This window comes from Klebsiella sp. CN_Kp097, assembly GCF_040064495.1.
Classification (GTDB): Bacteria; Pseudomonadota; Gammaproteobacteria; order Enterobacterales; family Enterobacteriaceae; genus Klebsiella; species Klebsiella aerogenes.
The window spans coordinates 57,672-106,536 of record NZ_JBEAIL010000024.1 but is presented as its reverse complement, the minus strand read 5'-3'; the positions used below and the strand labels follow the sequence as shown (position 1 = coordinate 106,536).

The following is a 48,865-nucleotide window of genomic DNA, read 5'->3' as shown; positions in this document are numbered from 1 at the left end:
TCAGGTGTTAGTGTCCTTACGGACGTGGGGGTTCAAGTCCCCCCCCTCGCACCAATATTCTTACCCTTCTCTGTTTTATCCCATCAGCTTCAAATTCAACATGATCAGCATTATTCCACTGACCAGCGCTACGCTTGACGGCAACAGTACGAAATGACGTAACTGACGGTGCCAGATCATTGCCGCCGATAGTAGTAACCCCAGCACAATCATCACGCGCCAGGCTTCCACCGGCAGGCCAATCATGCCTAACGCCATCACCAGTACGCCCGGCAGCAGAATTCCCCAACCACTCCCTAAAGCTCGCTGCAACATGGTTTCGCCTCTCACAACGATAATGATAACCAATATCATATGATAACTTTTATCATTTGTCATGCCAGAGAGTTTAACTTTTATTACTCTTGCATTCAGGAGTAATGACATACATTCATTGGGATGATAAATTAAGCAAATTAAATCTATATATTACATTGTCTGATCATTTGCGCAGATAGCCTTATATTACGTGTTGTTTTATATTTTTCCCCTTTGGCAGCCATCATCTTGAAACTTAACTACTAATAATGATAGTACCAATATGACTGCACAAACCTGGCGGGCTCATTACGAGCAAAAATATCAGTATTCCTTACGACTTTTTTTATTACTTAATTGTGTTTCTGCCGCTCTGTCGCTGCTCAGTCCGCTGTTTACCATTGTCACCGTCACGCTGCCGAGTTCGCTGATCTGTGCCGCCAGCCTGGGGTTCTTGTTATGGAATTGGAAATTTCCAAAACAGAAAATAAATATTCCTGTTATTTCTCTGTTATTTGGCATGCTATGGGCCTGGCACATCGTAATAAAAGCCTCATTGTTACCACCTCCACATTTTAACTTTCTGGTTATTGCCTTATTAAGCATCCTGTTTATTGGAACTATCGCTTTTTCTAACAATATCATTGCCTTTACTCTACATTCGCTACCGACTTTTATGGTGTGTCTGGTACTGGCCGGCGGCGAACAGTGGATGCGGATGTTTTACTGCTTTGTCCTGCCAGTTGCTGGAATTACGTTGCAAAACATTATGCAAAAGCGCAGCGATAATTTTACCCAAGGGCTAATGGATAAACTGTTGCAAGAGCGTAACACCCTGAACGATCTCAGTATGCTTGATCCATTAACCGGCCTGTATAACCGCCGTGGCCTGCAAAACCGGATGGATAACATCCTGGCAGTGGATACCTGCGAACATTTCATCCTGCTTTTGGATATTGACCATTTCAAAGCCTACAACGATAACTATGGCCATATGATGGGCGACCAGGCGCTAATCCAGGTATCCGCGGCGATTCGTAATTCCGTGCGTTCACGCGATATCGTCGCTCGCTTTGGCGGTGAAGAGTTTATGGTGGTGCTGACCAGCAGCTCGGCGGAATCCGCCTTCCAGACAGCAGAGCGTATTCGCCAACGGGTTTACGATTTAAAAATCGCGCATCGTTTTAACGAAAGCGTCGCCACTCATGTCACTATCAGTATCGGGATGACCCCTCTGGTGAGTGGCGACATCGACAGTGCGATAAAACGCGCCGATAGCGCGCTATATGAAGCCAAAAACCAGGGACGTAATATCATTCTCGTCAACTAACGCTTCCAGCCCGCCGCGAAGGATATGCGGCGCTGACAAATCGCTTGCGCTCCCTGCAACGAACAACTAGTATCAGCAATCATTATCATTTAGATTTGTATCTGGAAATCTGATGGCTTACCGTACCTTCTCCTTCAGCGATGACATCATCTGGCGTGCGCCGCTTGCGCCCGTCGAGCATGCATTAGCGAATGCGGTACGGGAAAAGATCGCTGCGGTACGCCCGCATCTACTGGATTTCCTGCGTCTGGATGAAGAAGCTCCCCCGTTTGCTCTAACCCTCGCGGAATGGTCACGACCAACGTCCCTTAGTTCATTACTGTCCACCTATTCCGACCATATTTATCGCCATCAGCCCAGCCAACCGCGCGAACAAAAACCCCTGCTTTCACTGTGGGCGCAGTGGTATATCGGCCTGCTGGTGCCGCCGCTAATGCTGGCGTTGCTTACGGAAGAACAGGCAATTAGCCTTGAACCGGAGCATTTTCGCGTTGAATTCCATGAAAGCGGGCGCGCGGCTTGCTTCTGGATTGACGTGCATGCCGACCATGATGCGTTGATGCTTCCCGCGCAAGCGCGTATGGATATGTTGGTCAATAAAGCCCTGAAACCGGTGGTGGAAGCGCTGGAAGCTACCGGCGACATTAACGGTAAGCTTATCTGGAGCAATACCGGCTATCTGATTAACTGGTATCTCGGTGAAATGAAAAATCTGCTTGGCGACGAGCAGGTGAACGCGCTACGTCAACACTGTTTTTTTGCAAAACAGCAGGCCAGTGGCGAGGATAACCCGCTGTGGCGAACGGTAGTCCTGCGCGAAGGGCTGCTGGTACGTCGAACTTGCTGTCAGCGTTATCGCCTGCCGGACGTTCAACAATGCGGCGACTGCACGTTAAAGTAATTACCTGACGGGCGGCAATATGCCGCCCGTTGTCATTTTATGCGGTCTGCTCATTCTCCTGCGCCGCGCGCTGCGCCTCTTCAGCTTCCTGCGCCAGCAGTTGCTTTTCGTACACTTTAAAGAACGGGAAGTAGATGATAGCCGATACGCAAGCGAGGACAACGACCAGAATCGCCGCGCGGAAATCCCATCCCAACGCCCATGCGCCGCCAATCGGCGCCGGCGCCGTCCACGGCACAACGGAGATAACACGACCGATCAGATCCAACTTCATGGCCGCCCAGGCAATCACCGCGTTAACCATCGGCGCCAGCAGGAACGGAATAAAGAATACCGGGTTCATCACGATAGGCGTGCCAAAAATAACCGGCTCGTTAATGTTAAACAGGCTTGGCACCACGCTTAAACGGCCGATAGAGCGCAAATGTGCGGAACGGCTGCGCAGATAGCAGAACACCAGCCCCATGGTTGCGCCGGAACCGCCGACAACGATGAAGAACGTCCAGAACGCTTCCATAAAAATATGCGGCAGCGGCGCGCCCTGCGCCAGGGCCTGCTGGTTCATCCCCAGATTAGTGAGCCAGAACATCTGCAGCATGCCGGAGACAATCGCCGCCCCGTGAATCCCTGCGAACCACAGCAGGTGGCCAATCAACACTGCCAGCAGAATGGCCGGTAATGAATCTGCGGCAGAGACCAATGGCTTAAAGATAGCCATGATGGCCTGCGGGATCAGCATGTCGAAATGATGCTGGATAAACAGACTCAACGGATAGAGCGTCAGCACCACCACCAGGACCGGGATCAGCAAATCGAACGAGTTTTTGATCATCGGCGGCACCTGATCCGGCAGACGGATCCCGATATTGTGCGCCTTCAGGAATCGCATCATCTCCACGCAATAAATCGCCACCAGGATCGCGGTAAAGATCCCGGTGCCGCCAAGACTATCAACCGGCAAACTGCCATTGGTTTTTGGCGCAGCGATCAGCAGGAACGCCATGATCGACAGCATGGCGCACATGAAAGGATCGAGCTGGTGCGCCTTTTCATAATGCTTGCCCAGGTTGTAGGAAATCGCCGCGCAGATATAAATGGACATGATGCCCATGGTCATATCAAAAGGCGTCAGAATCCGTCCTTCGAACTCTTTAGCCAAATCCAGCCAGGCGCGGGCGAAGCCCCAGGTGGTATCCGGTGAAAAAGGCGGATAAGCGAAGACTAAGAGAAAGGAACCTACGATCATAAACGGCATGGCCGAGATAAATCCGTCACGAATAGCCATGACGTGGCGCTGCGAAGAAATGCGCCCGGCAACGGGACTTATATAGTTCTCTACAAAGCGAAATATCAGATTAAACGCAGCATGGTTAGCAGACATAGCAGCCCTCCTGACAGGCTATCGAAACAGGCCCAACAACGGTAATCTTGCCGCTATGCTGAAATTAACTGCGTATGGACAGTAGCTACCCGGGGTTTAAGGTCGCCATATTGTCAGCAGGAATATCTCACGCGCGGCTGTTAGTTATCTTTGCTACAGGGAGTTACCTTGTCAGTATTCATCGACGAAGGTCATACTGCAACCGGTTACAGTAACCGGTTGCAGTGATTGTGAAGAAGATCCAGAAATCAGAATAATTCCTGATTATCTATCGACAATATTTACAGATTTCCGACCTTGTGACAGATTTAAGCGGAAAACTATCAGGAGAACCCCATGAGTCTGCAGTCCGTGAGGCAGTTTTTTGCTGAACATGCCCCCGATATTGAAATCATCGAATTGAATCAAAGTACGGCGACCGTTGCGCTTGCCGCCGCCGCGCATCGGGTCGAGCCGGGGCAAATCGCTAAGACTTTATCTTTAAAAGTAAAAGACCGGATTATATTAATCGTCGCCAAAGGCGATGCACGGCTGGATAATAAAAAACTGAAAGACGCTTTCGGGGCAAAAGCGCGAATGCTCAGCAGCGATGAAGTCGTTACGCTCACCGGACACCCCGTCGGCGGCGTCTGCCCGTTTGGCCTGGAAAATCCGCTGCCGGTTTACTGCGATATCTCGCTCAAACAATATCCCGAAGTTCTGCCAGCAGCGGGGGCTATTCATAGCGCGGTACGAATTTCACCTGAACGTATGGCGCAACTGACAGAAGCCGACTGGGTCGACGTCTGCCTGTAGATTGCCAGTTATTGCGCCAGGCGCATTCCCCGGCCATCGTCATTATTAGCCGGCAGACACAGCAAAATGTCCGCCGCGCTCAGTAGGCCAATATCAGAGTTAACGCCCAGCTTGGTCATCGCGTTAAATTTATGCGCGCGGATGGTTTTGATATTTCGATCAAGCTGGGTGGCGATTTCGGGTAACGAATAGCCGTAAGTCATGTAACGCAGAATGGTATGTTCCGTTGGGCTAAGAATTTGCCCACAAGAGTTATAGCTGCGATTGAGAATGCTTTCTTTATCCAACGGCGCCTGTTCGATTAGCTGCAGTAAACGTTCCTGCAGGCGAGTAAGACAAGATGATTTATTGAGGATAGTTTGTGGGCTTGAGGGCGTCAGATGACTGATCAGACGCATTTCCGCCGTATTATCCGCTAGTACGATTCGCTGTATTTCAGGGCGAGTTTGCGCAATTTCGTGTAAAAAGAGCAGGCTTTCCAGGCGAATACGCCTGCTACCGGAAAGAGAAAAAATAACGGCGATAAAGTTTTTGGAAGCGAATTCGCGCTTTAAGGCCTGAGTATCTTTATAAAAATGGATGCTATATTTTTTACCCGCTTCATTACTTAAAATGTAACGAAGCGCCATTTCAGTCATTGCGCATTTTTCTACGATAGCGACACATCGTGTTGTGAGATTTTTTTCCATTCCGTGTTATCTCCATAGGCTGAATACAGATTCAGTTCCTTCATTCCTTGAGCGCTATTGATCCAGGCATACATTTCTGCATTACTGCGTAACGAAAGTCGGCGCATGGCGCTATTTTTCTGCGCGCTTATCGTTTTATTGCTTTTTTTCAACAAAGCGGCAATCTGATTAATTCCCCACCCTTTTGCCAGTAGCCGCAACACTTTGCGCTCAGAAAAGGTCAGGATGACCGCTTCGCTTGCTTCATCACCTAAGTTATCCATCTCAGGTGAAAAAAGCGTCTGGCTAATTCTCTCAGCGGAAAGTTTGCCGGCGCGGATGACTTCAATGAAACGTCTTACCGGCTCGCTATCAGAAATCAGCGAACTCTCCGGCCGCATGAGAAACTCGACTGCCAAAGGGAAGCAGGAGTGGCCAACCATAAAAATCCAGTGAATATCCCGGTATTGATTCATTAACGAATAATAATGCTCACAAATATCTCGCGGGCGTTCAATGTGTCCGGAGAGGTCAACGACGACCAGTACGGCGCGGCGAAGCTGCAGTAACGTGAGTTCATCCTGCGAGCCACAGAAACTCAGATCGTAATCAGGGAGATGCTCCCTCAAAATAGCCTTCAGGCCAGATTGCATAACTGGTATTCTACTGATGATGACGCCAAATTTACCTTGTCCTGGCAACATAAAACCTCCGCTTCCTGTCAAAGATTCACATCCAAAATAAATGATGGATGAATGGCTACTATAATATTATTTCACCTACTGAATCTTTATCGTCCCTGGTGGGCATAATGCACGCCCTGAAGTTAATTCCATAACCGTGAGGGATATATAACTATTACTCTCACCAACGATTTACCCTAACACAAAATGATGCCATCAATAAATTAGAAAAAATTAAAGCCCTCATTAGAAAAATTACCTTAAGAATTAAATAAATAACTTATTTAATTTCTTTCCTAAATGCTTTTGGCGAGACGCCATTATATCGCCGAAAGAATCTCGAAAAATAAGCAGCGTCAGTAAACCCTAAATAATCAGAAAGTTGTGTGATGGTCATGCTGGTATATTGCAGGTTACGCCGCGCTTCTAACATTAAGCGTCGATGTAAGACGCCTAATGCGCTGCAGCCATGAAATTCACGACACAAATAATTTAAATGCGTTGTGGAAAGCCCCACTAGCTTTGCATATTCAGCCAGCGGCAAATGTTCCCGGTAATGACTTTCAATCAGGCGGGAAAAATGGCGCATAACGCTACGTTTACGTTCGGCTTTGTCTTCTGCTATCGGTGTCGGCTGGCACTGACGATTCAACCATACCAATAACGCCCCCAGCAGCGAATGCAGCATCATTTCTCGCGCATCATGCTCCTCACAGTACTCTTCACGCAAAGCGGTAAACAGCGAGTGAATATGGCCGCGTGAGCGTTTTACCGCCACGCACTGCGGCTGTGATAGCACATCAAGCGTTCGACCAAACTGGCGTTCAAAGCGGCTCAGCAGCGGCAGTGAAAGCGACAGGACAAATCCCTGAGTACCGGGAGAAAAACGGAAGCCATGAATGCATAATGCCGGCACAACCTGAATACAGGCTTCGGTCATGACCCTCGTCGCGCCCTCAACTTCGATTTCAGCGCGCCCCTTGTGCAGATACAATAGCTGCACCATTTCGGCATGTTGATGCACGCGGATATGCCACTCATAAAGGCTGCTGCGCTGCAAAATGGATTCACAATGCAGCAGATCTGGCGTCGGCCAACCGCGCTCTTCGCCATATAATTTAAAAACAGGGATCGTACTTGCGGTCGACATGGCATCTCCGGTTTTCGTTAGCCGTTACGTTACCTGCTCCATCGGCAAACCCACATAATTTTCGGCAATCGTCGTCAGCCCTGCGCGAGACCCCAGATAGTAGCGGCGGTCGGCGGACTGCATTTTTTTATCGAAATCACTTTGTTCAGGGAAGTCATGCAGCAGGCGAGTCATAAACCAGCTGAATCTTTCACCTTTCCATACGCGGTCGAGAGCGAAGCGCGAATAGCTCGCAAGCAGGTCCGCACGGCCATGGCGATAATACTCGCGCAGGATCCGCCATAAATAATTGACATCCGACGCCGCCAGATTAAGCCCCTTCGCGCCGGTTGGCGGTACGATATGCGCAGCATCGCCGACCAGAAATAGCCGGCCATACTGCATCGGCTCGACGACATAGCTGCGCAGCGGCGCAATGCTTTTCTCAAGTGAGTGACCAGTCACTAACTTACTTGCCAGATCCTCCGGCAGACGCCGCTTTAACTCATTCCAGAAGCGTTCATCTGACCATGCTGAGACGTTATCGCTTAACGGCACCTGCAGATAATAGCGGCTGCGAGTGAGTGAGCGCTGACTACATAATACAAATCCCCGTTCGTGATGGGCGTAAATCAGCTCCGGATTTACCGGCGGCGTGTCCGCCAGCAAACCTAACCAGCCAAACGGCCACACGCTTTCATACTCTTTGAGAATGTCACGTGGAATGCTTTGCCGCGAAACGCCGTGGAAACCATCGCAACCGGCAATAAAATCGCACTCCAGGCGACACTTTTCGCCGCCGCTCACGTAAGAGACCACCGGTCGGTCGCTCTTAACATCCTCGATTGCCACCTCGCTAACGCCATAAATAATCGGCGCGCCGCTGTCGCGTCTTGCCGCCATCAGGTCACGGGTGACTTCGGTCTGGCCGTAGACCATCACGCTTTTACCGTCGGTCAACTCGCTGAGCGGTACCGGTACCCGCTGGCCTTCAAATAAAAACTCCACGCCATGATGAACCAGCCCTTCCGCATCCATCCGCTTTGCCACCCCCGCTTCGCGCAGTAGCTCGACGGTACCGTTTTCGAGGATCCCCGCCCGTATACGTCCCAGCACATATTCCGCGCTCTGACGCTCAAGGATGACGGTATGAATACCAGCGTTATGCAGCAGTTGGCCTAACAGTAGCCCCGAAGGGCCCGCGCCAATAATGGCAACCTGTGTTCTCATGGGGTACTCGCTCTCAAAGGTTAATTATTTGTTTATTTTTTGTTTACTAAAAGTTCATGGATGCATTTTTGATAACTCAAACGGGAAAAAGAAGGGATGAATGGCGGTAAAAATTGCACTTTCCAACGAAGTGACGAAAGTGTGGTGCGGTTCAAATTTCAGCCAACGCTATTGATGGAGCAATTTTTGCACATAGTTTGATCCCGCACGCCGCACACCGGGGTGAAGTTCAGGTACAAGTATCAATAGAGACGCGGACAGCAGGTACTTATGCAGGCAGATAAATCAGAGCAGCGCGCCGTCACCCGGTTGTGCATCCAGTGTGCCCTTTACTTACTCCAGCACGGTGCGGAAAGCGCGCTGGTTGAGGAGCTTTCTACCCGCCTCGGGCGGGCGTTAGGTATGGATAGCGTTGAAAGCGCTATCTCCTCCAACGCGATTGTGCTCACCACGATTAAAGACGGCGAATGTCTCACCTCCACGCGTAAAAACAGCGATCGCGGAATCAACATGCATGTGGTGACGGAGGTACAGCATATTGTGATCATGGCCGAACATAAGCTGTTGGATTACAAAGACGTCGAGAAGCGCTTCTCGCAGATCAAACCCTTACGCTACCCGCGCTGGCTACTGGTATTAATGGTCGGCCTCTCCTGCGCCTGCTTTTGTAAATTGAACAACGGCGGTTGGGATGGCGCGGTGGTTACCTTCTTCGCCAGTACCGTCGCCATGTATATTCGCCAGCTGCTAACCCACCGTTCCATGCATCCGCAGATTAATTTCTGCATTACCGCCTTCGTCGCCACCACCATTTCCGGGCTAATGCTGCGTCTGCCGGCATTTAGCGAGACGCCGACTATCGCCATGGCCGCTAGCGTGCTGTTGCTGGTTCCCGGCTTTCCGTTAATTAACGCCGTGGCCGATATGTTCAAGGGCCATATCAATACCGGGCTGGCTCGCTGGGCGATCGCCAGCCTGCTGACGCTGGCGACCTGTATCGGGGTGGTAATGGCAATGACCATGTGGGGGCTACGCGGATGGGCATAATCTCTTATCTTTTCGACCTGGCGCAGGATATGGCGCTGGCGGCCATCCCTGCTGTCGGCTTTGCGATGGTGTTCAACGTCCCACAGCGCGCGCTGCGTTGGTGCGCGTTACTGGGCGCTATCGGCCACGGCTCGCGGATGGTGATGATGAGCGCAGGCTTCAATATAGAATGGGCTACCTTTCTCGCCGCGTTACTGGTCGGCAGTATCGGCATTCAGTGGTCGCGCTGGTATCTGGCGCATCCGAAGATATTTACCGTCGCCGCGGTGATCCCAATGTTTCCGGGTATTTCGGCCTATACGGCGATGATCTCAGCCGTCAAAATCAGCCATTTTGGTTACTCCGAAGAGATGATGATTATGCTGTTGAGCAACTTTTTAAAAGCCTCCTCCATCGTCGGGGCGCTCTCTATCGGGCTGTCTATTCCCGGTCTGTGGCTCTATCGCAAACGCCCGCGCGTGTAACCGGCAGCGCTGCTTCCTGGCCTCGCACTATGCTACTATGTCAGCAATTCCCCCACTCTTTGCTGTTCAGAGTTGAGATAGCGTTATGTCTTCACGAATTTTAACCACCGACTTTTGCGGTCTTGACGATTTCGTCGAGAACCACGCGGCCAGGCTGCAAAAATCAGCCAGCGGCGCCGTCGCCGTATTTGCCAATAACGCCCCGGCGTTTTACGCGCTGACGCCGGAGCGCCTGGCGCAGCTGCTGGAGCTGGAAGCTAAACTGGCGCGCCCCACCAGCGATATCGCGCTGGATGCGCAGTTCTTTGACGAGCCGAGCGCCGCGCCCGTCGCCGTGCCGATGGGAAAATTCGCCATGTATGCCGGCTGGCAGCCGGATGCCGATTTTCAGCGTCTGGCGGCGCTGTGGGGTATCGCCCTGACGCAGCCGGTCACCCCGGAAGAACTGGCCGCCTTCGTCGCCTACTGGCAGGCGGAAGGCAAAGTTTTCCACCACGTGCAGTGGCAGCAGAAGCTGGCGCGTAGCGTGCAAATCGGCCGCGCCAGCAACGGCGGGCAGCCGAAGCGCGATGTGAACGCTATTAGCGAACCCGATAACCAGATCCCGCGAGGTTTCCGAGGATGAGCATGAAAAACGTTGGCGATCTCATGAAGCGCCTGCAAAAAATGATGCCAGCCCACGTGCAACCGGCGTTTAAAACCGGCGAAGAGCTGTTGGCCTGGCAAAAAGAGCAAGGTAGGCTGCGTTCAGAGGCGCTGGAGCGGGAAAATCGGGCGATGAAAATGCAGCGCACCTTTAATCGCTCCGGGATCCGTCCATTACATCAGAACTGTTCATTCGATAATTACCGGGTCGAAAACGATGGGCAGATGATCGCCCTATCCCGCGCCCGCCAGTACGTTGAAGAGTTTGACGGCAATATTGCGAGCTTCATCTTCTCCGGCAAGCCGGGCACCGGTAAAAATCATCTTGCCGCCGCTATCTGCAACGAGCTGCTGCTGCGCGGTAAATCGGTATTAATCATCACCGTCGCCGATATTATGTCGGCGATGAAAGATACCTTTGGTAATCGGGAAACCAGCGAAGAGCAACTGCTCAGCGACCTGAGCCGGGTCGATCTGCTGGTTATCGACGAAATCGGTATGCAAACCGAATCACGCTACGAGAAAGTGATTATCAACCAGATTGTCGATCGTCGCTCCTCCTCGAAACGCCCAACCGGCATGCTGACTAACAGTACCATGGATGAAATGAACAAACTGCTCGGCGAACGCGTTATGGATCGCATGCGCCTCGGCAATAGCCTGTGGGTGAATTTCACCTGGGATAGCTACCGCGATCGCGTTACCGGTAAAGAGTATTGAGAGATTTCCGAGCGCAAGCGGCGTTATACTGAAGAGATTCTTAAGTAACGACGAAGAGTACGTTTATGAAATCTTTGCAGACAGCTTTTTGCGCCGCTATCGCAGCCGGCGCGTTGATGGCGGCCCCTACCTACGCCGCCTCCTGGCAGGACTCGCTCAATAGCGCCGCCAGCCAGCTCGGCAGCAGTTCCCAGCAAAGCGGCGGCGGTATGTCGATGTCGTCCTTAACCAGCCTGCTCAACGGCGGCAACCAGGCGCTCACCTCCAGCAGCATGAACAATGCCGCCGGCGTTCTCTCTTATTGCGCGCAAAAAAAACTGACCTCGGTCACCAACGCCGACAACGTTAAAAACCAGGTACTGGATAAGCTTGGCCTGAGCACGCCGGAGAAACAGAAACAGGATACCGGTTATCTGGAAGGGCTACAGGGATTGCTGAGCAGTAATAACGGCCAGCAGTTGAATCTCAACACCCTGGGCAGCAGCCCGCTGGCTGAAAAAGTGAAGACCAAAGCCTGTGACCTGGTACTGAAACAGGGCGTTAACTTCCTCTCTTAAATTTCCCCGCCGATGCCGCGTTTGGCGCTTTAGCGTTGCCAGCGCGGCCGCAATCGCTATTTTTACTTTTCTGCTCCTGTTTTCCCCGGGACGACAGGATGAGACATCGTACAAAAAAGACGCTTTCTAAACCAATTCTGAATCACAGCACACTTTCATGACACTACAATTGCAGCAGAAAGGCGCTGCCATTACAGTGTAGCGTGAAAATCGATCTATCCGGCCAGCCCGCCGCTGGCGCATACGAGGGTTAGCTGTGTCAGAGTTGTTATCCATCGCCTTGTTTCTCGCCTCGGTGGTGATCTATGCCTGGAAAGCCGGTCGCAACACCTGGTGGTTCTCTGCCACCCTGGCGGTGTTGGGGCTGTTTGTTGTGCTTAATATCACCCTGTACGCCAGCGACTACTTCACCGGCGACGGTATTAACGATGCGGTACTCTATACCCTGACCAACAGCCTGACCGGCGCGGGCGTCAGTAAATATATTCTGCCGGGTATCGGTCTGGTGCTGGCGCTGGTCGCCGTATTTGGCGCTCTCGGCTGGATATTACGCCGTCGCCGGCATCATCCGCATCACTTTGGCTACAGCCTGATTGCGCTGGTACTGGCGCTGGCCTCCGTCGACGCCAGCCCGGCGTTCCGTCAAATCACCGAACTCGTGAAATCGCAATCCCGAGACGGCGATCCGGACTTCACGGCTTACTACAAAGAGCCGTCGAAAAGCATCAACAATCCGCAGCTGAATCTGGTCTATATCTACGGCGAGAGCCTGGAACGCACCTATTTCAATAACGAGGCTTTCCCCGAACTAACGCCGGAACTGGGTAAAATCAAAAGCGAAGGGCTGGATTTCAGCAACACCGCGCAGCTTCCCGGCACCGATTACACCATCGCCGGCATGGTCGCTTCCCAGTGCGGTATTCCGCTGTTCGCGCCGTTCGAAGGCAACGCTTCCGCGGCGGTATCCAGCTTCTTTCCGCAAAATATCTGTCTTGGCGATATCCTGAAAAACTCCGGTTACGAAAACTACTTTGTGCAGGGCGCCAACCTGCGTTTTGCTGGTAAAGACGTTTTCCTCAAATCTCACGGCTTCGATCACCTGTACGGCGCGGAAGAGCTGAAAACAACGGTGGCTGACCCGTCCTACCGCAACGACTGGGGCTTCTACGACGACACCGTGCTCGACGAAACGTGGAAAAAGTTCGAAGCGCTCTCCCAATCCGGCAAACGCTTTTCGCTGTTCGCTCTCACCGTCGATACCCACCACCCTGACGGCTTTATCTCACGCACCTGCGAGCGTAAACGCTATGACATGGATGGCAAAAAGAACCTCTCCTTCAGCGCCGTGGCCTGTAGCCAGGAGCACATCGCCGCGCTGATTGAAAAGATTAAGGCCTCGCCGTACTTCAAAAATACGGTCATCGTGGTTTCGTCCGATCATCTGGCGATGAAGAACACCGCCTGGGATTATCTGAACAAACAGGATCGCAGCAACCTGTTCTTTATCCTGCGCGGCGACCAGCCTCAACAGGATGTGCTGGCCGTGAAGCGTAATACCATGGATAACGGCGCAACGGTGTTGGATATTCTCGGCGGCGATAACTATATCGGCCTCGGCCGCAGCAGCCTTTCCGCAGAGTCGCTCTCCACTATCTTCATGAACATGAAAGAGAAAGTGCTGGCATGGAAACCAGATGTCATTCGTCTGTGGAATTTCCCGAAAGAGATTAAGAATTTCAGCATCGACTCGCAGAAGAACATGATCGCATTCTCCGGTAGCCACTTCCGTCTGCCGCTGCTGCTGCGGGTCTCTGATCAGCGCGTCGAGCCGATTCCGGAAAGCGAATATTCCGCGCCGCTACGCTTCCAACTGGCGGATTTCGCCCCGCGCGACAACTTCGTATGGGTCGACCGCTGCTACAAGATGGGCCAACTGTGGCGGCCGGAACTGGCGCTGTCCACCGACTGGTGCGTCTCTCAGGGTCAACTGGGCGGCGAACAAAAAGTACAGCATGTCGATAAGCCGCAGTGGCAGGGCAAAACCGCCTTTAAAGATACCGTCATTGATATGGAGCGCTATAAAGGCAACGTCGATACGTTGAAAATTGTCGATAACGATATTCGCTACAAAGCCGATAGCTTTGTGTTTAATGTCGCCGGCGCGCCGGAAGAGGTCAAACAGTTCAGCGGCATCTCGCGGCCTGAGCTGTGGGGACGCTGGTCTAATGCCCAACTCGGTGACGAGGTGAAGATTGAATATAAAGAACCGCTACCGGAAAAATTCGATCTGGTGATCACCGCCAAAGCCTTCGGCCCGAACGCCAACCAGCCAATACCGGTGCGCGTCGGGAAAAGCGAGCAAGTACTTACTTTAGCCAATGAAGTGACCACGACGACGCTGCATTTCGACAATCCGGCGCGCAGCAACACCTTAACAATCACTCCGCCGGAGCCGCAGTCCACCAACGAAGGCAATATTGTCGGCCACGCGCCGCGCCAGTTAGGCATTGGCATGGTGGATATTAAAATCGTCGGCCGCGAAGGCTAACACCTACGGCCCGGCTCCGCTGCCGGGCTAGTTCAACGGCAGGCACATCTCGTACTGCTGCAGCGCCAGCGGCGCATAGCCCGCCGATTTAAATAGCGGCGTGAAGGTTTCCGGGATGGTCACCGAAGTGCTTAATCCCGGAAATTGTTGAGCCAGCGCGAGCAGCATTTCCCGCCCCAGCCCGCGTCCGCGCGCCGCCGGCGTCAGCCATAAAAACTGTAGCTGCGGCTTACTGGCGGTGGTCGCCAGTACGGCGAAGGCCTGCTGATGCAGCGTCAACGCCCGACAGGGCAAGGTAATAAAGGTCAGCGGATCCAGCAGCCACGGCAGTTGCCCTTCCAGCTCCAGGCTTGCATGACGCAGCAGGCTCAGCAAATCATACTCATCCAGGCTGGATTCACGCGGCTCCGCTTGCCCCGCGCTGAGATAGCCGCACAGCCCGTGACGCACGGTAAAGCCCAATGACTGATACAGCGCCACCGCCCGGTGATTATCGCGGATCACCTCCAGCCACATTCGCTGTACGCCCTGAGCGCGTAAATCGGCGATAAGCGAGGTCATCAATTGTCGCCCTCGTCCTTTGCCGCGAAAGCCGGGATGAATAGCAAAAGCCGCCAGCCGCGCATCGCGCCCGCGGCGAGCGATGAGCCCGATAGCCGCCGGTTCATCTCCTGCCAGCCACACCTTAGACTGCAACAGGTTTAACCCTTCGGCGCTAAAGCGCTGTACAAACAGATCTACCGACATCGACACCGGCACCAGATAATCGGCAAAGCAGTCATTCAAAATCGTAGTCAACTGCGCGCCGCTAAACTGGACGGCAGGAACGGCGGTGAACTCCATGCATTTCTCCCTGAGGCTGCTATGCTGAGGCGATGAAAACTAACACTATAAACCCCACCATCACTTTTCGCCTGACTGAAGAAGGCGATCTGCCGCTGCTGCCCGCGCTGGAACGTTCGGCGGCACAATCCTTTGCGCGCATACCCGCTTTCGCCTGGCTGGCGGAAAGCCCGGTAATGAGCGTTGAACAGCACCGGCAATACCTGGAAACCGGCCATAGCCTGCTGGCGCTCGCTGACCACGGACCCGTCGGTTTCCTGCTGAGCGAGCCGCTGGACGATGCCCTGTTTATTGTAGAAATCTCTGTCCATCAGCAGTGGCAGGGCCAGGGTATTGGCCGCGCCCTGCTTAGCCAAACTATCGACAACGCCCGCCGCGACGGCTTCCCGGCGGTGACGCTCACCACCTTTCGCGAGGTGCCGTGGAACGCGCCATTTTATACCCGGCTGGGCTTCACCATCCTCAATGAACTGCACCTACCCGAAGGGCTGGCGGCGAAACGCGCGCTGGAAACGGAGCACGGCCTGACGGCGGAAACCCGCTGCGCGATGCGCCTTGATTTTTAGCGCCGCGAGAGGCGCCGCGCTGATTTTGTCACCGGCATATGGTACAAAGTACCATTCCCAATACATAACCTAATACATAACCTGATACCCGGAATGGCCTACTCGATCGATATCATCTCCTGCATCACCGACCGCTTTATGGCGCTGACCGCGACCGAAAAGCGTATTGCGCAGTTTATTCTCGACGACGTCGCCGCCGCGGCGGAAATGCCGATTGCCGAACTGGCGCGCCTGACCGACACCAGCCAGGCATCGGTGACGCGCTTTGCTCGTGCGCTGGGCTGTAAAGACGTACGCGAACTGAAAATGAAGCTCGCCCAGTCGCTGGCCATTGGTCAGCGCTTTATTCTCGATGTGCCGGATCTGGAAGGCGTACAGGGAATTTATGAATCGATCATCAGCGTACTGGAAACCAACCGCCGGGCGCTGGATCTTGCGGCGCTGAAACGCGCGGTGGAATGGATTAGCGACGCCCGTCAGGTGCTTGCGCTGGGTATGGGCGGCGGTTCGACCATCTGCGCGCAGGAGATCCAGTATCGCCTGTTCCGCCTCGGGTTGCCGGTAGTCAGCCAGAGCGACGGCCTTCTGGTACGCATGATGAGTTCGGCGGTGACGGCGAAAGATGTGGTGATTGTGCTGTCGCTCGGCGGCTATACCAAAGAGATGATTGAAAGCGCCGCCATCGCCCGGCAATACGGGGCGAAAATTGTCGCCATTACCCCGCCGGAAACGCCACTGGCGGCGCAGGCCGATATCGTGCTACCGCTGCTGGTGAGCGAAAACGACTATATTTTCAAGCCCAGCGCTTCACGCTATGCGATGTTGGCGATGGTAGATGTGCTGGCCACCGAACTGGCGATGGCCAATAAACCGCAGGCGAAAGACCGTCTGCGCCGCATTAAGCTGGCGCTCGACGACCACCGCGACGGCGTCGACCGACTGCCGCTCGGCGATTAATCGCCGCAGGCGGCGATAAAGCGTTGCGCCTGCTGGCGGGTACGCGCCAACGGCTGCCCGGCGCGGTAGAGATCGCTGCCTAACCCCGCCCCCGCGCAGCCCGCCTGACGCCAGCTGTGCAGGTTTTCCGGCGTCACGCCGCCGACCGCCAGCACCGGCACCTCCGGCGGCAACACCGCTTTCAGCGCGCGGATATAGTCCGGGCCGAATGCCGATGACGGAAAGATTTTCAGCCATTGCGCCCCGGCATCCAGCGCGCTAAACGCCTCGGAGGCCGTGGCACAGCCGGCGCACACCAGCATCCCCTTTTCTACCGCGCGGCGGATCACCGCCGGGGCCGTATTGGGCGTCACGATAAGTTTCGCCCCGGCTTCAGCCAGAAAATCAACCTGTTCAACCTTCAGCACCGTCCCCGCACCAATCACCGCCCGCTCGCCAAACTGGCGCACCATCGCCGGAATACTTTGCTGCCAGTCCGGCGAGTTAAGCGGAATTTCAATATAGCGAAAACCCGCCTCGATAAGTGCGGCGATATGCTCCGCCGCCTCACCAGGCTGAATACCGCGTAAAATCGCCACCAGTTTAACCTTGTCCATCAATCATCCTCGCTATACCCGAAAGAAACGCCGCCTCGCCGGAACAACAGGAAACGGCTAACCCGCGCGCCGCCATCGCCTGCTGATAACGGGCACTGAGCGAGTGCTCACCAACCAGCACCACGCGGCTGGCGCGATAGCGTTCGCTAAAGGTCGCCACCTCCGCGCCTATCAACAGCCCGGAGAGATAATCGCTCACCGAAGCCGCCGCCAATGCGCCTAACACCCGCGCGGCGCGGGCGCTAAAAAGCCCGGACAATAACGCCGGCTGATTTAACCCTTTTTCCATACCGAGGGCGAAAGCGGCTTCATCCGGCAACTGCGCAGGCAGTTGCTGACCGAGCAGCGAATGGTTAAGCAGCAGGTGATGCAGTTCGCCGGTCATCGCCGTGGCGAACTGGCGCACCACGCCGTTTTGCACCTGCACCCATTTGCAGTGGGTGCCGGGCATCACGTAACACTCCGCGGGCATCAGTTGCCAGGCGCCCAGCAGCTGCGTTTCTTCACCGCGCATCACGTCGTAATCTGCGGCCTGCGCCACTTTCAGCCCCGGCACGATCCACACGTTTTCCGCCACCTCATGTAACTGACCGTTGAGCGCCTCCAGCGCCAGCGGGCAGGCCAGATAAGGCACCGGTTGCCAACCGGCATCGCTGCCGATCATGCCCGCCATCACCACCGGCAGCGCGGGGTCGCCGCGCCACGGCGCCAGCTGCTGCTGAAATACCGCTTCGGCGCGCTGCCCGTTCAGGCGCGTGACGCCGCAGGGCAGCTTCAGCTTGTCGATGCATTCGCCATCACGCATCCGCCATGCCCGCAGCTGCGTAGAGCCCCAATCGACGGCAATATACTCGTTCATGATTGCCCCTTACCCGCGTGAGGTATGACGTTTGCCAATCGGCAGCGGCGGCGGCGTTGGGCGGCTTTCACGCTCGCGGGTAATCATCTCCAGCGCCTGCTCGCGGCTCATGCTGCTGGCCGGGGTCAGTAACGTCACCACCACCGAAGCCACCAGGCTCGTCAGTACCGCCGGAATACACGGGTTGCCCCAGAATGCCAGCCAGTCGCTATCCACCAGTACCGCAACCGATGCCCCGGCGCCGCCGGCCAGCGCGGCGACCGCGCCCTGCCAGTTAAAACGTTTCCAGAAGCGGCCAAGCATGGTGCAGATAAACATCCCGGACATAATCATCGAGATCATTTTGGTGATGTAGCTGATGATGTCGTTGGAGGTCAGGGCAAACAGCAGCGCCAGCGCAATCACCAGAACCAGGAAGATCCGCGACAGGCGAATCGCTTTCTCCGGCGCGGGCATATGGCCGGTCACCAGGGTGTAGAGGTCGCGCAGCATGATGGACACCGCGGCGATGGCATCAGAGCTGCCGGAAGACATATTGGCCGACATCCCGGCAATCAGGATCGCCATCGCCAGCACCGGCGGCAGCACCTGAGTGGCAAACAAGAAAGCGAAGCCGCTGTTTTCCAGCTGCGGGTTCATGGTCCATACCGCCATACCGATGATCGCCGGCAGGAAAGAGAAGCCCAGATACAGCAGGCCGGTAATGGTAAAGGACTGGCGCACCGAGGAGACGGTCTTCGCCGAGTAAATACGCTGGCGATAAGAAGGCGTCGCCAGCACGCCGACGCCGATCACCATCGCCAATGATAGCGCCGGCAACACGCCTAATTTATCGACCGCGAACAGGCTTTGCGCCGCCGGATCGACGGCCTGCTGAATATGGCTCCAGCCGCCAACGTGATGAACCGCCAGCACCGCCATTAAAATAAAGCCGACGAACAGCACGATCGATTGAATGGTATCGATCCACACCACCGCGGAATAGCCGCCGATACCGACATAAACCACAAAAGCCAGCGCGATAATAATTTTCGCGACATTAATATCAATGCCGCTGGCCCACGCCAGATATAATCCGCCGCCTAATATATGCGCTCCCAGCCAGCCGATAGAGGCAATAAAAATAAGTATCGCGACGAGGTTTTTAATAATTTTACTGCCGCCGGTGTAATACGACATTTCTTCACTCATGGTCATGAAGCGAAGTTTACGTACCGGTGCGAATAACCATGCCACCAGCAGGATCCCCACCGCGCCGCCAAGGCCGTAAAGCATCCCGGCCCAGCCGTTGCTGTAGCCAAAGCCGACGGCGCCGACGCTGGAGCCGGTCCCCACCATGGTGCCGACCGTCGAACCGAGAGTGAGGATCATCGGCAGCGAACGACCGCCAAGTAAAAAGTCTTCGCCGGTTTTCTGTTTGCGCGAAACGTACCAACCTAAAGTAATCATCGCGCAGGCATAAACGGAAAACCAAATCATAAATGACATATTATTCATGGCTCACATCCAGACGTAATAAATAATATTCGTGCCGCTGAATATTATGAGTTAACAGGAACCATGCCTGAAAAAAGGCATAGCGAACCCAGTGGCACCGATTTATTTATTCACTCTGGTGCCGATATCACATTTTTTTGATGATCCCTCCCGGAAAGGGAGGGAATTATTTTTTTGCCGTCAGGCGTTATTGTCGCGCAGCGTTAAAACAGGTCACATCCACTTCAACTTTGCAATCCACCACCAGGTCCGCCACGCAGCAAATGCGCGCTGGCGGATTATCGCCAAAGAACTCGCGAAATACCTTATTGAACGACTGGAAATAGCGCGCGTCGGTGAGGATCACTTTCACGTGTACCACGTCCGCCAGGCCATAACCGGCTTCGCTCATGATGTCGACGCAGTTCTGGATCGCCAGCCGCGATTGTTCGACGATGCCGCCTTCCACGACTTCGCCATTTTTCATCGGCGTCTGCCCGGAGACATATAGCCAGCCGCCGGCTTCCACCGCGCGGGCAAACGGCAGATGCTGACCGCCGGTGCCGGTACCGCCTTCTACGCCATAACGTTTGATACTCATACTCAACTCCTTAGTCCATCCGACGGCGCAGGAAACGCCCTGCCCGCCCGGTAATTTTCTTATCACTGCCGTAGCTCATCACGCCGTTGACCATCACCGCCTCAATGCCGTCCGCCGGTCGTTTCGGATCGGAGAAACTGGCGACATCGCGCACCGTCTGCGGGTCAAACAGCACCAGGTCGGCAAAGTAGCCAATTTTCACCAGCCCGCGATCCGCCAACTGGAAGCGCGCCGCCGACAGCCCGGTCATCTTGTGTACCGCGGTAGTCAGCGGGAATAGCTGCTCGTCGCGGCTATAGTGGCCGAGTACCCGCGGGAAGGCGCCCCACAGGCGCGGATGCGGCATCGGATCGTTCGGCAGCCCGTCAGAGCCAATCATGGTGACCGGATAGCGCATCACTCGCCGTACGTCCTGCTCATCCATGTTGTAGTAGATAGCGCCCGCCGGCATCAGCCGCGCCGCGGCGTCGTGCAGGCTCACCTGCCACTCATCGGCGATCTGCTGCAGCGTTTTCCCCGCCTGCTCCGGCTGCGCTTCGGACCAGGTGATCACGATATCAAACTCATCGGTCACCTGTTTCATATCCAGCGTCGACGAGCTGGCGGAGTAGGGATAACAGTCGCAGGCGATATCCTGCTGCTGGCGCATCTCATCGAAAAACGCCAGCGTTTCTTTGGTACGCCCCCAGTTTTTCGCCCCGGCGCACTTGTGGTGTGAAACCACCACCGGCACGTTGCCGTGGCGGCCGATGCGGAAGGCTTCATCCAACGCCTCGAGAATCGGCTCAAACTCTGAACGTAAATGGGTGGTATAGACGCCCTTCCCGGCTGCCAGCTCTTCCGCCAGCGCCATCACCTCTTCGGTAGTCGACTGGAAGGCGCTGGCGTAGGCCAGCCCGGTACTGAGCCCTAATGCACCCTGGCGCAGCGCATCGCGTAGCTGTACGCGCATGCCGGCGATTTCCGTCTCGCTCGCCGGACGAAACAGATCGTCCATATGGTTATTACGCAGCGCGGTGTGACCGATTAGCGTGCCGACGTTCAACGACGGTCGCGCCGCTTCCACCGCGTGGGCATAAGCCTCCACGGTGGGATAGATAAAGTGCTGCTGCTCGCCGAGGAGATTCATCGGGTCCGGCACTTCCCCGCGCATGGTGGCGGTTGCCGCGCTGATCCCGCAGTTGCCGACGATCACCGTCGTCACCCCCTGGCTGAGTTTCGGCAAGTACTCAGGCATACGGATAACGTTGATATCATCATGGGTATGCACATCAATAAAGCCCGGCGCCAGTACCCGCCCCTGGCCATCAATCACCTGCTCCGCCGCGACATCCAGCGCCGGGGCGATAGCCATTATTCGGTCGCCCTTCACCGCCACATCAGCACGGTATTGCGGCCCGCCGCTCCCGTCGATCACCGTGACGTTTTTGAAAAGCCAGTCAACTTTCATAGCAATTACTCCCTTTCGACATGCCGATAAGTTAACCATTTACAAGCGCAAAAAACAGTGGAAAACTACGCAAAACCCAGATCATTTTGTGATACTTTTATTCAAAACGAATAACATTTTTATATTAAAAATATATTTATCAAATAGTTATAAATGATACCAAGAGACTAACCGATTATAACCCCTGAAAGGATAGTGTTATGAAATACCATTCAGCACCGCTCATCCCGCACAAATCCGCCCTCATGTCCGCGCCGGCTAATCTGCTGGCGGAAGAGGTCTGTCTACCCGCCGCGCTGCTAAAAAAGTCGGCGCTGGAAAATAATATTTCATGGATGCAGCGTTACGCCGACGCCCGCGGGGTGTCGCTGGCGCCGCATGGCAAAACGACAATGACGCCATGGATTTTTCAGGCGCAGCAGCGAGCGGGAGCGTGGGGGATTGGCGTGGGTAGCGCCTGGCAGGCCAGCGCGGCGATGGCCAGCGGCATCCAACGCGTCCTGATGGTCAATCAGCTGGTCGGCAAGGCCAATATGCAGGTGGTCGCGCAGCTAAAAGCCCACTATCGGGCAGTGGATTTTATCTGCTGCGTCGATAGCGAGGCTAACGTACGCACCCTCTCCGCATTCTTCGCCGCCCAGGGACAAACGCTGGATGTGCTGATTGAACTTGGCGTGCCGGGCGGGCGCTGCGGCTGTCGTAGCGTTGATGACGCGCTGGCGCTGGCGCAGCGGGTAAGCGACCTGCCGGGGTTACGGCTACGCGGACTGGAATTGTATGAAGGAGTGCTGCACGGCGACGATCCACAACCGCAGGTGGAAGCGTTATTACAACAGGCCGCGGCGCTTGCCTGCCGCATGGAGCCGCTGGTTGACGGCGAATTTATTCTCACCGGCGCGGGCACCGTCTGGTATGACGTGGTGTGCAACATCTGGCTGGCGGCGGCAAAACCGCGCCGCTGCCGTATCGTCATCCGCCCTGGCTGTTATATCACCCACGATCGCGGGATCTACGATCTCGCACAACAAGAGCTGATCGCCCGCGATCCGATTGCCTGCGATCTCGCCGGCGATCTTACATCAGCGCTGGAGCTGATGGCGATGGTGCAATCGGTGCCTGAGGCGGATCGCGCGGTGGTAAACTTCGGCAAGCGCGACTGCGCCTTCGACGCCGGGCTGCCGCAGCCGATCGCCCATTATCGTAACGGCCAGCAGTTAGCGCTGCGCGCGGAGTCGATCGTCAGTATCGGCATCATGGATCAGCACTGCATGCTGCGCCTGGCGCCGGGCAGCGATGTGCAGGTCGGCGATATTCTGCTGTTCGGCACTTCGCACCCCTGTCTGACCTTTGATAAGTGGAAGACGTTGCTGCTGGTCGATGACGACTACAACGTGCTGGACGAGCTCGACACGCTGTTTTGACAGGCATCCCCGGTGGCGGCGCTTCGCGCCTTACCCGGGCTACACAACCCGCGACGTTCGGTAGCCGGCTAAGCGTAGCGCAAGCAGGGGGATGCCCCAGTGGCGGCGCTTCGCGCCTTACCCCGGCTACACAACCCGCGACGTTCGGTAGCCCGGCTAAGCGTAGCGCAAGCCGGGGGATGTCCCGGGTGGCGGCGCTTCGCGCCTTATCCACCCTGGCGCAAAGCGCAAATCTCATCATGCAATGAACGGCTGATGGCGACCCCCTGCCGCTCACTCTGCTGGCGGCAGGCGAAACGCCGCTCGCCCGGCAGCCGCGCGCCCTGATCCTGCATCGCATTGAACAGCGTTTCGGCGCGCTCCAGCTGCTCTTGTGCCTGCGCGCCGAGAAAGCGCTGCGGATCCAGCGCCAGGATAAGCTCGCCGCCGTAGGGGAGACCTCCCGCGCCGTTATCCCACGCCAGCGATTCGGCGCTGGTCATATCGCCAATAAGCGGCCCGGCCAGCAGCTCAACCATTGCCGCCAGCGCCGAGCCCTTATGGCCGCCAAAGGTTAACATCGCGCCGTTCAGCACCTCTGCGGCATCGGTCGTTGGCTGTCCCTGACTGTCGATCCCCCATCCTTGCGGTAGCGCTTTGCCGGCGCGCTGATGCAGCTGGATCTCGCCGCGCGCCGCGGCGCTGGTCGCCATATCAACAATAAACGGCGGTTTGTCCCGCCGCGGCCAGCCAAAAGCGATAGGATTGGTACCGAACAGCGGACGCGTGCCGCCCGCCGGGGCGACCCAGGCGTGGCTTGGCGTGCAGGCCAGCCCCACCAGCCCTGCCTCGGTCAACGGCTCAATATCGGCAAACAGCGCGGAAAAATGGACGCAGCGGTTAATCGCCAACGCCGCAATCCCGCTGTGCCGCGCCTTCTCCAGCAGTAACGGCAGCGCGCGCTCGTAGGCCAGCAGCGAAAAAGCGCCGCCGGCGTCCGCCCGCGCAATCGCCGGCGCCTGATCGTGGATTTGCGGCTCGGCATCAGGCGATACCTTACCTTTACGCAAGGTATCGACAATGCCCAACAGCCGCCACAGGCCGTGGGAAGCGCAGCCGTCGCGCTCCCCGGCGGCTACATTACGTGCAATGGCCGCCGCGTGGTCGGCGCTAAATCCATTGGCGCTGAGTACCTCCAGCGCCAGGTCATAAGCTTCAGGTAACGATAGAGTTACCGACTCCATACTGTTCTCCTTTACTCTTCTTCGTCTCCGCTAAAGTTAGCCTGCGGCAGGCAGCTGCGCGCCCCCCAGTAGTAAATCCCCAACGACATCGCCGCCACCAGCACCGTATCCCAGGGGTGACCGATAACATTAAGCCCGCCGAAGCTGCCCAGCCAGGAAAAGAGGATAATCAACGCATAAAAAACGATCAGCCACAGCGAAGACTTCACCTGCTGCGCCAGGCTCACGGTATGTTCCGGCACCTTACCTTTGCACATCACGTAGACGACAAACATCACGATTTGCAGCCCCAACAGCCACGAGAGCGTATTCCAGCCGGACCAGTAGACAATCAGCGCCGAGATCATAAACGATACCGGGCCGATGATGCCGAAGGCGCGCACGCGGAAAGGCCGCGGTAGATCCGGCGCGTTGCGGCGCAGCCCGGCGGCGGTCACCGGGGCGATGGCGTAGCTCAGCACCAGGGCTGCCGATACCACGCTAATGAGCTGTTCCCAGGAGGGGAACGGCAGCGTCCAGAAAATCGACAGCCCAAAGGTCAGCCATAGCGCCGGGCGCGGAATCCCGGACGCTTTATCAATATGGGTAAAGGCCTTAAAGAAAGTACCCGCCTTCGCCCAGCCGTAGATCACCCGCGGCGTCGCGTTCATATAGATATTGCCGGTGCCGCTCGGGGAGATAATCGCATCGCTTATCACCATAAAGGCCAGCCAACCCATGCCGAGGGTAATGGCGATATCGCGATACGGCAGCGAGAACTGTTTGCTCACCTCGGCCCAGCCGCCGTTCAGCATCTCGGTGGGGATACTGCCAAGGAACGCCAGCTGCAGCAGCACGTAGATAATCGTCGACAGCACCACTGATAAAATCAACGCAATAGGGATAGTGCGCTGCGGCTTTTGTACTTCGCTGGCTACCGAGATAATCGGCGTCAATCCCAGATAAGCGAAGATAATTCCCCCCGCGCTGATCGCCGCTTCCACCCCGGACATGCCGAATGGCGCAATCCCCTGAGCGTGCAGGTTCTCCGGTTTAAAGAAGGCGAACAGCGTCACCACCACCAGCAGCGGCACCAGAAACTTGAGCACGCTGATGAAGTTGTTCGATCGGGCGAAGGTCTTAACGCTGTAGTAGTTAAGCGCAAAGAAGAAACAGAGCAGCAGGAACTGCACCACCCACCCCAGCAGCGTCGGCGAACTGGAGCCCGGTTGGGTCAGCGCCGGAAACCAGGCGGCGGCATATTGCCGGGCGGCGACAATTTCAATCGAGATCAGGCTGGAGAAAGCGATCAGGGTGATGAACCCCAGCAGATAGCCCATCAGCTCACCGTGGGAAAAGACCGGGTAGCGAATAATGCCGCCGGCGCGCGGCAGCGCCGCCCCCAGCTCGCAGTAGACAATCCCCAGCAGCAGCACCGCAAAGCCGCCGATCACCCACGATGCGATCCCGGCCGGACCAGCGATGGATGCGACGTGACTGGCAGCGAATAACCATCCGGAGCCGAAAATTGCCCCCAGGCCGATAAAGGTGAGATCGGTTAGGGTCAGCTGTTTTTTAAACTTACCCGACTCTGCAACGCGGGTTTGACTGTTATGCGTAGAGTGAATGGTCATGGTGATGCCCTTGCGTCAATGAGAGGAGGAAATCGCTTCCCGGGTCCACTGGCCGTTGACCAGGCGCAGCAGGTTCAAAGGGTTCGCATCCTGCAGCGCCGGCGGTAACAGGGCGGCGGGCGCGTTCTGCAGACAGACCGGGCGCAGAAAGCGTTCAATCGCCCGGCTGCCGACCGAGGTCCCGCGTGCGTCGGTGGTCGCCGGCCACGGGCCGCCGTGGACCATCGCATCGCACACTTCCACGCCGGTGGGATAACCGTTAAACAGCACCCGTCCGGCCTTCTCACAAAGCAGCGGTAGAAGGCTCGCCGCCAGCGGGCCGTCATCCGCCTCGGCATGCAGCGTCGCGGTGAGCTGACCCTGCAGCGCTTTCACCACCGCCTGCAGCTGGGCCACGTCGTCCACTTCCACCAGTAGCGATAACGGGCCGAAAACTTCGGTCTGCAGCAGCGTATCCTGCGCCAACAGATCCTCGACCTGAGCCTGCCACAGCAGGGTCTGCGCCTGCCCGGCGCCGGCGGCGATGCCGCTCGCCAACTTCTCGATACGCGGGTGCGCCGCAAGCGCCGCCACGCCCTGACGGTAGTGCTGAAGGGTCGGCACATTGAGCAACACCTGCGGCGGGGAGCCCGCTACCGCCGCGCACAGCGCCGACTTAAAGCGTTCCAGCCCGGCGCCGCGCAGCGCCAGAATCAGCCCCGGACGGGTACAGAACTGGCCGCCGCCGAGGGTGAATGACGCCACCAGCTCGTTTGCCAGCGCCTCGGCCCGCGTCTGCAGCGCCTGCGGCAGAATAATCAATGGGTTAATCGCCGACATTTCAGCAAACAGCGGAATTGGCTGCGGGCGCTGCTGCGCCAGCTGATACAGCGCCTTACCGCCGGCCAACGAACCGGTAAAGCCAACGGCCTGAATCGCCGGATGACGGACCAATTCGGCGCCGATATCGGTCCCGAAAATCATATTGAATACGCCGCCGGGTAAACCGCACCGTACCACCGCCCTGACGATCGCCTCGGCGGTCAGCTCGGCGGTGGCCATATGGCCCGGATGGGCCTTCACCACCACCGGGCAGCCAGCCGCCAGCGCCGAGGCGGTATCGCCGCCAGCGGTAGAAAAGGCCAACGGAAAGTTGCTGGCGCCAAACACCGCCACCGGCCCTAACGCCTGCTGATACTGGCGCAGGTCCGGGCGCGGCAGCGGCTGACGGTCGGCTAAGGCGGTATCAATACGGGCGGCGAAGGTATCGCCGCGCAGGATCACGCCAGCAAACATCCGCAACTGGCCGCTGGTGCGCGCCCGTTCTCCCTGTAGCCGCGCCAGCGGCAGCGCGGTCTCCTGCCCGGCGATAGCAAAAAACGCCTCGCCCAGCGCATCCAGTTCATCAGCAATGGCGTTGAGAAAGCGCGCCCGCTGCTGCGGCGTGGTTTGTGAATAGACGGCAAAGGCCTCCTGCGCGGCTTCTGCGGCCTGAGCGGCTTCCTCACAGGAAGCCGGATAAAAGCGGTGGCCGGTGGCTTCGCCGTCCACCGCCCGCAGGCTCAATAGCGTCGCCTCACCGCTGGCAATACGGCGTCCGGCGATAAACTGCCGTCCCGCCATGGTCTGAGATGCATTCATATTGACTCCTGTGCTCAGAGGCCGACATCCGGCAGCGTCGGACGAGTGGCCAGCGCCTGTTCAACGATCGCCACCACCTGCTGGCGCGTTTCGCCTTCCAGCGCCAGACGCGGCGGACGGGTAATGGCGCTACCGCGGCCCAGCAACTCTTCACACAGCTTGATGCACTGCACCAGATCCGGACGCGCATCGAGATGCAGCAGCGGCATGAACCAGCGGTACAACGCCATCGCCTCTTCGTAACGCTGCTGGCGGGCGAGACGGAATAACGTTTCCCCTTCGCGCGGGAAGGCGTTGGACATTCCGGAGATCCAGCCTTCCGCGCCGACGGCAATACTTTCCACCACCACGTCATCCAGCCCGGCAAACAGCACGAAGCGGTCGCCAACGGTGTTACGCAGGTCGATAAAGCGGCGGGTATCGCCGGAGGAGTCTTTAAAGCAGACGATGTTGTCGCAGTCGGTCAGGGTGGCGAGAATGTCCGGCGTCACGTCGTTTTTGTAAATCGGCGGGTTGTTATAGACCATAATCGGCAGGTCGGTAGCGCTCGCCACGCTGCGGAAGTGGGCCGCGGTTTCATGCGGTTTTGAGGAGTAGACCAGCGCCGGCATCACCATGATCCCGTCGACGCCGACGCGCTCCGCCTCTTTCGCCATTTTCTGGGCAAAGGCGGTGGTGAACTCGGCCACCCCGGCGATAACCGGAATTTTGCCGCCGGCGGCATCCTTCGCCACCTCGATAATCTGTAGTTTTTCATCGGTGCTCAGCGAGGTGTTTTCACCCACGCTGCCGCACACCACCAGCCCGGAAACGCCATCTTTCACCAGGTTTTTCATCACCGCGTGAGTGGCATCTAAATCGAGGGAGTAATCGCTACGAAACTGCGTGCTGACCGCCGGGAATACGCCACTCCAGTGAATCGCTTTTTTGCTCATGCTCGGTTCCTTGTCGTCATTTTGTTAAGTCGAAGTGAATGAATGGTGAATATTCACTGACAGATTGACGTGTCGCGGAACCGGCGGCTTGTCGGTTTTCCCTCAATACGATGACGAAATTAGCACAGTCGGCAAAAGTGTGAGCCAGCGTTTATCCGAGCAGCGTGAGGCGAAAATCGCGCGGCGTCGAGCCGGTCATCGCCTTGAACTGGCGGCTAAAGGCGCTGTGATCGGTATACCCGCACTGCAGGGCGATATCGGTAATCGGCGTATCGCCAGCCAGCAGTTCGGTAGCTTTTTCCAGCCGCACTTTGTGGATCATTTGCCGCGGAGTGAGATGAAAGATCCGTTTGCAGTAGCGTTCGATCTGCGCAATCGACATTCCGCTTAAGGCAGTCAACTCTTCCATGGCGATCGGCCGGTGATAATGGCGGCGGATATGATCATCGACGATCGCCAGCCGCTGCCACGCCGGATGACGGGCGTGGGCCTCCTGCAGATCGTGCGAGATCCCGGCCATGCCGATCACCTGCCCGCTGATATCGCGTAGCGCCAGTTTCTGCGTCAGGCACCAGCCGCGCTCGCGACCATTGTAGAGATGCATTTCCAGCTGATCGCGCAGGGTCACGCCTTCGCGCAACACCCGAAGATCCTGCTCGGTATAACCCTGACCCAGCGCGGAAGGAAAGACATCAGCGGAGGTTTTGCCCAGCAGCGAGGAGACGCTTTTGAAACCACAGCGGCGGGCCAGCGTCAGGTTCGCCAGCAGATAGCGCGCCTGACGATCTTTGATAAAAAAGACCACATTAGGGATGGCATTGAGCAGGGGCGCAATCAGCGCCAGCGCATTCAGCAGCGCGGGCATATTTTCCGGCCGCTGGCGCGCCAGCCCTTCGCAGATCTGGCTTAGCTCATCGACGGCCAGCTCAGGTTGGTTAACCGCCCGCGGCGGCGGCGCATCAGAAACACCGATCATAAGGCCTCCTCATGGTAAGTGACCGAAGGATATTTATTCACTTTCCGTTAACACCTCAAGCAGCAACCGTCGGTTTTGCGATCCTGGATCCGCTTTACGCCTTCCCCTGGTTTAGCCACTGGCACAATGGTCGCTTTCGGTTTACCACAGCATTAAACAAATGATTAATAAGAAATAACTATGTGAAATAGAAATATACCGCGCTCATTACTGTGCAGATTTCGTCATTTTCTCTGACGAAAGCGCTCAAGCAGGTCGGGAAAGGTTGCGCCAGCATGATGAAACATGTTGTTAACTTCCGGAGAGTCTGATGACCGCGCCACGCCCCCCTATTACGTTGAGAGCTATTGATTCACACACCGGCGGCGAACCAACCCGCCTGATCGTTGACGGATTCCCCGATCTCGGCGGCGGCAGCATGGCGAAGCGCCGCGACCGCTTCGCCCGCGACTTCGACCATTGGCGTCAGGCGGCCATTCTCGAACCGCGTGGTAATGACGTACTGGTCGGCGCGCTGCTGTGCAAACCGGTCTCGGCGGCGGCTACCGCTGGCGTGATTTTCTTCAACAATGCCGGTTTTCTGAATATGTGCGGCCACGGCACAATCGGGCTTATCGCCTCGCTGGCCTGGCTTGGGCGTATCCAGCCCGGCGTACATCTGATTGAAACACCGGTCGGCGACGTAAGCGCCACGTTGCACGACGATGGCAGCGTATCGGTGCAAAACGTCCCGGCCCGCCGCTGGAAAAAACAGATCCGCGTTGAAACCGCGCTGGGTCCCGTCATCGGCGATATTGCCTGGGGCGGTAACTGGTTTTTCCTGATTAACGACCACCCGTTTGCCATTACCCCCGAACATATTCCACAGCTCACCGACTACGCCTGGGCAGTGCGCGAGGGGCTGGAAGCCGCGGGGATCCGCGGCGACGACGGAGGAGTTATCGATCATATTGAGCTGTTCGCTGATGACGATACCGCCGACAGCCGCAGCTTCGTACTCTGTCCGGGAAAGGCCTGGGATCGCTCGCCGTGCGGTACCGGCACCAGCGCCAAGCTGGCCTGCCTGGCGCAGGATGGCAAGTTGCAGCCGGGGGAAATCTGGCGGCAGGCCAGCATCATCGGTAGCCGGTTTACCGCCAGCTACCAGCGCACCGCTGAAGGCATCATCCCAACGATCCGAGGCGAAGCCTGGGTCTGCGGCGATAACCAATTGATCCTCAACCCTGACGATCCCTTCTGCTGGGGGATCGCGCCGTGAAGCAGTGCGACGTCATCGTGATCGGCGCCGGGATCATCGGCGCCGCCTGCGCGTGGCAGCTGGCGAAGCGGGGGCAGAGCGTGACGCTTATCGATGACGGTCAGCCTGGCGCGACGGCGGCCGGTATGGGCCATCTGGTGTGCATGGATGACGACCCCGCCGAGCTTGCATTATCGGCATGGTCGCTGGAACGCTGGCGCGCTATCACGCCACGGATGCCCGACAATTGCGCCTGGCGCGGCTGCGGTACGCTGTGGCTGGCGGAAAGCGAAGAAGAGATGGCCGTGGCTGGCGACAAACAGCGGCGGATGGCCGGCCATCAGGTGCACAGCGAACTCCAGACCCCGCAGCAGATCGCCGGGCGCGAGCCGCTGCTGCGCGGCGGGCTGGCCGGCGGCCTGTGGGTGCCAGGCGATGGCATCGTCTACGCGCCGAACGTCGCCCGCTGGCTGATTACCGATGCCGGAAACCATCTTACCTGCCTGCGCGATAGCGTACAGACGATTGACGAGCCGCAGGTGCTGCTCGCCAGCGGCCAACGGCTACAGGCGCGGGCGATCGTGGTGGCCTGCGGCCTTGAAGCTAACGCGCTGTTAGCGGAAAACTGGCTGCGACCGAAAAAAGGCCAACTGGCGATTACCGATCGCTATGGGCCGCAGGTGCATCACCAGCTGGTTGAGCTGGGTTACGGCGCCAGCGCCCACGGCGGCGGCACCTCGGTGGCGTTTAACCTTCAGCCGCGGCCAACCGGCCAGCTGCTAATTGGCTCTTCGCGTCAGTTTGATAACCGCGAGCGCGAGTTGGATCTGCCGTTGCTGGCGCAGATGCTCGATCGCGCCCGCCATTTCGTGCCGGCGCTGGCGACGTTGAATATCATCCGCTGCTGGAGCGGCCTGCGCGCCGCCTCGCCGGATGGCAATCCGTTGATCGGCCCGCACCCCACCCGCCGTGGTTTATGGCTAGCGCTGGGCCATGAAGGGCTGGGCGTCACCACTGCCCCGGCCTCGGCTGAACTGCTGGCGGCGCAGATCCTCGATGAACGCTGCCCATTGGCTCCCGACGCCTGGCTCCCGGCTCGTTTATCTCAACAGGAGGCGATTGCATGAATGCCACGCTCACTATCATCGTTGATGGCGAAGCACTGACGGTGCCGGAAGGGATCAGCGTGGCGGCGGCGCTGGCGTTGACCGGCGACCCCACCACCCGCCAGGGGGTTAACGGCGGCCTCCGCGCGCCGTTTTGCGGCATGGGCGTCTGCCAGGAGTGCCGGGTCACCGTCGATGGCCTACGGGTGCTGGCCTGCCAGACCCTGTGCCGGTCCGATATGCAAATAGAAAGGAGCCGCGATGAACACGCTGCGCTGTGACATTTTAATCCTCGGCGCCGGCCCCGCAGGGATGGCGGCCGCGCTCTCCGCCGCCGCCTGCAATAAACAGGTGATTATTCTCGACGATAATCCCGCCCCTGGCGGGCAAATCTGGCGTGCCGGTCCGCAGGCGACGCAGCCCGCCCTGGCCCGGCACTACCGCGACGCCATCGCCGCGTCTGCCGCCATCCGGTTAGTGAACGGCGCGCGGCTGATTGCCCGCCCCTCCGCGTACAGCGTGCTGTTTGAAACCGCCGACAGCGGTGGCGTGGTTTACTGGCAGAAACTGATCCTCTGCTGCGGCGCGCGCGAGCTGTCGCTGCCCTTTCCCGGCTGGACCTTACCCGGCGTGACCGGCGCGGGCGGCCTGCAGGCGCAAATCAAACAGGGCCTGGCGCTGAAAGGAGAAAAGGTGGTGATTGCCGGCAGCGGTCCGCTACTGCTGGCGGTGGCGGATACGGTGAACAAGGCCGGAGGCGAAGTGACGAATATCATTGAGCAAGCGCCGCTACCGGCACTGCTGCGCTTCGCCGGCGGGCTGTGGCGCTGGCCGCAGAAGCTGCGCCAGTTAGCGACGCTGGCTCCGAAAGGCTATCTTAGCGGCACGCAGGTGATCCGCGCTCACGGCACAACGCGGCTGGAAGCCGTTACGTTGCGCCAGCGCGGCGTCGAGCGAACTATCGCCTGCGATCGGCTGGCTATCGGCTACGGGCTGATACCCAATATCGAGACAGCGCTGCTGTTTGGCTGCGCCACGGCGCAGGAGGCGATACAGGTTAACCGCTGGCAGCAGACCAGCATCGCGGATATCTACGCCGCCGGCGAGTGCACCGGTTTCGGCGGTAGCGAACTGGCGCTGGCGGAGGGCGAAATCGCCGGTTTTGCCGCCGCCGGGGCCAGCCATCAAGCGCAGGCGTTATTTGCCCGCCGCGCCCGCTGGCAGCGCTTCGCCGACGCCATAAACCGCGCCTTCCGGCTGGCGGAATCTTTGAAAAACGCGGCGACGCCGGAGAGCCTGCTGTGCCGCTGCGAGGATGTGCGCTGCGGCGATGTGGCGGCAGCCGGAGGCTGGCCGCAGGCCAAACTTACCCAGCGCTGCGGAATGGGCGCCTGTCAGGGGCGCACCTGCGCCGCCAGCGCCCGCTGGTTATATGGCTGGCCGCTGCCGCAGCCGAGAGAACCGCTGGCCCCTGCCCGCGCGGAAACGCTTATTGCCCTCGCCAGGTTGAGCGCCGAGCCGTAACCGCTACTCTTCTTCATCACCGCGCCCGGCAGGGACGCCAAGCGCAATAAACTCCTCCAGCAGCGTGGTCAACTGACGCATCTTCTCCGCCGTAAACTGCGCTTCTATCTGCCGGTAGGCCTCTTCCACCTGCGCCTGGGCGCTCTCATACAGCGCCAGCCCGGCGGGCGTCAGCGACAGGTAGAGCTTGCGCTGATCGTTGACCGGTTTTAAACGCAACACTAAACCGTCGCGCTCCATGCGCGTCAGAATCCCGGTCAGGCTGGGGCGCAAAATGCAGGCGCGCCAGGCCAGGTCGTGGAAATCCATCGATGGGTTTTCCGCAAGGATACGCACAATACGCCACTGCTGTTCGGTCAGGTTGTGGCGTTTGACGATCGGCCGGAAATGGGCCATCGCCGCTTCCCGCGCCTGCAGCAGCGCAATGGTTAATGAATCATGCATGGTATCCCCTCAACAACGCTCACCAAAACTTATTAACAATTTAATAATTAGCCATAATCCTGCCATGTACAACCGGTTTCTGCACCTGAAAAGTACCAGTCGTCATTAAAAATAAATATATCTATATGATAAATAATAAATAAATAAAAAATATGTAAATATTGTGTTAATCCGATCACAAAACATTCACTTCTATTTGCCAAACCGGCGCGCAAAGAATAAAAGATGATTATTAACATATTAATGAAATTCCTTCGAATCGATAATCAGTACCAGAGGAGTGGTGAATGAAAGGTACCATCTTCGCCGTTGCGCTCAATCATCGCAGCCAGCTCGACGCCTGGCGCGAAGCGTTTCAACAGGCCCCCTACAAGACGCCGCCGAAAACCGCGGTCTGGTTCATCAAACCCCGTAATACCGTAATTGGCGATGGCGAAGCCATTCCCCATCCGCAGGGCGAGACCGTACAAAGCGGCGCGACGGTGGCGCTGATTGTCGGCAAAACCGCGCGTAAAGTGGCGGCGGAAGAGGCGGCGTACTATATCGCCGGCTACGCGCTGGCTAACGACGTTAGCCTGCCGGAAGAGAGTTTTTATCGCCCGGCGATCAAAGCCAAATGCCGGGATGGCTTCTGCCCCATCGGCGCGCTGTCGGCGGTGCGCAACGTCGATAACCTGACCATCATCACCGAAATCAACGGCCGCGAGGCGGATAGCTGGCATACCGGCGATCTGCAGCGTAACGCCACGCAGCTGCTTAGCGCCTTAAGCGAGTTCGCCACCCTCAATCCCGGCGACGCGATCCTTATCGGCACGCCCCACTCTCGCGTCACGCTGCGCCCCGGCGACCGCGTACGAATTCTCGCCGACGGTTTCCCGGCGCTCGAAAACCCGGTTGTCGCAGAAGGAGAGCTGGCATGAAACAGGCACGCATTGAATGGCAAGGACAGGTACGCGACGTGCTGGTCGATGAACGCGACCAGGTGCGCCTGCACGATGGCACGGTATTGAAAGAAGGCGAATTCCGCTGGCTGCCGCCCGCCGACGGCACGCTGTTCGCGCTGGGGCTGAATTACGCCGACCACGCCAGCGAGCTGGAGTTTAAACCGCCAACCGAGCCTTTGGTATTCATCAAAGCGCCAAACACCTTTATTGGCCACCAGCAGCAGTCGGTACGCCCGGATAACGTCGAATACATGCACTACGAAGCCGAACTGGTGGTAGTGATCGGGAAAACCGCGCGCCGCGTCAGCGAAGCCGAGGCCATGGATTATGTCGCTGGCTATACCGTATGCAACGACTACGCGATCCGCGACTATCTGGAAAACTACTACCGCCCGAACCTGCGGGTGAAAAGCCGCGATACCCTGACGCCGATTGGCCCGTGGATCGTCGCCAAAGAGGCGATCCCGGATCCGCATAATCTGGCCCTGCGCACCTGGGTCAACGGCGAACTGCGCCAGCAGGGCACCACCGCCGATCTGATCTTCAGCATCCCGTTCCTCATCGCTTATTTAAGCGAATTTATGACCCTGCAACCGGGCGACATGATCGCCACCGGCACGCCGAAAGGGCTATCCGATGTGGTGCCGGGCGACGAGGTGATCGTTGAAGTTGAGGGCGTGGGCCGCCTGGTCAACCATATCATCAGCCAGCAAGCGTATGAGGAGACACTGTCATGAAAAAGATTAACCATTGGATCAACGGTAAAAACGTTGCCGGCGCAGACTATTTTCATACCACCAACCCGGCCACCGGCGAGGTACTGGCTGAAGTCGCCTCCGGCGGCGAAGCCGAAATCAACCAGGCGGTAGCGGCGGCGAAAGAGGCCTTCCCGAAGTGGGCTAACCTGCCGATGAAAGAGCGCGCGCGCCTGATGCGCCGCCTGGGCGATTTGATCGATCAGAACGTCCCGGAGATCGCGGCGATGGAAACCGCCGATACCGGGCTGCCTATCCACCAGACCAAAAACGTGCTGATCCCGCGGGCGTCGCATAACTTCGAATTTTTCGCCGAAGTATGCCAGCAGATGAACGGCAAAACCTATCCGGTCGACGACAAGATGCTTAACTACACCCTCGTGCAGCCGGTTGGCGTCTGCGCGCTGGTGTCGCCGTGGAACGTGCCGTTTATGACCGCAACCTGGAAGGTGGCGCCGTGCCTGGCGCTGGGCAATACCGCGGTGCTGAAAATGTCCGAGCTGTCGCCGCTGACCGCCGATCGTCTGGGCGAACTGGCGCTGGAAGCCGGGATCCCGGCTGGCGTGCTCAACGTGGTGCAGGGCTATGGCGCCACCGCTGGCGACGCGCTGGTACGCCATCATGATGTGCGCGCCGTCTCCTTCACCGGCGGCACCGCCACTGGCCGCAACATTATGAAGAACGCCGGCCTGAAAAAGTACTCCATGGAGCTCGGCGGAAAATCGCCGGTGCTGATTTTTGAAGACGCCGATATTGAGCGCGCGCTCGACGCCGCGCTGTTCACCATTTTCTCGATCAACGGCGAACGCTGCACCGCCGGTTCACGCATTTTCATTCAGCAGAGTATTTATCCGGAGTTCGTCAAGCGCTTCGCCGAGCGCGCCAACCGCCTGCGCGTAGGCGATCCGACCGATCCGAATACCCAGGTCGGCGCGCTGATTAGCAAGCAGCACTGGGAGAAAGTGTCCGGCTACATTCGCCTCGGTATCGAAGAGGGGGCCACCCTGCTGGCCGGCGGCGCGGATAAGCCGTCCGACCTGCCGGCGCATCTGAAAGCCGGCAACTTCCTGCGCCCGACGGTACTGGCGGATGTCGACAACCGCATGCGCGTCGCCCAGGAAGAGATTTTTGGCCCGGTTGCCTGCCTGCTGCCGTTCAAAGATGAAGCGGAAGGGCTGCGCCTGGCCAACGATGTGGAGTACGGCCTGGCGTCGTACATCTGGACCCAGGACGTCAGCAAAGTGCTGCGTCTGGCGCGCGGTATTGAAGCCGGGATGGTGTTCGTCAATACCCAGAACGTGCGCGACCTGCGTCAGCCGTTCGGCGGCGTGAAGGCCTCCGGCACCGGCCGCGAAGGCGGCGAGTACAGCTTTGAAGTGTTCGCCGAAATGAAAAACGTCTGCATCTCGATGGGCGACCATCCGATCCCGAAATGGGGAGTCTGATATGGGTAAGTTAGCGTTAGCAGCAAAAATCACTCACGTGCCGTCGATGTATCTGTCTGAGCTGCCGGGGAAAAACCATGGCTGCCGTCAGGGCGCGATCGACGGACATAAAGAAATTGGCAAGCGCTGCCGTGAAATGGGCGTCGATACCATTATCGTGTTCGACACCCACTGGCTGGTCAACAGCGCCTACCACATCAACTGTGCCGACCATTTCCAGGGCGTCTACACCAGTAACGAACTGCCGCATTTTATTCGCGACATGACCTACGACTACGACGGCAACCCGGAACTGGGTCACCTGATTGCCGACGAGGCCGTCAAGCTTGGCGTACGCGCCAAGGCGCACAATATTCCGAGCCTGAAGCTGGAATACGGCACCCTGGTGCCGATGCGCTACATGAATAGCGATAAGCATTTCAAAGTGGTGTCCATTTCCGCCTTCTGTACCGTTCACGATTTTGCCGACAGCCGCAAGCTGGGCGAGGCCATCCTCAAGGCCATCGACAAATACGATGGCACCGTGGCGGTGCTGGCTAGCGGTTCGCTGTCGCATCGCTTTATCGACGACCAGCGCGCCGAAGAGGGGATGAACAGCTATACCCGCGAGTTTGACCATCAGATGGATGAGCGCGTGGTGAAGCTGTGGCGCGAAGGCAAATTCAAAGAGTTCTGCACCATGCTGCCGGAGTACGCCGACTACTGCTACGGCGAAGGCAACATGCACGACACGGTGATGCTGCTCGGCCTGCTGGGTTGGGATAAATACGACGGCAAGGTGGAGTTTATCACCGAGCTATTCGCCAGCTCCGGTACCGGCCAGGTTAACGCCGTGTTCCCGCTGCCGGCGCAGGCGTAAGGAGGCCCCATGCCGCATTTTATCGCCGAGTGTAGCGACAATATCCGCGAACAGGCCGATTTACCGGGGCTGTTCGCTAAAGTCAACGAGGCGCTGGCCGCCACCGGTATCTTTCCGATTGGCGGCATTCGTAGCCGCGCCCACTGGCTCGATACCTGGCAGATGGCCGACGGCAAGCATGATTACGCCTTCGTGCATATGACCCTGAAGATCGGCGCCGGGCGCAGCCTTGAGAGCCGTCAGGAGGTGGGCGAAATGCTTTTCGCGCTGATTAAAGCCCACTTTGCCGCGCTGATGGAGAGCCGTTATCTGGCGCTGTCGTTCGCCATGGAAGAACTCGACCCGACGCTGAACTACAAACAGAACAACGTGCACGCGTTATTTAAATAATGTGCAAATTGCCCGGTGGCGCTGCGCTTACCGGGCCTACAACGGCCATGAATTTGTAGGCCGGATAAGCAAAGCGCCATCCGGCAATGCAATGCCACAGGAATCTCTATGCTCGATAAACAGACCCGTACCCTGATTGCCCAGCGGCTGAACCAGGCCGAAAAACAGCGTGAACAGATCCGCGCGATCTCGCTGGATTATCCGTCGATCACCATTGAGGACGCCTACGCCGTCCAGCGCGAGTGGGTCGAGATGAAGATCGCCGAAGGCCGCGTGCTCAAAGGCCACAAGATCGGCCTGACCTCTAAAGCGATGCAGGCCAGTTCGCAGATCAGCGAGCCGGACTACGGCGCGCTGCTCGACGATATGTTCTTTCACGACGGCAGCGATATTCCCACCGACCGCTTTATCGTGCCGCGTATCGAAGTCGAGCTGGCCTTCGTGCTGGCCAAACCGCTGCGCGGCCCGAACTGCACGCTGTTTGATGTCTACAACGCCACCGACTACGTTATCCCGGCGCTGGAGCTTATCGACGCGCGTTGCCACAACATCGACCCGGAAACCCAGCGTCCGCGCAAAGTGTTCGACACTATCTCCGATAACGCCGCCAACGCCGGGGTGATCCTCGGTGGCCGGCCGATTAAACCAGACGAGCTCGACCTGCGCTGGATCTCCGCCCTGCTGTATCGCAACGGCGTGATTGAAGAGACCGGCGTCGCCGCGGGCGTACTCAATCATCCGGCCAACGGCGTGGCGTGGCTGGCCAACAAACTGGCGCCGTACGATGTCCAGCTCGAAGCCGGGCAGATTATCCTCGGCGGCTCCTTCACCCGTCCGGTCCCGGCGCACAAGGGCGATACCTTCCACGTCGACTACGGCAACATGGGCGCCATCAGCTGCCGCTTTGTTTGAGGAGAGCAACATGAACAACGCATTTAAAGAGGCGCTCAAGGCCGGGCGTCCGCAAATCGGCCTGTGGCTTGGGCTGTGCAGCAGCTACAGCGCCGAACTGCTGGCCGGCGCGGGCTTCGACTGGCTGCTGATCGACGGCGAACACGCGCCCAACAATGTACAAACGGTGCTGACCCAGCTTCAGGCCATTGCGCCCTACCCCAGCCAGCCGGTGGTGCGTCCGTCGTGGAACGATCCGGTACAAATTAAACAACTGCTGGACGTCGGCGCGCAAACCCTGCTGGTGCCGATGGTGCAGAACGCCGAAGAAGCGCGGCTGGCGGTCAGAGCCACCCGCTACCCGCCTGCCGGCATTCGCGGCGTCGGCAGCGCGCTGGCCCGCGCCTCGCGCTGGAATCGCGTCCCGGATTATATCCACCGGGCCAATGACGCCATGTGCGTACTGGTGCAGATTGAGACCCGCGAAGCGCTGAAAAATCTGCCGCAGATCCTCGATGTCGAAGGGGTGGATGGCGTGTTTATCGGCCCGGCGGATCTCAGCGCTGATATGGGCCACGGCGGCAACCCACAACACCCGGAAGTGCAGGCCGCCATTGAAGATGCCATCCAGCAAATCCGCCAGGCCGGAAAGGCGCCGGGGATCCTGATGGCCAATGAACAGCTGGCGAAACGCTATCTCGAACTGGGCGCGCTGTTCGTCGCCGTCGGCGTCGATACCACCCTGCTGGCCCGCGGCGCAGAAGCGCTGGCGGCCCGTTTTACCCACACCGCAACCACCACAACCGATAACAATAAATCCGTCTATTGAACGGATAATGTGGAGCGCAACATGACTACCTCTACCCTGCAACACAATGATAATAAAGCCGTTGAAGTAGAAAACCGGGTGATCAAAAAGCTGTTCCGCCGCCTGATCACCTTCCTGTTTGTTCTCTTTGTTTTCTCATTTTTGGATCGCATTAATATCGGCTTCGCCGGCCTGACGATGGGTAAAGATCTTGGCCTGACCTCCACCATGTTCGGCCTGGCGGCGACGCTGTTCTACGTCACCTACGTGCTGTGCGGGATCCCCAGCAATATCATGCTGGCGAAAGTTGGCGCGCGCCGCTGGATCGCCGGGATCATGGTGGTCTGGGGGATCGCCTCGACCTGCACCATGTTCGCCACCAGCCCGCATACGCTGTATATCCTGCGCATGCTGGTCGGCATCGCCGAAGCCGGTTTTCTGCCGGGGATCCTCGTCTATCTGACCTGGTGGTTCCCGGCCTACCATCGCGCCCGCGCCAACGCCCTGTTTATGATCGCCATGCCGGTAACCATGATGCTCGGCTCGATACTTTCCGGCTATATCCTGGCGCTCGACGGCCTGTGGAACCTGAAAGGCTGGCAGTGGCTATTTCTGCTGGAAGGCCTGCCGTCGGTGGTGCTCGGCGTCGTCACCTGGTTCTTCCTCAACGACACGCCGGATAAAGCCAACTGGCTGGACAACGAAGAGAAACAGGCGCTGAAGGCGATGATCGATCGCGAACGGGAACATGCGGCGATCGTCCCGGCTTCGCCGCGTTCCACGCTGCGCGAAGTACTGACGCCAGCGGTGCTGATGTATACCCTCGCCTACTTCTGCCTGACCAATACCCTCAGCGCTATTAATATCTGGACGCCGCAGATCCTGCAGAGCTTCAACACCGGCAGTAGCAACATCATGATTGGCCTGCTGGCGGCGATCCCGCAGTTCTGCACCATTTTCGGCATGATCTGGTGGAGCCGCCGCTCCGACCGGCGCAAAGAGCGCAAGATGCATACCATCCTGCCCTACCTGTTCGCCGCGGCGGGTTGGCTGCTGGCTTCGGCAACGCACCACAGCCTGATCCAACTGATCGGCATTATTATGGCTTCGGTGGGATCCTTTACCGCGATGGCCATTTTCTGGACCACCCCGGATCGGGTGATCAGCCTGCAATCGCGCGCGGTGGCGCTGGCGGTGATCAACGCCATCGGCAACGTCGGCTCTGCCGTCAGCCCGCTGTTGATCGGCATTTTGCGCGATACCACCGGCAGCTTTAGCTCCGGGCTGTGGTTTGTCGCCGGGTTGTTGATCGTCGGCGCGCTGGTGCTCACCCGCATTCCGATGAGCCAGCGCGAGGACGCCGCCGCCGCGCCGGGCTTAGCGGCGCAAAAAGGCCACTAAGGAGCGGGTATGTGCCAGCATTCAATCGCCAACATCGACATCAATAAAGATTACGACGAGAGTCTGGGCACCGAAGAGGTGCACTATCAGTCGTTTGCCCGCATGGCGGCCTTTTTTGGCCGCGACATGCAGGCGCATCGCCACGACCGCTATTTTCAGATGCACTTTCTTGATACCGGACAGATTGAGCTGCAGCTTGATGACCACCGCTATTCGGTGCAGGCGCCGCTGTTTGTGATAACGCCGCCCTCGGTACCGCACGCCTTTATTACCGAGTCCGATAGCGATGGTCACGTGTTGACGGTGCACGAAGAACTCATCTGGCCGCTGCTGGAGGTGCTTTATCCCGGTACGCGGGAGACCTTCGGTCTGCCGGGGATCTGCCTGTCGCTGGCGGATAAACCCGACGAGCTGGCGGCGCTGGCGCACTACTGGCAGCTGATTCGCCGTGAATCCACCGCTCAGTTGCCGGGGCGCGAGCATACCCTGGCGCTGCTGGCGCAGGCGGTATTTACCCTGCTGCTGCGCAACGCCAGGCTCGACGATCATGCCGCCAGCGGCATGCGCGGCGAGCTGAAATTATTCCAGCGCTTTAACCAGATGATCGACAGCCACTTCCATCAACACTGGACGGTACCGGATTACGCCAGCGAGCTGCATCTGACCGAATCGCGGTTGACCGATATCTGCCGCCGCTTCGCCAACCGCCCGCCGAAGCGGCTGATATTCGACCGCCAGCTACGCGAGGCGAAGCGGCTGCTGCTGTTTTCCGATAGCGCGGTCAATGAGATAGCCTGGCAGCTGGGGTTTAAAGATCCCGCTTATTTTGCGCGCTTTTTTAGCCGCCAGGTCGGCTGCTCGCCAAGCAGTTACCGGGCGCAAAAAGTACCGGTGTCGTAATACCCCGGCGGCGCGGCGCTTGCCGGGGCTACAGACCACAGGGCCGGTCAGCGCCGCGCCGCCTGCCAAAAGCTGCAGAGATCACAAAATTCACTCCCGCCTGAAAAGTACCCGCCGTTGTCGCAAACGTCCCTTCACGACAAGCGCAATAACCGCTTCAATTAAACAACAAAAACAAAACATATATTTAACATCATTATTCCGATAAATACTGAAGAGGCCCCTATGAAACCTGAAGATTTCCGCGCCGACGCGAAACGCCCGTTAACTGGCGAAGAGTATTTAAAAAGCCTGCAGGATGGCCGCGAAATTTATATCTACGGCGAGCGCGTGAAGGATGTCACCACGCATCCGGCCTTCCGTAATGCCGCGGCTTCCGTCGCTCAGCTGTACGATGCGCTGCATAAACCGGAGATGCAGGATTCCCTGTGCTGGGGCACCGATACCGGTAGCGGCGGCTACACCCACAAATTCTTCCGCGTGGCGAAAAGCGCCGACGATCTGCGCCAGCAGCGCGACGCCATCGCCGAATGGTCGCGCTTAAGCTACGGCTGGATGGGCCGCACCCCGGACTACAAAGCCGCCTTCGGCTGCGCGCTGGGCGCCAACCCGGCGTTTTACGGCCAGTTCGAGCAGAACGCCCGCAACTGGTACACCCGCATTCAGGAAACCGGCCTGTACTTTAACCACGCTATCGTCAACCCGCCGATCGACCGCCACAAGCCGGCCGATGAAGTGAAGGATGTCTACATCAAGCTGGAAAAAGAGACCGATGCCGGGATCATCGTCAGCGGCGCGAAAGTGGTCGCCACCAACTCGGCGCTGACCCACTACAACATGATCGGCTTCGGCTCCGCGCAGGTGATGGGCGAGAACCCGGACTTCGCGCTGATGTTCGTCGCGCCGATGGATGCCGAAGGCGTCAAGCTTATCTCCCGCGCCTCCTATGAGATGGTCGCCGGCGCGACCGGATCGCCGTACGACTATCCGCTTTCCAGCCGTTTCGACGAGAACGACGCGATTCTGGTAATGGATAAGGTGCTGATCCCATGGGAGAACGTACTGATTTATCGCGACTTTGACCGCTGCCGCCGCTGGACCATGGAAGGTGGTTTCGCCCGCATGTACCCGCTGCAGGCCTGCGTGCGCCTGGCGGTAAAACTCGACTTTATCACCGCCCTGCTGAAGCGTTCTCTGGAATGTACCGGCACCCTCGAATTCCGCGGCGTACAGGCCGACCTTGGCGAAGTGGTGGCGTGGCGCAACATGTTCTGGGCGTTAAGCGATTCCATGTGCTCGGAAGCGACGCCGTGGGTCAACGGCGCATGGCTGCCGGATCACGCCGCGCTGCAGACCTATCGCGTGATGGCACCGATGGCCTACGCCAAGATCAAGAACATCATCGAGCGTAACGTCACCAGCGGCCTGATTTATCTGCCGTCCAGCGCCCGCGATCTGAACAACCCGCAGATCGATCAGTATCTGGCGAAGTACGTGCGCGGCTCCAACGGTATGGATCACGTTGAACGTATCAAGATCCTCAAACTGATGTGGGACGCCATCGGCAGCGAATTCGGCGGCCGCCATGAACTGTATGAGATCAACTACTCCGGTAGTCAGGATGAAATTCGCCTGCAGTGTCTGCGCCAGGCGCAGAGCTCCGGCAATATGGACAAAATGATGGCGATGGTCGACCGCTGCCTGTCCGAGTACGACCAGAACGGCTGGAGGGTGCCGCATCTGCACAATAACGCTGATATCAACATGTTGGATAAGCTGCTGAAGTAATTCACAGCGGGAGGTCATAATGCAATTAGATGAACAACGCCTGCGTTTTCGCGATGCCATGGCCAGCCTGTCGGCTGCGGTTAACGTTGTCACCACCGCAGGTGAAGCCGGCCGCTGCGGCATTACCGCCACGGCGGTTTGCTCGGTGACGGATATGCCGCCATCGGTGATGGTTTGTATCAACGCCAACAGCGCGATGAACCCGGTCTTTCAGGGCAACGGCAAGTTGTGCATCAACGTGCTGAACCACGAACAGGAAATCATGGCCCGTCATTTCGCCGGGATGACCGGGGTGACGATGGAAGAGCGGTTTGCCCTCAGCGGCTGGCAGCAGGGCGCGCTCGGACAGCCGGTGCTGAAGGGGTCGCTGGCCAGCCTCGAAGGCGAGATTAGCCAGGTGCAAACCATTGGTACCCACCTGGTGTATCTGGTGGAGATCCGCAATATCACCCTAAGCCCGCAAGGGCACGGCCTGATTTACTTTAAACGCCGTTTCCACCCGGTGATGATGGAAATGGAAGTCGCGGTGTAATGGCCTCACCTGCCTCTCCCCGGATAACGGGGAGGGGCTACACAGATTCGCGTTAGCGTTCCTGCCGGGCAAACGGTGTCAGCGCCGCGCCGCCTGCGCGTTCAGCTTGCCCTGCGTCACCGCCAGCTGGTTCTGCTCTTTCTTCTTGTCACATAGCGGGCTCATAATATTATGAACAAGCTTCTTCTGAACGTGAACTAGAATCCTTCAACCTTAAAAAGGCGCGAAAGAATAATTCCGATACCTAGTACCCCTCCTCCCACACTCCCGATTTTTATGCCTTGTAGGATATCATTCCATGACAATTGAAATTCATCACCCAGAATCCATAGCACTGTAACAAAAAAAAATTTTGCCAATAGCCCAGTAATAATTACAGAGAACATACAGACAAAAAATATGCAAAAACTAGCGATCATTTTTCTTTTTAAAAGAAAGATTGAACTACTCATTTCTTAACCTTATTGATAATTTCTTGAGTTTCAACACTGCCGTATTCTGTGCTAAAGGAACCAGTTATATTTCCTGTTGCTCCAGGAATTTTACTTGGCGACATTTCTTTCGATATTCCAATCAGCCCTTTTATTTCCGTATATTTTAATCTAACGGGATCAAATTTGGGGTCCCATCCACCAGTTATCCATTTACCGATTGTATTTGCAGTAGGCTTCACTACATAATGACCAACCCCATATCCTAATCCAGAGCCAACACTACTTGTTATAGCCCCAACCATGGGGTCATCTCCTTTAATATAACTTGATGTTGCTCCACCTGCCGCATTCCATCCCACAGTTCCTAACCAACCAGTTTTTGCGGTTGCTGCTCCAACCCAAGTCGCTATCAACGCATCTGTGTAATTCACTTCACGAGTCGTGGCATATTGTATTGCAGTATTGGCTCCGCCACTGATGGTTGCTGTTATCAGAGCCCCCTTTGGCAATATACCTAACCCAACAGTACCTGCCAGATGGGCTGATACTACTGCATTCCCTTTTGCCACATCTTCAGCAAGTTTTCCTTTACAGTCTGTATCGCAGTCTGGCGTCTGGCTGTGAATGATTTCCGCCACATACGGGCTCACTGCGCCACTCGTCGCCTGCGCAAGGTTGCCCCCGCCAGACCCTGCATCGCCGCCGTTACCGCCTGCGCCACCTTCTGGTACTTTCCGCCCGTATCGTAGTTTATTATATGGATAGGATCGCGGCACTGGCGCCGGGATCTTTTTAAATAGCTATATTAGTGGATATTAAATCGATGTTTAATCCATAAACCAATGATTATTACCCCGCTAACAAACGAGCCAATTTTTATACTCAAAAACAAATAATTAATAACTGAAACATTAATAGTTCCTGTTTCGAAATAAAAAATAATTGGCTTAATAAAAAGTGCAAGAAATGAACTCAAGCTCATGATTATCATCAGAACAGTGAAAACAGTGAGCCAACGGTAAAAATCATTTTTCATTTTCAGTTCTCTTCCACAAATTATTAGTAGTTTTAGAGCCACCTTGTCCTGTTGCTTCTGTAATGATTGATGATATAGCGTTCCCAGATATTCCAGGTATCGGTGATAAAGGTAATGGTTTGCTTATTCCCATCTCCAAATTAACCCACTCGTAATTTTTCCATGCAGGATTAACCCATTTATCTAATGAAATTTTGGCAACTTTACCTATTCCATAACCGATACCCGAAGCGGCACCACTTATTACGCCACCTTTAAATGGATCATCACCGTTCAGATAGCTGGATGTTGCACCACCTGCCGCATTCCAGCCCACGGTTCCCCAGGCTCCCGTATTTGCAGTAAATGCTCCAACATACGTCGCAATGAGCACATCCGTTGGATTAACTTCTCCATTCATAAGATACTGGATACCAGCATTTGCCGTTCCACCTATCGCGCCAGTAATCTGCATTCCTCCCGGCAGATAGATTAGCCCCGCTGAAGCCAACGCACCTGCATAAGCTTTATTTTCAGCAATTCCTCGCTGGCAGGCTTCACCAGACGGGTTATCTGCGCATGAGAGAACATCTGCGCCATGCTCTCTGGCTTTCTCACCCTGGCTCCATTCGTTCCCGCCCATCAGGTTATTCTCCACCGCATTCTTCCCGGCCTGCGCCCCCGCCACCGCATCCGCGCTGCTGCCTCCGCTAAGCCCCCCCATCAGTCCCGCCGCCAGCGTACTCAGCGCGCTTATCGTCGACTTCTGCTCATCCGACAGCTCTTCTGTCTTAACACCCGGATAATATTCCGCCGCTATCCAGCGCCCCAGCAGCTCGCCGCTCACTGCGCCTGCCGCTCCCGCCAGCGCGCTGTTATTTCCCGATGCCGCCGCTATCGCTCCCCACACCGCGTGCGCCATCGCATTGGCTTCCACATTCACCTTACCCGTCGCGCTGTCCGTCGTCTGGCTGTGAATGATTTCCGCCACATACGGACTCACTGCCCCGCTCGCCGCCTGCGCCAGGTTGCCGCCCGCCAGACCCTGCATCGCCGCCGTTACCGCCTGCGCCACCTTCTGGTACTTTCCGCCCGTATCGTAGTCCGCCGTCGCCGTCCGGCTCACCTGCGCGCTGATTTGTTCCTCGCTCGGACTGCCATTCCCTCCCGCTACCAGCTTCGCCCGCGCCGCTGCCCGCGCCGCCGGGTCGCTCTGCGCCGCCTGCGCGTTCAGCTTGCCCTGCGTCACCAGCACATCACTCACCTGGCGCCCGATTTCACCTATCTTCTGCGCCGTCGCCAGACGGTTCTGCTCTTTCTCCTTATCAAATATCGGACTCAGCGTCTGGTTCGCATGCGCCGCATCCCGGCTTAACCCCGTCACGTCCTGCTGCTGATTCGCGCCGTCGCGGATAACCGCCGATAACTCGATCCCGGCTCACTAGCCGAGATCTTTACTCAGGCTGGAATTTTAGCCAGCAACTCATTTACTTTTTCAGTATCTTCAGGATGTAACTGAATATACTTTTCACAGGCCAGACGGACATATTTAAAGCCTACAAATTCAGGAACTATAAGTTCTCCGTCCCATACCCCAAACATTATGCCCTCAAAATGACATTCTGGATCAGGGTCTTCAAAATCAGGGAATGAACAATATGTTTCGTTAACACCGCAGCCTATTTTATTTATAAGATACGGTAACATCCATATGAATTTACCCTGTAGATACATTGAATTAAAATAATCCCGAACAACCCATTCAGGATCGTTTTCATAATCTATGTTCTCAAAAATATATTCGTTCATTATTTAGTCACCGGATGAAAATTTTCTACCATTCCTGTCTTTTTATCCAAATAAACTTGGAATTTTATCCCGCCGGCGGTTGCCGTATATTCTCGTTGTCCAGATGCAATAGCTGCTTTGTAACCACTACTTGCAGCTTGCTGCCCCAATTCTAACATTTTTTGGTCAGTAAAGATCTTAGGGTCATAGATTGTTTTGGTAAATATTTTATCCTTATAACCTGTAATATTACCGGCGCGATCGTAAGCGGGTATTTTATATTGAACCTCAGTAATACCCTTCACGCTGCTTTGAGTTTCACCGACAATTTTCACATTTTTCTCACTTACTGTTGAATAGAAAGCATCAGCATTATGACCACCTGTAATACCTTTCTGTTGATTGTATTTTACAACAGAACCCATATGTTCCAGTTGGTCAATTTTAAAACTAATTCCAGATGGATAAGAGGTGTTCTTCGCAACAACCAAAAACGCCTTAGCTGCTACATATTGTACTAACTTCGCTTCACTGGTCGGCACGCCACTTGCCAAGATTTCCGCAGCTCGTTGCGGCGTCATTTCCCCATCCGCCGCCAACGCACTCACCGGAACCCCAAAGAATTCTGCCCAGGCAATCATCAGGCCTTTAGCTGCATTCTGTCCGTCCGGTATCTGTCCCTGTGAGTTCTTGATCAGCGCCGCCGTGAGTTCTTCTGGTGTGGCACCATTCTGGAGCATATGAACGCCGAGCGACTGCTGGGATAAACCCATGTCAGCCATGCCTTTACCGAAATCAATCGGACTCAAAGCATTATTCTCCACCGCGTTCTTCCCGGCCTGCGCACCCGCCACCGCATCCGCGCTGCTGCCTCCGCTAAGCCCCCCCATCAGTCCCGCCGCCAGCGTACTCAGCGCGCTTATCGTCGACTTCTGCTCATCCGACAGCTCTTCTGTCTTAACACCCGGATAATATTCCGCCGCTATCCAGCGCCCCAGCAGCTCGCCGCTCACCGCGCCTGCCGCTCCCGCCAGCGCGCTGTTATTTCCCGATGCCGCCGCTATCGCTCCCCA

General features: G+C 57.0%; 50 protein-coding genes (1 of these 50 running past the window's edge). 28 read left to right on the top strand and 22 right to left on the bottom strand.

The window, feature by feature from the left end; translation table 11 throughout:
* Nucleotides 1-75: 75 nt before the first annotated feature.
* Nucleotides 76-315 carry a DUF1435 domain-containing protein gene (locus tag ABLV07_RS19970; protein ID WP_032706671.1) on the bottom strand — a complete coding sequence of 80 codons (240 nt, stop codon included), beginning with the start codon at nucleotides 313-315 and terminating at the stop codon, nucleotides 76-78.
* Nucleotides 316-580: 265 nt separating this feature from the next.
* Here ABLV07_RS19970 and ABLV07_RS19965 point away from each other — a divergent pair, with 265 nt between their 5' ends.
* Nucleotides 581-1,627 carry a GGDEF domain-containing protein gene (locus ABLV07_RS19965; protein WP_015368393.1) on the top strand — a complete coding sequence of 349 codons (1,047 nt, stop codon included), beginning with the start codon at nucleotides 581-583 and terminating at the stop codon, nucleotides 1,625-1,627.
* Nucleotides 1,628-1,739: 112 nt separating this feature from the next.
* Nucleotides 1,740-2,528: a siderophore-iron reductase FhuF gene (fhuF, locus tag ABLV07_RS19960; protein WP_020079672.1), complete on the top strand. Its 789-nt coding sequence runs from the start codon at nucleotides 1,740-1,742 to the stop codon at nucleotides 2,526-2,528.
* Nucleotides 2,529-2,565: 37 nt separating this feature from the next.
* On the opposite strand, the gene ABLV07_RS19955 is transcribed toward fhuF, so the two are convergent.
* A complete protein-coding gene (locus ABLV07_RS19955; protein WP_015368395.1) occupies nucleotides 2,566-3,909 on the bottom strand; it encodes a PTS sugar transporter subunit IIC in 1,344 nt (447 codons plus the stop codon).
* Between the two features lie 336 nt (nucleotides 3,910-4,245).
* On the opposite strand from ABLV07_RS19955, the gene ABLV07_RS19950 reads away from it, so the two are divergent.
* Nucleotides 4,246-4,704, top strand: a complete 459-nt coding sequence (locus ABLV07_RS19950) for a YbaK/EbsC family protein (protein WP_100279220.1) — start codon at nucleotides 4,246-4,248, stop codon at nucleotides 4,702-4,704.
* Between the two features lie 8 nt (nucleotides 4,705-4,712).
* Here ABLV07_RS19950 and bglJ read toward each other — a convergent pair whose 3' ends face one another.
* The 4 genes from bglJ to pobA all read right to left on the bottom strand — a co-directional run bounded on the left by bglJ (nucleotide 4,713) and on the right by pobA (nucleotide 8,414).
* Nucleotides 4,713-5,393 carry a DNA-binding transcriptional activator BglJ gene (gene bglJ, locus ABLV07_RS19945; protein ID WP_045358897.1) on the bottom strand — a complete coding sequence of 227 codons (681 nt, stop codon included), beginning with the start codon at nucleotides 5,391-5,393 and terminating at the stop codon, nucleotides 4,713-4,715.
* A complete protein-coding gene (locus tag ABLV07_RS19940) occupies nucleotides 5,354-6,076 on the bottom strand; it encodes a response regulator transcription factor (RefSeq protein ID WP_020079675.1) in 723 nt (240 codons plus the stop codon). Before ABLV07_RS19940 ends, bglJ begins: the two co-directional genes overlap by 40 nt.
* Before the next feature lie 259 nt (nucleotides 6,077-6,335).
* Nucleotides 6,336-7,205, bottom strand: a complete 870-nt coding sequence (locus ABLV07_RS19935; RefSeq protein ID WP_348853825.1) for a helix-turn-helix domain-containing protein — start codon at nucleotides 7,203-7,205, stop codon at nucleotides 6,336-6,338.
* Nucleotides 7,206-7,229: 24 nt separating this feature from the next.
* Entirely contained in the window at nucleotides 7,230-8,414 is a 1,185-nt protein-coding gene (gene pobA, locus ABLV07_RS19930; protein ID WP_020079676.1) for a 4-hydroxybenzoate 3-monooxygenase, read from the bottom strand.
* 270 nt (nucleotides 8,415-8,684) lie between these two features.
* Between pobA and ABLV07_RS19925 the strand changes: the two genes are divergently transcribed.
* The 6 genes from ABLV07_RS19925 to opgB all read left to right on the top strand — a co-directional run bounded on the left by ABLV07_RS19925 (nucleotide 8,685) and on the right by opgB (nucleotide 14,395).
* Nucleotides 8,685-9,461 carry a threonine/serine exporter ThrE family protein gene (locus ABLV07_RS19925; protein ID WP_015368403.1) on the top strand — a complete coding sequence of 259 codons (777 nt, stop codon included), beginning with the start codon at nucleotides 8,685-8,687 and terminating at the stop codon, nucleotides 9,459-9,461.
* On the top strand, nucleotides 9,452-9,925 hold the full coding sequence (locus tag ABLV07_RS19920) for a threonine/serine exporter (protein WP_015704312.1): 474 nt from the start codon (nucleotides 9,452-9,454) through the stop codon (nucleotides 9,923-9,925). Before ABLV07_RS19925 ends, ABLV07_RS19920 begins: the two co-directional genes overlap by 10 nt.
* An 85-nt stretch (nucleotides 9,926-10,010) precedes the next feature.
* Nucleotides 10,011-10,550 (top strand): primosomal protein DnaT, encoded by a 540-nt coding sequence (gene dnaT, locus ABLV07_RS19915; RefSeq protein WP_015368405.1) that lies wholly within the window; start codon nucleotides 10,011-10,013, stop codon nucleotides 10,548-10,550.
* Between the two features lie 2 nt (nucleotides 10,551-10,552).
* Nucleotides 10,553-11,290: a DNA replication protein DnaC gene (gene dnaC, locus ABLV07_RS19910; protein ID WP_015368406.1), complete on the top strand. Its 738-nt coding sequence runs from the start codon at nucleotides 10,553-10,555 to the stop codon at nucleotides 11,288-11,290.
* 65 nt (nucleotides 11,291-11,355) lie between these two features.
* Entirely contained in the window at nucleotides 11,356-11,847 is a 492-nt protein-coding gene (locus ABLV07_RS19905) for a DUF2501 domain-containing protein (protein WP_045411694.1), read from the top strand.
* Nucleotides 11,848-12,103: 256 nt separating this feature from the next.
* Nucleotides 12,104-14,395, top strand: a complete 2,292-nt coding sequence (gene opgB, locus ABLV07_RS19900) for a phosphatidylglycerol--membrane-oligosaccharide glycerophosphotransferase (RefSeq protein WP_348853822.1) — start codon at nucleotides 12,104-12,106, stop codon at nucleotides 14,393-14,395.
* Nucleotides 14,396-14,422: 27 nt separating this feature from the next.
* Here opgB and ABLV07_RS19895 read toward each other — a convergent pair whose 3' ends face one another.
* Nucleotides 14,423-15,238 (bottom strand): GNAT family N-acetyltransferase, encoded by an 816-nt coding sequence (locus tag ABLV07_RS19895; RefSeq protein ID WP_058655215.1) that lies wholly within the window; start codon nucleotides 15,236-15,238, stop codon nucleotides 14,423-14,425.
* A gap of 32 nt (nucleotides 15,239-15,270) precedes the next feature.
* Between ABLV07_RS19895 and ABLV07_RS19890 the strand changes: the two genes are divergently transcribed.
* Together ABLV07_RS19890 and ABLV07_RS19885 are read left to right on the top strand one after the other, a co-directional pair.
* Nucleotides 15,271-15,804 (top strand): GNAT family N-acetyltransferase, encoded by a 534-nt coding sequence (locus ABLV07_RS19890; RefSeq protein WP_032713259.1) that lies wholly within the window; start codon nucleotides 15,271-15,273, stop codon nucleotides 15,802-15,804.
* A 93-nt stretch (nucleotides 15,805-15,897) separates the two neighbouring features.
* Nucleotides 15,898-16,761, top strand: coding sequence for a MurR/RpiR family transcriptional regulator (locus ABLV07_RS19885; protein ID WP_015368411.1), 864 nt, complete (start codon nucleotides 15,898-15,900; stop codon nucleotides 16,759-16,761).
* On the opposite strand, the gene ABLV07_RS19880 is transcribed toward ABLV07_RS19885, so the two are convergent.
* The 5 genes from ABLV07_RS19880 to ABLV07_RS19860 all read right to left on the bottom strand — a co-directional run bounded on the left by ABLV07_RS19880 (nucleotide 16,758) and on the right by ABLV07_RS19860 (nucleotide 21,743).
* Nucleotides 16,758-17,357, bottom strand: coding sequence for a 2-dehydro-3-deoxy-6-phosphogalactonate aldolase (locus ABLV07_RS19880; RefSeq protein ID WP_047045118.1), 600 nt, complete (start codon nucleotides 17,355-17,357; stop codon nucleotides 16,758-16,760). The genes ABLV07_RS19885 and ABLV07_RS19880 overlap by 4 nt on opposite strands.
* On the bottom strand, nucleotides 17,344-18,216 hold the full coding sequence (locus tag ABLV07_RS19875; RefSeq protein ID WP_047045115.1) for a 2-dehydro-3-deoxygalactonokinase: 873 nt from the start codon (nucleotides 18,214-18,216) through the stop codon (nucleotides 17,344-17,346). The genes ABLV07_RS19880 and ABLV07_RS19875 overlap by 14 nt, the downstream gene beginning before the upstream one ends.
* Before the next feature lie 9 nt (nucleotides 18,217-18,225).
* On the bottom strand, nucleotides 18,226-19,713 hold the full coding sequence (locus tag ABLV07_RS19870; RefSeq protein WP_015368414.1) for a sodium:solute symporter family protein: 1,488 nt from the start codon (nucleotides 19,711-19,713) through the stop codon (nucleotides 18,226-18,228).
* A gap of 187 nt (nucleotides 19,714-19,900) precedes the next feature.
* On the bottom strand, nucleotides 19,901-20,293 hold the full coding sequence (locus tag ABLV07_RS19865; RefSeq protein ID WP_015368415.1) for a RidA family protein: 393 nt from the start codon (nucleotides 20,291-20,293) through the stop codon (nucleotides 19,901-19,903).
* A gap of 10 nt (nucleotides 20,294-20,303) precedes the next feature.
* Entirely contained in the window at nucleotides 20,304-21,743 is a 1,440-nt protein-coding gene (locus tag ABLV07_RS19860; protein ID WP_047045113.1) for a D-aminoacylase, read from the bottom strand.
* Between ABLV07_RS19860 and ABLV07_RS19855 the strand changes: the two genes are divergently transcribed.
* Both ABLV07_RS19855 and ABLV07_RS19850 read left to right on the top strand, forming a co-directional pair.
* A complete protein-coding gene (locus ABLV07_RS19855; RefSeq protein ID WP_042929906.1) occupies nucleotides 21,721-21,900 on the top strand; it encodes a hypothetical protein in 180 nt (59 codons plus the stop codon). The two genes, ABLV07_RS19860 and ABLV07_RS19855, sit on opposite strands and share 23 nt — an antisense overlap.
* A 43-nt stretch (nucleotides 21,901-21,943) precedes the next feature.
* On the top strand, nucleotides 21,944-23,164 hold the full coding sequence (locus tag ABLV07_RS19850) for an amino acid deaminase (RefSeq protein ID WP_047045110.1): 1,221 nt from the start codon (nucleotides 21,944-21,946) through the stop codon (nucleotides 23,162-23,164).
* A gap of 206 nt (nucleotides 23,165-23,370) precedes the next feature.
* Here the strand turns inward: ABLV07_RS19850 and ABLV07_RS19845 are convergent, their stop codons facing one another.
* The 5 genes from ABLV07_RS19845 to ABLV07_RS19825 all read right to left on the bottom strand — a co-directional run bounded on the left by ABLV07_RS19845 (nucleotide 23,371) and on the right by ABLV07_RS19825 (nucleotide 29,531).
* Nucleotides 23,371-24,387: an Ldh family oxidoreductase gene (locus ABLV07_RS19845; protein ID WP_047045107.1), complete on the bottom strand. Its 1,017-nt coding sequence runs from the start codon at nucleotides 24,385-24,387 to the stop codon at nucleotides 23,371-23,373.
* 11 nt (nucleotides 24,388-24,398) lie between these two features.
* Nucleotides 24,399-26,000 carry an APC family permease gene (locus ABLV07_RS19840; protein WP_015704301.1) on the bottom strand — a complete coding sequence of 534 codons (1,602 nt, stop codon included), beginning with the start codon at nucleotides 25,998-26,000 and terminating at the stop codon, nucleotides 24,399-24,401.
* 15 nt (nucleotides 26,001-26,015) lie between these two features.
* On the bottom strand, nucleotides 26,016-27,620 hold the full coding sequence (locus ABLV07_RS19835) for an aldehyde dehydrogenase (NADP(+)) (protein ID WP_348853821.1): 1,605 nt from the start codon (nucleotides 27,618-27,620) through the stop codon (nucleotides 26,016-26,018).
* A gap of 14 nt (nucleotides 27,621-27,634) precedes the next feature.
* Nucleotides 27,635-28,555, bottom strand: coding sequence for a dihydrodipicolinate synthase family protein (locus tag ABLV07_RS19830; RefSeq protein WP_008807565.1), 921 nt, complete (start codon nucleotides 28,553-28,555; stop codon nucleotides 27,635-27,637).
* Nucleotides 28,556-28,706: 151 nt separating this feature from the next.
* A complete protein-coding gene (locus ABLV07_RS19825; protein WP_015368421.1) occupies nucleotides 28,707-29,531 on the bottom strand; it encodes an AraC family transcriptional regulator in 825 nt (274 codons plus the stop codon).
* A gap of 310 nt (nucleotides 29,532-29,841) precedes the next feature.
* Here ABLV07_RS19825 and ABLV07_RS19820 point away from each other — a divergent pair, with 310 nt between their 5' ends.
* From ABLV07_RS19820 to ABLV07_RS19805, 4 genes are read left to right on the top strand one after another with little or no spacing between them, the layout of a single operon-like run.
* Complete coding sequence (locus ABLV07_RS19820) at nucleotides 29,842-30,789, top strand: 4-hydroxyproline epimerase (protein ID WP_348853820.1); 948 nt, start codon at nucleotides 29,842-29,844, stop codon at nucleotides 30,787-30,789.
* Complete coding sequence (locus ABLV07_RS19815; RefSeq protein ID WP_049034869.1) at nucleotides 30,786-31,895, top strand: FAD-dependent oxidoreductase; 1,110 nt, start codon at nucleotides 30,786-30,788, stop codon at nucleotides 31,893-31,895. Before ABLV07_RS19820 ends, ABLV07_RS19815 begins: the two co-directional genes overlap by 4 nt.
* Nucleotides 31,892-32,155, top strand: coding sequence for a (2Fe-2S)-binding protein (locus ABLV07_RS19810; protein ID WP_015368424.1), 264 nt, complete (start codon nucleotides 31,892-31,894; stop codon nucleotides 32,153-32,155). The genes ABLV07_RS19815 and ABLV07_RS19810 overlap by 4 nt, the downstream gene beginning before the upstream one ends.
* Nucleotides 32,136-33,398, top strand: a complete 1,263-nt coding sequence (locus ABLV07_RS19805) for an FAD/NAD(P)-binding oxidoreductase (RefSeq protein ID WP_348853818.1) — start codon at nucleotides 32,136-32,138, stop codon at nucleotides 33,396-33,398. The genes ABLV07_RS19810 and ABLV07_RS19805 overlap by 20 nt, the downstream gene beginning before the upstream one ends.
* A 3-nt stretch (nucleotides 33,399-33,401) precedes the next feature.
* On the opposite strand, the gene hpaR is transcribed toward ABLV07_RS19805, so the two are convergent.
* Nucleotides 33,402-33,842: a homoprotocatechuate degradation operon regulator HpaR gene (gene hpaR, locus ABLV07_RS19800; RefSeq protein ID WP_015704296.1), complete on the bottom strand. Its 441-nt coding sequence runs from the start codon at nucleotides 33,840-33,842 to the stop codon at nucleotides 33,402-33,404.
* Nucleotides 33,843-34,129: 287 nt separating this feature from the next.
* Between hpaR and ABLV07_RS19795 the strand changes: the two genes are divergently transcribed.
* The 11 genes from ABLV07_RS19795 (at nucleotide 34,130) to ABLV07_RS19745 (ending at nucleotide 44,555) form a co-directional block, all read left to right on the top strand.
* Entirely contained in the window at nucleotides 34,130-34,762 is a 633-nt protein-coding gene (locus tag ABLV07_RS19795) for a fumarylacetoacetate hydrolase family protein (RefSeq protein ID WP_255041843.1), read from the top strand.
* Nucleotides 34,759-35,523 carry a fumarylacetoacetate hydrolase family protein gene (locus ABLV07_RS19790; RefSeq protein ID WP_020079698.1) on the top strand — a complete coding sequence of 255 codons (765 nt, stop codon included), beginning with the start codon at nucleotides 34,759-34,761 and terminating at the stop codon, nucleotides 35,521-35,523. Before ABLV07_RS19795 ends, ABLV07_RS19790 begins: the two co-directional genes overlap by 4 nt.
* Nucleotides 35,520-36,986 (top strand): 5-carboxymethyl-2-hydroxymuconate semialdehyde dehydrogenase, encoded by a 1,467-nt coding sequence (gene hpaE / locus ABLV07_RS19785; protein ID WP_008807572.1) that lies wholly within the window; start codon nucleotides 35,520-35,522, stop codon nucleotides 36,984-36,986. Before ABLV07_RS19790 ends, hpaE begins: the two co-directional genes overlap by 4 nt.
* Before the next feature lies 1 nt (nucleotide 36,987).
* Nucleotides 36,988-37,845: a 3,4-dihydroxyphenylacetate 2,3-dioxygenase gene (gene hpaD, locus ABLV07_RS19780; RefSeq protein WP_009485358.1), complete on the top strand. Its 858-nt coding sequence runs from the start codon at nucleotides 36,988-36,990 to the stop codon at nucleotides 37,843-37,845.
* Between the two features lie 9 nt (nucleotides 37,846-37,854).
* Nucleotides 37,855-38,235: a 5-carboxymethyl-2-hydroxymuconate Delta-isomerase gene (locus ABLV07_RS19775; protein ID WP_015368431.1), complete on the top strand. Its 381-nt coding sequence runs from the start codon at nucleotides 37,855-37,857 to the stop codon at nucleotides 38,233-38,235.
* Between the two features lie 108 nt (nucleotides 38,236-38,343).
* Complete coding sequence (gene hpaH / locus ABLV07_RS19770) at nucleotides 38,344-39,147, top strand: 2-oxo-hept-4-ene-1,7-dioate hydratase (protein WP_021467849.1); 804 nt, start codon at nucleotides 38,344-38,346, stop codon at nucleotides 39,145-39,147.
* Nucleotides 39,148-39,157: 10 nt separating this feature from the next.
* Nucleotides 39,158-39,955, top strand: a complete 798-nt coding sequence (gene hpaI / locus ABLV07_RS19765; RefSeq protein ID WP_015368432.1) for a 4-hydroxy-2-oxoheptanedioate aldolase — start codon at nucleotides 39,158-39,160, stop codon at nucleotides 39,953-39,955.
* A gap of 21 nt (nucleotides 39,956-39,976) precedes the next feature.
* Nucleotides 39,977-41,335 carry a 4-hydroxyphenylacetate permease gene (gene hpaX / locus ABLV07_RS19760; protein ID WP_002887477.1) on the top strand — a complete coding sequence of 453 codons (1,359 nt, stop codon included), beginning with the start codon at nucleotides 39,977-39,979 and terminating at the stop codon, nucleotides 41,333-41,335.
* Nucleotides 41,336-41,344: 9 nt separating this feature from the next.
* Complete coding sequence (hpaA, locus tag ABLV07_RS19755) at nucleotides 41,345-42,235, top strand: 4-hydroxyphenylacetate catabolism regulatory protein HpaA (RefSeq protein WP_015368434.1); 891 nt, start codon at nucleotides 41,345-41,347, stop codon at nucleotides 42,233-42,235.
* Nucleotides 42,236-42,460: 225 nt separating this feature from the next.
* Nucleotides 42,461-44,023 carry a 4-hydroxyphenylacetate 3-monooxygenase, oxygenase component gene (gene hpaB / locus ABLV07_RS19750; protein WP_348853816.1) on the top strand — a complete coding sequence of 521 codons (1,563 nt, stop codon included), beginning with the start codon at nucleotides 42,461-42,463 and terminating at the stop codon, nucleotides 44,021-44,023.
* A gap of 19 nt (nucleotides 44,024-44,042) precedes the next feature.
* Entirely contained in the window at nucleotides 44,043-44,555 is a 513-nt protein-coding gene (locus ABLV07_RS19745; RefSeq protein ID WP_047041225.1) for a 4-hydroxyphenylacetate 3-monooxygenase reductase subunit, read from the top strand.
* A 448-nt stretch (nucleotides 44,556-45,003) separates the two neighbouring features.
* Here the strand turns inward: ABLV07_RS19745 and ABLV07_RS19740 are convergent, their stop codons facing one another.
* The 4 genes from ABLV07_RS19740 to ABLV07_RS19725 form a co-directional block, all read right to left on the bottom strand.
* Entirely contained in the window at nucleotides 45,004-45,627 is a 624-nt protein-coding gene (locus ABLV07_RS19740; protein WP_348853815.1) for an adhesin, read from the bottom strand.
* Nucleotides 45,628-46,014: 387 nt separating this feature from the next.
* Nucleotides 46,015-47,268 (bottom strand): VENN motif pre-toxin domain-containing protein, encoded by a 1,254-nt coding sequence (locus tag ABLV07_RS19735; protein ID WP_348853814.1) that lies wholly within the window; start codon nucleotides 47,266-47,268, stop codon nucleotides 46,015-46,017.
* Between the two features lie 194 nt (nucleotides 47,269-47,462).
* Complete coding sequence (gene cdiI / locus ABLV07_RS19730; RefSeq protein ID WP_015704291.1) at nucleotides 47,463-47,813, bottom strand: ribonuclease toxin immunity protein CdiI; 351 nt, start codon at nucleotides 47,811-47,813, stop codon at nucleotides 47,463-47,465.
* On the bottom strand, nucleotides 47,813-48,865 hold the 3' end of the coding sequence (locus tag ABLV07_RS19725) for a hemagglutinin repeat-containing protein (protein ID WP_348853813.1). 6,984 nt of this gene lie beyond the right edge of the window; 1,053 of the gene's 8,037 nt are visible here — the last part of the coding sequence; its start codon lies off the right edge, out of view; its stop codon occupies nucleotides 47,813-47,815. Before ABLV07_RS19725 ends, cdiI begins: the two co-directional genes overlap by 1 nt.

What these genes read in the sequence shown, in the direction of transcription:
- hpaB (WP_348853816.1), top strand. Translation starts at nt 42,461, where the DNA reads ATGAAACCTGAAGATTTCCGCGCCGACGCGAAACGCCCGTTAACTGGC.
- ABLV07_RS19965 (WP_015368393.1), top strand. Translation starts at nt 581, where the DNA reads ATGACTGCACAAACCTGGCGGGCTCATTACGAGCAAAAATATCAGTAT.
- hpaE (WP_008807572.1), top strand. Translation starts at nt 35,520, where the DNA reads ATGAAAAAGATTAACCATTGGATCAACGGTAAAAACGTTGCCGGCGCA.
- ABLV07_RS19875 (WP_047045115.1), bottom strand. Translation starts at nt 18,216, where the DNA reads ATGAACGAGTATATTGCCGTCGATTGGGGCTCTACGCAGCTGCGGGCA.
- ABLV07_RS19970 (WP_032706671.1), bottom strand. Translation starts at nt 315, where the DNA reads ATGTTGCAGCGAGCTTTAGGGAGTGGTTGGGGAATTCTGCTGCCGGGC.
- hpaI (WP_015368432.1), top strand. Translation starts at nt 39,158, where the DNA reads ATGAACAACGCATTTAAAGAGGCGCTCAAGGCCGGGCGTCCGCAAATC.
- ABLV07_RS19940 (WP_020079675.1), bottom strand. Translation starts at nt 6,076, where the DNA reads ATGTTGCCAGGACAAGGTAAATTTGGCGTCATCATCAGTAGAATACCA.
- ABLV07_RS19850 (WP_047045110.1), top strand. Translation starts at nt 21,944, where the DNA reads ATGAAATACCATTCAGCACCGCTCATCCCGCACAAATCCGCCCTCATG.
- ABLV07_RS19860 (WP_047045113.1), bottom strand. Translation starts at nt 21,743, where the DNA reads ATGAAAGTTGACTGGCTTTTCAAAAACGTCACGGTGATCGACGGGAGC.
- ABLV07_RS19955 (WP_015368395.1), bottom strand. Translation starts at nt 3,909, where the DNA reads ATGTCTGCTAACCATGCTGCGTTTAATCTGATATTTCGCTTTGTAGAG.
- dnaT (WP_015368405.1), top strand. Translation starts at nt 10,011, where the DNA reads ATGTCTTCACGAATTTTAACCACCGACTTTTGCGGTCTTGACGATTTC.
- ABLV07_RS19820 (WP_348853820.1), top strand. Translation starts at nt 29,842, where the DNA reads ATGACCGCGCCACGCCCCCCTATTACGTTGAGAGCTATTGATTCACAC.
- ABLV07_RS19775 (WP_015368431.1), top strand. Translation starts at nt 37,855, where the DNA reads ATGCCGCATTTTATCGCCGAGTGTAGCGACAATATCCGCGAACAGGCC.
- ABLV07_RS19935 (WP_348853825.1), bottom strand. Translation starts at nt 7,205, where the DNA reads ATGTCGACCGCAAGTACGATCCCTGTTTTTAAATTATATGGCGAAGAG.
- ABLV07_RS19885 (WP_015368411.1), top strand. Translation starts at nt 15,898, where the DNA reads ATGGCCTACTCGATCGATATCATCTCCTGCATCACCGACCGCTTTATG.
- ABLV07_RS19840 (WP_015704301.1), bottom strand. Translation starts at nt 26,000, where the DNA reads ATGACCATTCACTCTACGCATAACAGTCAAACCCGCGTTGCAGAGTCG.
- ABLV07_RS19795 (WP_255041843.1), top strand. Translation starts at nt 34,130, where the DNA reads ATGAAAGGTACCATCTTCGCCGTTGCGCTCAATCATCGCAGCCAGCTC.
- ABLV07_RS19950 (WP_100279220.1), top strand. Translation starts at nt 4,246, where the DNA reads ATGAGTCTGCAGTCCGTGAGGCAGTTTTTTGCTGAACATGCCCCCGAT.
- pobA (WP_020079676.1), bottom strand. Translation starts at nt 8,414, where the DNA reads ATGAGAACACAGGTTGCCATTATTGGCGCGGGCCCTTCGGGGCTACTG.
- hpaH (WP_021467849.1), top strand. Translation starts at nt 38,344, where the DNA reads ATGCTCGATAAACAGACCCGTACCCTGATTGCCCAGCGGCTGAACCAG.
- ABLV07_RS19880 (WP_047045118.1), bottom strand. Translation starts at nt 17,357, where the DNA reads ATGGACAAGGTTAAACTGGTGGCGATTTTACGCGGTATTCAGCCTGGT.
- ABLV07_RS19825 (WP_015368421.1), bottom strand. Translation starts at nt 29,531, where the DNA reads ATGATCGGTGTTTCTGATGCGCCGCCGCCGCGGGCGGTTAACCAACCT.
- ABLV07_RS19870 (WP_015368414.1), bottom strand. Translation starts at nt 19,713, where the DNA reads ATGAATAATATGTCATTTATGATTTGGTTTTCCGTTTATGCCTGCGCG.
- ABLV07_RS19745 (WP_047041225.1), top strand. Translation starts at nt 44,043, where the DNA reads ATGCAATTAGATGAACAACGCCTGCGTTTTCGCGATGCCATGGCCAGC.
- cdiI (WP_015704291.1), bottom strand. Translation starts at nt 47,813, where the DNA reads ATGAACGAATATATTTTTGAGAACATAGATTATGAAAACGATCCTGAA.
- ABLV07_RS19830 (WP_008807565.1), bottom strand. Translation starts at nt 28,555, where the DNA reads ATGAGCAAAAAAGCGATTCACTGGAGTGGCGTATTCCCGGCGGTCAGC.
- ABLV07_RS19810 (WP_015368424.1), top strand. Translation starts at nt 31,892, where the DNA reads ATGAATGCCACGCTCACTATCATCGTTGATGGCGAAGCACTGACGGTG.
- ABLV07_RS19835 (WP_348853821.1), bottom strand. Translation starts at nt 27,620, where the DNA reads ATGAATGCATCTCAGACCATGGCGGGACGGCAGTTTATCGCCGGACGC.
- hpaA (WP_015368434.1), top strand. Translation starts at nt 41,345, where the DNA reads ATGTGCCAGCATTCAATCGCCAACATCGACATCAATAAAGATTACGAC.
- hpaR (WP_015704296.1), bottom strand. Translation starts at nt 33,842, where the DNA reads ATGCATGATTCATTAACCATTGCGCTGCTGCAGGCGCGGGAAGCGGCG.
- ABLV07_RS19925 (WP_015368403.1), top strand. Translation starts at nt 8,685, where the DNA reads ATGCAGGCAGATAAATCAGAGCAGCGCGCCGTCACCCGGTTGTGCATC.
- ABLV07_RS19905 (WP_045411694.1), top strand. Translation starts at nt 11,356, where the DNA reads ATGAAATCTTTGCAGACAGCTTTTTGCGCCGCTATCGCAGCCGGCGCG.
- hpaX (WP_002887477.1), top strand. Translation starts at nt 39,977, where the DNA reads ATGACTACCTCTACCCTGCAACACAATGATAATAAAGCCGTTGAAGTA.
- ABLV07_RS19895 (WP_058655215.1), bottom strand. Translation starts at nt 15,238, where the DNA reads ATGGAGTTCACCGCCGTTCCTGCCGTCCAGTTTAGCGGCGCGCAGTTG.
- ABLV07_RS19805 (WP_348853818.1), top strand. Translation starts at nt 32,136, where the DNA reads ATGAACACGCTGCGCTGTGACATTTTAATCCTCGGCGCCGGCCCCGCA.
- ABLV07_RS19890 (WP_032713259.1), top strand. Translation starts at nt 15,271, where the DNA reads ATGAAAACTAACACTATAAACCCCACCATCACTTTTCGCCTGACTGAA.
- ABLV07_RS19790 (WP_020079698.1), top strand. Translation starts at nt 34,759, where the DNA reads ATGAAACAGGCACGCATTGAATGGCAAGGACAGGTACGCGACGTGCTG.
- ABLV07_RS19845 (WP_047045107.1), bottom strand. Translation starts at nt 24,387, where the DNA reads ATGGAGTCGGTAACTCTATCGTTACCTGAAGCTTATGACCTGGCGCTG.
- bglJ (WP_045358897.1), bottom strand. Translation starts at nt 5,393, where the DNA reads ATGGAAAAAAATCTCACAACACGATGTGTCGCTATCGTAGAAAAATGC.
- dnaC (WP_015368406.1), top strand. Translation starts at nt 10,553, where the DNA reads ATGAAAAACGTTGGCGATCTCATGAAGCGCCTGCAAAAAATGATGCCA.
- fhuF (WP_020079672.1), top strand. Translation starts at nt 1,740, where the DNA reads ATGGCTTACCGTACCTTCTCCTTCAGCGATGACATCATCTGGCGTGCG.
- ABLV07_RS19865 (WP_015368415.1), bottom strand. Translation starts at nt 20,293, where the DNA reads ATGAGTATCAAACGTTATGGCGTAGAAGGCGGTACCGGCACCGGCGGT.
- ABLV07_RS19920 (WP_015704312.1), top strand. Translation starts at nt 9,452, where the DNA reads ATGGGCATAATCTCTTATCTTTTCGACCTGGCGCAGGATATGGCGCTG.
- hpaD (WP_009485358.1), top strand. Translation starts at nt 36,988, where the DNA reads ATGGGTAAGTTAGCGTTAGCAGCAAAAATCACTCACGTGCCGTCGATG.